Origin of the sequence: Nonomuraea sp. NPDC003709 (genome assembly GCF_040610775.1) — a bacterium.
GTDB lineage: Bacteria > Actinomycetota > Actinomycetes > Streptosporangiales > Streptosporangiaceae > Nonomuraea > Nonomuraea angiospora_A.
This window is the reverse complement of the sequence record NZ_JBEXMW010000001.1, coordinates 109,859-153,640: the sequence shown is the minus strand read 5'-3', so window position 1 is coordinate 153,640 and position 43,782 is coordinate 109,859. Positions and strand designations below refer to the sequence as shown.

39 protein-coding genes (1 of these 39 running past the window's edge) are annotated in these 43,782 nt (G+C 71.2%); 26 read left to right on the top strand and 13 right to left on the bottom strand.

Annotated features, from left to right (window positions below; all coding sequences use genetic code 11):
• Nucleotides 1–326: 326 nt before the first annotated feature.
• From ABZX61_RS00805 to ABZX61_RS00795, 3 genes are all read left to right on the top strand, one after another.
• Nucleotides 327–1,010, top strand: a complete 684-nt coding sequence (locus tag ABZX61_RS00805; protein ID WP_355190396.1) for a CPBP family intramembrane glutamic endopeptidase — start codon at nt 327–329, stop codon at nt 1,008–1,010.
• Between the two features lie 220 nt (nt 1,011–1,230).
• The gene (locus ABZX61_RS00800) at nt 1,231–1,455 is read left to right on the top strand and encodes a type II toxin-antitoxin system VapB family antitoxin (protein WP_355190394.1); all 225 of its coding nucleotides are present in this window, start codon (nt 1,231–1,233) and stop codon (nt 1,453–1,455) included.
• Complete coding sequence (locus ABZX61_RS00795) at nt 1,437–1,865, top strand: PIN domain nuclease (RefSeq protein ID WP_355190392.1); 429 nt, start codon at nt 1,437–1,439, stop codon at nt 1,863–1,865. The genes ABZX61_RS00800 and ABZX61_RS00795 overlap by 19 nt, the downstream gene beginning before the upstream one ends.
• Nucleotides 1,866–1,871: 6 nt before the next feature.
• Here the strand turns inward: ABZX61_RS00795 and ABZX61_RS00790 are convergent, their stop codons facing one another.
• A complete protein-coding gene (locus ABZX61_RS00790; protein WP_350731177.1) occupies nt 1,872–2,591 on the bottom strand; it encodes a PIG-L deacetylase family protein in 720 nt (239 codons plus the stop codon).
• A 125-nt stretch (nt 2,592–2,716) separates the two neighbouring features.
• On the opposite strand from ABZX61_RS00790, the gene pcrA reads away from it, so the two are divergent.
• The gene (pcrA, locus tag ABZX61_RS00785) at nt 2,717–4,936 is read left to right on the top strand and encodes a DNA helicase PcrA (RefSeq protein WP_355191441.1); all 2,220 of its coding nucleotides are present in this window, start codon (nt 2,717–2,719) and stop codon (nt 4,934–4,936) included.
• Between the two features lie 69 nt (nt 4,937–5,005).
• Here the strand turns inward: pcrA and ABZX61_RS00780 are convergent, their stop codons facing one another.
• From ABZX61_RS00780 to ABZX61_RS00770, 3 genes are all read right to left on the bottom strand, one after another.
• Nucleotides 5,006–5,980 carry a L,D-transpeptidase gene (locus ABZX61_RS00780; RefSeq protein WP_355190390.1) on the bottom strand — a complete coding sequence of 325 codons (975 nt, stop codon included), beginning with the start codon at nt 5,978–5,980 and terminating at the stop codon, nt 5,006–5,008.
• Between the two features lie 714 nt (nt 5,981–6,694).
• Nucleotides 6,695–7,327: a response regulator transcription factor gene (locus tag ABZX61_RS00775; RefSeq protein ID WP_185070757.1), complete on the bottom strand. Its 633-nt coding sequence runs from the start codon at nt 7,325–7,327 to the stop codon at nt 6,695–6,697.
• Nucleotides 7,324–8,532, bottom strand: coding sequence for a PspC domain-containing protein (locus tag ABZX61_RS00770; protein WP_355190387.1), 1,209 nt, complete (start codon nt 8,530–8,532; stop codon nt 7,324–7,326). The genes ABZX61_RS00775 and ABZX61_RS00770 overlap by 4 nt, the downstream gene beginning before the upstream one ends.
• Before the next feature lie 113 nt (nt 8,533–8,645).
• Here ABZX61_RS00770 and ABZX61_RS00765 point away from each other — a divergent pair, with 113 nt between their 5' ends.
• From ABZX61_RS00765 to ABZX61_RS00730, 8 genes are all read left to right on the top strand, one after another.
• On the top strand, nt 8,646–10,250 hold the full coding sequence (locus ABZX61_RS00765; RefSeq protein WP_355190385.1) for a PspC domain-containing protein: 1,605 nt from the start codon (nt 8,646–8,648) through the stop codon (nt 10,248–10,250).
• Nucleotides 10,240–10,443, top strand: a complete 204-nt coding sequence (locus ABZX61_RS00760) for a hypothetical protein (protein WP_350731169.1) — start codon at nt 10,240–10,242, stop codon at nt 10,441–10,443. Before ABZX61_RS00765 ends, ABZX61_RS00760 begins: the two co-directional genes overlap by 11 nt.
• 71 nt (nt 10,444–10,514) lie before the next feature.
• On the top strand, nt 10,515–10,997 hold the full coding sequence (locus ABZX61_RS00755; protein ID WP_350731167.1) for a (2Fe-2S)-binding protein: 483 nt from the start codon (nt 10,515–10,517) through the stop codon (nt 10,995–10,997).
• A complete protein-coding gene (locus ABZX61_RS00750) occupies nt 10,994–13,342 on the top strand; it encodes a xanthine dehydrogenase family protein molybdopterin-binding subunit (protein ID WP_355190383.1) in 2,349 nt (782 codons plus the stop codon). Before ABZX61_RS00755 ends, ABZX61_RS00750 begins: the two co-directional genes overlap by 4 nt.
• Nucleotides 13,339–14,193: a xanthine dehydrogenase family protein subunit M gene (locus ABZX61_RS00745; RefSeq protein WP_355190381.1), complete on the top strand. Its 855-nt coding sequence runs from the start codon at nt 13,339–13,341 to the stop codon at nt 14,191–14,193. The genes ABZX61_RS00750 and ABZX61_RS00745 overlap by 4 nt, the downstream gene beginning before the upstream one ends.
• An 83-nt stretch (nt 14,194–14,276) precedes the next feature.
• Nucleotides 14,277–14,972, top strand: coding sequence for an SRPBCC family protein (locus ABZX61_RS00740; protein WP_355190379.1), 696 nt, complete (start codon nt 14,277–14,279; stop codon nt 14,970–14,972).
• 109 nt (nt 14,973–15,081) lie between these two features.
• On the top strand, nt 15,082–17,712 hold the full coding sequence (locus tag ABZX61_RS00735) for a CDP-glycerol glycerophosphotransferase family protein (RefSeq protein ID WP_355190377.1): 2,631 nt from the start codon (nt 15,082–15,084) through the stop codon (nt 17,710–17,712).
• Nucleotides 17,709–18,773, top strand: a complete 1,065-nt coding sequence (locus tag ABZX61_RS00730) for a glycosyltransferase (protein WP_355190375.1) — start codon at nt 17,709–17,711, stop codon at nt 18,771–18,773. Before ABZX61_RS00735 ends, ABZX61_RS00730 begins: the two co-directional genes overlap by 4 nt.
• Before the next feature lie 8 nt (nt 18,774–18,781).
• Here the strand turns inward: ABZX61_RS00730 and ABZX61_RS00725 are convergent, their stop codons facing one another.
• From ABZX61_RS00725 to ABZX61_RS00715, 3 genes are read right to left on the bottom strand one after another with little or no spacing between them, the layout of a single operon-like run.
• Nucleotides 18,782–19,819 carry a sulfotransferase gene (locus tag ABZX61_RS00725; RefSeq protein WP_350731155.1) on the bottom strand — a complete coding sequence of 346 codons (1,038 nt, stop codon included), beginning with the start codon at nt 19,817–19,819 and terminating at the stop codon, nt 18,782–18,784.
• Nucleotides 19,820–19,839: 20 nt separating this feature from the next.
• Nucleotides 19,840–20,667, bottom strand: a complete 828-nt coding sequence (locus ABZX61_RS00720; RefSeq protein WP_350731153.1) for a CDP-alcohol phosphatidyltransferase family protein — start codon at nt 20,665–20,667, stop codon at nt 19,840–19,842.
• Between the two features lie 48 nt (nt 20,668–20,715).
• Nucleotides 20,716–22,164, bottom strand: a complete 1,449-nt coding sequence (locus ABZX61_RS00715; RefSeq protein ID WP_355190373.1) for a glycosyltransferase family 2 protein — start codon at nt 22,162–22,164, stop codon at nt 20,716–20,718.
• A gap of 147 nt (nt 22,165–22,311) precedes the next feature.
• Between ABZX61_RS00715 and ABZX61_RS00710 the strand changes: the two genes are divergently transcribed.
• Both ABZX61_RS00710 and pseI read left to right on the top strand, forming a co-directional pair.
• Entirely contained in the window at nt 22,312–22,803 is a 492-nt protein-coding gene (locus tag ABZX61_RS00710) for a GNAT family N-acetyltransferase (RefSeq protein WP_355190371.1), read from the top strand.
• Entirely contained in the window at nt 22,800–23,843 is a 1,044-nt protein-coding gene (gene pseI, locus ABZX61_RS00705; protein WP_350731147.1) for a pseudaminic acid synthase, read from the top strand. Before ABZX61_RS00710 ends, pseI begins: the two co-directional genes overlap by 4 nt.
• Here the strand turns inward: pseI and ABZX61_RS00700 are convergent.
• Together ABZX61_RS00700 and ABZX61_RS00695 are read right to left on the bottom strand one after the other, a co-directional pair.
• Nucleotides 23,824–24,789, bottom strand: a complete 966-nt coding sequence (locus ABZX61_RS00700; RefSeq protein WP_355190368.1) for a hypothetical protein — start codon at nt 24,787–24,789, stop codon at nt 23,824–23,826. The genes pseI and ABZX61_RS00700 overlap by 20 nt on opposite strands.
• Nucleotides 24,786–25,514, bottom strand: a complete 729-nt coding sequence (locus tag ABZX61_RS00695; RefSeq protein WP_350731143.1) for a glycosyltransferase family protein — start codon at nt 25,512–25,514, stop codon at nt 24,786–24,788. The genes ABZX61_RS00700 and ABZX61_RS00695 overlap by 4 nt, the downstream gene beginning before the upstream one ends.
• A 104-nt stretch (nt 25,515–25,618) precedes the next feature.
• On the opposite strand from ABZX61_RS00695, the gene pseB reads away from it, so the two are divergent.
• Both pseB and ABZX61_RS00685 read left to right on the top strand, forming a co-directional pair.
• Entirely contained in the window at nt 25,619–26,596 is a 978-nt protein-coding gene (gene pseB / locus ABZX61_RS00690; protein ID WP_355190366.1) for a UDP-N-acetylglucosamine 4,6-dehydratase (inverting), read from the top strand.
• Nucleotides 26,596–27,720 (top strand): aminotransferase class V-fold PLP-dependent enzyme, encoded by a 1,125-nt coding sequence (locus ABZX61_RS00685; RefSeq protein WP_355190364.1) that lies wholly within the window; start codon nt 26,596–26,598, stop codon nt 27,718–27,720. The genes pseB and ABZX61_RS00685 overlap by 1 nt, the downstream gene beginning before the upstream one ends.
• Here ABZX61_RS00685 and ABZX61_RS00680 read toward each other — a convergent pair.
• The 3 genes from ABZX61_RS00680 to ABZX61_RS00670 are packed head-to-tail and all read right to left on the bottom strand — an operon-like array spanning nt 27,717 to nt 31,817.
• The gene (locus ABZX61_RS00680; protein ID WP_355190362.1) at nt 27,717–29,603 is read right to left on the bottom strand and encodes a glycosyltransferase family 2 protein; all 1,887 of its coding nucleotides are present in this window, start codon (nt 29,601–29,603) and stop codon (nt 27,717–27,719) included. The two genes, ABZX61_RS00685 and ABZX61_RS00680, sit on opposite strands and share 4 nt — an antisense overlap.
• 52 nt (nt 29,604–29,655) lie before the next feature.
• Nucleotides 29,656–31,263, bottom strand: a complete 1,608-nt coding sequence (locus ABZX61_RS00675; RefSeq protein ID WP_355190360.1) for a hypothetical protein — start codon at nt 31,261–31,263, stop codon at nt 29,656–29,658.
• Nucleotides 31,260–31,817, bottom strand: coding sequence for a hypothetical protein (locus ABZX61_RS00670; protein ID WP_350731133.1), 558 nt, complete (start codon nt 31,815–31,817; stop codon nt 31,260–31,262). The genes ABZX61_RS00675 and ABZX61_RS00670 overlap by 4 nt, the downstream gene beginning before the upstream one ends.
• A 441-nt stretch (nt 31,818–32,258) precedes the next feature.
• Here ABZX61_RS00670 and ABZX61_RS00665 point away from each other — a divergent pair, with 441 nt between their 5' ends.
• From ABZX61_RS00665 to ABZX61_RS00620, 10 genes are all read left to right on the top strand, one after another.
• Nucleotides 32,259–32,507, top strand: coding sequence for an acyl carrier protein (locus tag ABZX61_RS00665; protein ID WP_350731131.1), 249 nt, complete (start codon nt 32,259–32,261; stop codon nt 32,505–32,507).
• Nucleotides 32,482–33,240 (top strand): SDR family oxidoreductase, encoded by a 759-nt coding sequence (locus tag ABZX61_RS00660; protein WP_355190358.1) that lies wholly within the window; start codon nt 32,482–32,484, stop codon nt 33,238–33,240. Before ABZX61_RS00665 ends, ABZX61_RS00660 begins: the two co-directional genes overlap by 26 nt.
• Nucleotides 33,240–34,547, top strand: a complete 1,308-nt coding sequence (locus ABZX61_RS00655) for an AMP-binding protein (RefSeq protein WP_350731127.1) — start codon at nt 33,240–33,242, stop codon at nt 34,545–34,547. Before ABZX61_RS00660 ends, ABZX61_RS00655 begins: the two co-directional genes overlap by 1 nt.
• A 16-nt stretch (nt 34,548–34,563) precedes the next feature.
• Nucleotides 34,564–35,589, top strand: a complete 1,026-nt coding sequence (locus ABZX61_RS00650) for an acyl-protein synthetase (RefSeq protein ID WP_355190356.1) — start codon at nt 34,564–34,566, stop codon at nt 35,587–35,589.
• The gene (locus ABZX61_RS00645; RefSeq protein WP_350731123.1) at nt 35,589–36,809 is read left to right on the top strand and encodes an acyl-CoA reductase; all 1,221 of its coding nucleotides are present in this window, start codon (nt 35,589–35,591) and stop codon (nt 36,807–36,809) included. Before ABZX61_RS00650 ends, ABZX61_RS00645 begins: the two co-directional genes overlap by 1 nt.
• Nucleotides 36,806–38,989, top strand: a complete 2,184-nt coding sequence (locus ABZX61_RS00640) for a hypothetical protein (protein ID WP_355190354.1) — start codon at nt 36,806–36,808, stop codon at nt 38,987–38,989. The genes ABZX61_RS00645 and ABZX61_RS00640 overlap by 4 nt, the downstream gene beginning before the upstream one ends.
• 109 nt (nt 38,990–39,098) lie before the next feature.
• The gene (locus tag ABZX61_RS00635) at nt 39,099–40,310 is read left to right on the top strand and encodes a glycosyltransferase (protein WP_355190352.1); all 1,212 of its coding nucleotides are present in this window, start codon (nt 39,099–39,101) and stop codon (nt 40,308–40,310) included.
• 3 nt (nt 40,311–40,313) lie between these two features.
• Nucleotides 40,314–41,012 (top strand): class I SAM-dependent methyltransferase, encoded by a 699-nt coding sequence (locus ABZX61_RS00630; protein ID WP_350731117.1) that lies wholly within the window; start codon nt 40,314–40,316, stop codon nt 41,010–41,012.
• A 65-nt stretch (nt 41,013–41,077) separates the two neighbouring features.
• Complete coding sequence (locus tag ABZX61_RS00625; RefSeq protein WP_355190350.1) at nt 41,078–41,749, top strand: polysaccharide deacetylase family protein; 672 nt, start codon at nt 41,078–41,080, stop codon at nt 41,747–41,749.
• 6 nt (nt 41,750–41,755) lie between these two features.
• Complete coding sequence (locus ABZX61_RS00620) at nt 41,756–43,507, top strand: hypothetical protein (RefSeq protein ID WP_355190348.1); 1,752 nt, start codon at nt 41,756–41,758, stop codon at nt 43,505–43,507.
• A gap of 15 nt (nt 43,508–43,522) precedes the next feature.
• On the opposite strand, the gene ABZX61_RS00615 is transcribed toward ABZX61_RS00620, so the two are convergent.
• Nucleotides 43,523–43,782: the 3' portion of a helix-turn-helix domain-containing protein gene (locus tag ABZX61_RS00615; protein ID WP_350731111.1), read on the bottom strand. 211 nt of this gene lie beyond the right edge of the window; the window shows 260 of its 471 coding nt (coding positions 212–471); its start codon lies off the right edge, out of view — the gene reads right to left on this strand; its stop codon occupies nt 43,523–43,525.

The window sequence follows — 43,782 nt, the reverse complement described above, 5'->3', positions numbered from 1 at the left end:
GCGTGAGCGGAGCGCGTGAGCGTGGGCGAAGCGCGTGAGCGGAGCGCGTGAGCGTGGGCGAAGCGCGTGAGCGGAGCGCGTGAGCGTGGGCGAAGCGCGTGAGCGGAGCGCGTGAGCGTGGGCGAAGCCGACCCCGGGAGCGAAGCCGACCCCGTGAGCGTGGGCGAAGCGCGTGAGCGTGGGCGAAGCCGACCCCGTGAGCGAAGCCGACCCCGTGAGCGAAGCCGACCCCGTGAGCGTGGGCGAAGCGCGTGAGCGTGGGCGAAGCCGACGGCGTGGGTGGAGTGCGTGAGCGAAGATGCGGTGAGCGACGTAGCCTGGCAAGGGTGTTGCTCCGCTCGATCGCGATCCTCGCCGCAGCCAACCTCCTGAACAACAAGGTGGCCCCCCGCCTGGCCCCCCTGACCTCGGCCGCCGCGACCGCCGCCCTGGTGGCGGCGGCACGCAGGTCCGGCCTGTCGTGGAAGGAGCTCGGGTTCGAGCACGGCCGGCGCGGCGCCGTGGCGGGAGGCGCGCTGGCGGCGGCGGTGGCGGCCGTCTACGCCGTCGGCATCGCCAACCCCCGCACCAGGCAGCTCTTCCACGACGAGCGTGCCCTGTCGCTCTCGCGCGCCCGCGTCCTGGAGGAGGCTCTGCTCCAGGTCCCGCTGGGCACGGTCCTGCTGGAGGAGGTGGGTTTCCGGAGCGCCCTGTACGCGATGCTGCGCAAGGATCACGGCACGGTGGCCGCCACGGCGATCTCATCGTCCCTGTTCGGCCTCTGGCACATCCTCCCGGCCATCGACATGGCCCACGCCAACCCCGCCCTCGGCGCCCTGACGTCGGCCGACTCCCCGGCCCGTCTGGACACGGCACGGGTGGTGGCGGGGAGCGTGGTGTCCACGGCGGCGGCCGGGGTGCTGTTCTGCGAGCTCCGTCGCCGCGGCGGCCTCCTGACCCCGGCCATGCTGCACCTGGCCACCAATTCCTTCGGCTATCTCTTCGCTCGCCTCGCCGCCAAGCGAAAGTGACGGAACGTGAGCATTTCCGGCACTCCGGTGGATCTTTGATCAGCCGAGGATGAGGATTCCTGACCCGAAGGGGAAAGATCCTTCACCTTTGATTGGAGCGTTCCATGCACCTCCCACCTCGATGCTTTAACGTCTCCAGCGCGCGCGTCCCGAGGTCGGGAAATGCGTATATCAAGATCACGGGTTCTGATATACGATGGAGGCACGGAGGTGGTGTTGCATGCGTACGGTAATCGACATCGACAAGGAGCTCCTGGAGCAGGCTCAGAGAAAGCTCGGAGCACCGACCATGAAGGAAACGGTTCACACGGCCCTTCAGGCGGTCGTCGACAGGGACGCGGAAAAGGCGAGCGCCGTCGAGGCGTTCGAGTTCTGGCGCACAGAGGGGAGCCCGGATCTGCTGGATCCGGAGGTCATGAAGCATGCGTGGCCACTACAGGACTGATGTATCTCCTCGACAAGAGCGCCCTCGCGCGCATCCGCACCAGCGAGGTGATCGCCAAGGCCCTCTACCCGCTCTACGCGGCGCGAGTCGTGGCGACCTGCAGCGTCATCGACCTGGAGGTGCTCTACAGCGCCCGCGACTTCGCCCACTACCAGCGCATCCTGCATGCGCAGCGCCAATGCATCCAGCTCCCGATGGACCAGGAGGTGCAAATACGGGCTCTGGACGTGCAGAAGCAGCTCGTCGAGCGCTCGCAGCACCGCGGCATCGGGCCCAACGACCTGCTGATCGCCGCCTGTGCCGAGGTGCACGGGGCGACGATCCTGCATTACGACCGGGACTTCGACGTCATCTCCGAGGTCACCGGCCAGCCCTCGCTCTGGGTCGTGTCCCCAGGGTCGGTGCCCTAGGGAGAGTCAGCCCGTGGGGACGACCTGGAAGGCCTCCGCGTAGTGGCCCGAGGCGAAGCCGGCCTGGTCGGCCCAGGCGGCGAAGCGGGTCTTGACGAAGTCGACGAAGCCCTCCACGTGGGCGACCTGGCTCACATGTGACTGCAAGGCCGCGAGCTTGCGGTCCATGGCCTCGGTGACGTCCACCCAGTGGTTGGGGGTCGAGCCGCCCGTCAGCCAGACCTCACGTACGGTCCAGGCCTCCAGGCCCTCCTCCCGCACCAGTTCGGGGAAGGCGTAGGGGTTGCGGGCGTCCGGGTAGACGGCGTCCAGGGCGGAGCCGCCCACCGCGCGGTGGTCGGGGTGGCTGGGGGCGACGTTGTGGTAGTTGCGATCGGGGTGGTGGGTGATGACCAGGTCCGGCCTGACCTGACGGATCACGCGGGAGATGTCGCGCCTCAGCTCGATCGAGGGCACCACGAGCCCGTCCTTGTAGCCGAGGAACCGCACGTCGGTGACGCCGACCGCCTTGGCGGCGGCCCGCTGTTCGGTCCTGCGGAGCTCGGCCATGCCGGAGTTGTCCAACGTACGTTCGTTGCCACCTGCGTCGCCATCCGTGACCAGCAGGTACGTGACCTCGACGCCCTTGTCGACGAACAGCGCCACGCTCCCCGCCGCGCCGAAGTCGACGTCGTCCGGATGGGCGGTCACCACGAGGACCCGGTTGATCTCGGCTTCCGGCAGCATGACTCCCCTTTCTGAAGTTCTACGAAAAGACAACCGGCCCTCCGCCAAAGGCATTCCGGGCGCCGATTGTCGGTGGGGCGTCTTAACCTAGGTAGGTGCCGACCCAAGTCTCTGTTGACCACCCTCTGCTCGACGGCCTCAACCCTCAGCAGCGCGAGGCCGTGATCCATCATGGCAGTCCGCTGCTCATCGTGGCGGGGGCGGGCTCCGGGAAGACGCGGGTGCTCACGCATCGCATCGCGTACCTGCTGGCCGAGCGTGAGGTGCACCCGGGCGAGATCCTGGCGATCACCTTCACCAACAAGGCTGCCCGCGAGATGAAGGAGCGCATCGACAAGCTGGTCGGCCCGCGGTCCAGGGCGATGTGGGTGATGACGTTCCACAGCGCCTGCATGCGCATCCTGCGGCGGGAGGCCAAGCGGCTGGGGTTCCCGTCGAGCTTCTCGATCTACGACCAGGCCGACTCGCAGCGGCTCATGGCCATGGTCTGCAGGGAGATGGAGCTCGATCCCAAGCGTTACCCGCCGCGCTCCTTCTCGGCCCAGGTCAGCAACTTCAAGAACGAGCTGATCGACTACGAGACCGCGCTCGACAAGGCGGGCTCGCACCTGGAGAAGACGCTGGCGCAGGCGTACAAGGCCTATCAGCTCAAGCTGACCGAGGCCGGCGCGATGGACTTCGACGACATCATCATGAACACGGTGACGTTGTTCCAGCTCTTCCCCGACGTGGCCGAGCACTACCGGATGCGGTTCAGGCACGTGCTGGTCGACGAATACCAGGACACCAACCACGCCCAGTACATCCTGATCAGGGAGCTGGTCGGGCATCCCGAGCTGCGCACGACCGACGGCGAGCTGGTCCGGACGGGCTCCGACATGTCCGAGCTGTGCGTGGTGGGCGACGCCGACCAGTCCATCTACGCCTTCCGCGGCGCGACGATCCGCAACATCCTGGAGTTCGAGCGCGACTATCCGGACGCGCGCACCATCCTGCTGGAGCAGAACTACCGCTCCACCCAGAACATCCTGGCCGCCGCCAACGCGGTCATCGCGCGCAACGAGTCGCGCAAGCCCAAGAACCTCTGGTCCGACCAGGGCGACGGGCCCAAGATCGTGGGATATGTCGCCGACAACGAGCACGACGAGGCCATGTTCGTGGCCCAGGAGGTCGACCGGCTCAGCGACGAGGAAGACGTCAAGCCGGGCGAGGTGGCCGTCTTCTACCGGACCAACGCGGCCTCCCGTGTGTTCGAGGAGATCTTCATCCGCACCGGGCTGCCGTACAAGGTGGTCGGGGGCGTGCGCTTCTACGAGCGCAAGGAGGTCAAGGACCTGCTGGCGTACCTGCGCGTGCTGGCCAACCCGGCCGACGTGGTCTCGCTGCGCCGCATCCTCAACGTGCCCAAGCGCGGCATCGGCGACCGCGCCGAGGCGATGGTCGAGGCGCTGTCGTCACGCGAGCGCATCCCGTTCTGGGACGCGCTGCGCAGGGCCGACGAGGCGTACGGGATGGCCACGCGCTCGCTCAACGCCGTACGCGAGTTCGTCGCGATGCTCGAGGAGCTGATCGCCAAGGCCGAGGGCATGCCGCCGTCGGCGCTGGCCGAGGAGGTGCTGGTGGCCACCGGCTACCGCGCCGAGCTGGAGGCGTCGGAGGACCCGCAGGACGAGTCGCGCCTGGAAAACCTCAACGAGCTCATCTCCGTCGCCTCCGAGTTCGAGGAGGCCAATCCGGAGGGGACGCTGGTGGAGTTCCTGGAGCAGGTGTCGCTCGTGGCCGACGCCGACCAAATCCCCGAGGCCGACGGCGGGCAGGGGGTCGTCACGCTGATGACCCTGCACACCGCCAAGGGGCTGGAGTTCCCCGTCGTCTTCCTGACGGCCATGGAGGACGGGGTGTTCCCGCACATCCGCTCGCTCGGGGAGCCCAAGGAGCTGGAGGAGGAGCGGCGGCTGGCGTACGTGGGGATCACCAGGGCGCAGCAGCGGCTCTACATCACGCGGGCGGCCGTGCGCAGCTCCTGGGGGGCGCCGGCGTTCAACCCGGCCTCGCGGTTCGTGAACGAGGTGCCGGGGCAGCTCATCGACTGGCGTACGGATCCGGAGAAGTCCGCCTGGAGCGCGGCCACCCGCAAGGAGCCCGCCGCCCGCCCACCCGCCAAGACCGGCGGGCGGAAGGTGCCTTCGCTGGCGCCCGGCGACCGGGTGACGCATGACGCGTTCGGGCTGGGCACGGTGGTGTCCGTGGACGGGGTGGCGGAGAAGACCAAGGTCAAGATCGACTTCGGCAGCGGCGGGGAGAAGACGCTGCTGCTGGCGTACGCGCCCATCGACAAGCTCTGACCGGCCCCTGACGGCCGCAGGGCCGCCCTCCCTGGCCTTGGGAGGGCGGCCCTGATGTCTTTTACGGGGTCAGCCCTTCAGGGCGCTGCCCTTCTTCCACTGGGTCCAGTTCAGCTGCCAGTAGCTCCAGCCGTTGTTCCACTGCAGTTTGCGCTTCGTACCGGTGATCTTGACGACGTCGCCGCGCTGGGCGATGCCGTAGAACCACTTGGCTCCGGCGGGGGTGGCCCGCACGCAGCCGTGGCTCTGGTTGGAGCGGCCGAGGAACTGGTAGTAGCCGGCGCTCTGGTGGACGTACTCACCGCTGTCGGAGATGCGGACCGCCCACGGGATCTCCTCCTTGTAGTAGCGCGGATCCTTGGGATCCGTCACGCCCATCCAGGAGGAGGTCATGGTCTCCACGGCCTTCTTGCCCATGGTGAGGTGAACACCGCTGGTGGTGAGGTAGACGTCCACGCCGTTCTTGATCAGCCCGCCCCTGCCTGCGCTGATCGGGATCTTCTTGGTCAGCTTGCCGTCGCGGTAGACCTTCATCTGGTGGTTACGGGTGTTGACCACGGAGATCTGCGACGTGCCGACGGCGAAGCGGCGGGAGACGTCCTTGGCACCGGTGTTGCCGGGGAGCTGCGACAGGCGGGCGGTGAAGAGGACCTTCTGGTGAGGCTTCCAGTACGTCTTCGTCCGGTAGATGACCTTGCGCGCCGACACCCAGCGCCAGGCGCCGTCGACCGGCTTCTCCGCCTCCACCTCCAGCAACGCCTCCACGGCCGCCCGGTCCTTCACGTCGCGGTCGAACGTGACGATGATCGGGAAGCCGACGCCTACCTTCTCCGCCGCCTCCCCCATCGGGGTGATGTCGGCTATATCGAGCTTGACCTTCTTTGCCGGTTTGTCCGGCTCATCCGGGGCCGTGACGCTCGCCGCGCCGGCGGCCCGGACCACCGAGGCTTGCTGCGTTTGCGCAACGGGGACGTTCTCCGCCGCACAGGCCGTCATGGCGGCCAATGCGACCAGGACCGGCAGCATCCGGGGGACGCGATTCAAGGGGGCTACTCCTGGGATATGTGCTTTTTCTCCTTTATGTGTGACAACTGAGGCGGGAGTTTTGTGGGCGTACCAACGATAACTATCCCGTAACGTTCCAAACCGGCACGGATGAACCCCCTCCCCACGGGGAACCCGCGCTCGACGCGGTGCCGGGTGCCGGGTGCCGGGTGCCGGGTGCCGGGGGCGTAGGAGCACGGCAGAGCGCGGGACGGGCGAGGCCAGGTGCAGTGCTGTGCACGAGACGGGCGGGCAGTTGGCACGGCGGTGGCCGATGCGGGGTGCGTCGGCGGGCGCGGGGGCGGCGCGAGGGCGGGACGGCGCTGGGCTGGTGGACGGTGATGTGCCGGCGACGGGTGTGGGAGCGACGGGAGGGACCAGCCGGGTGAGGGCTGGCCGCGGTAAGGGAGTGGCCTTATGAGGCGGGCCACGGTGCGCGGTGAAGCGGGCCGCGGAGGGCGGGGCACGGTGAAGCGGGCCGCGGTGAAGCGGGCCGGGGTGAGGGGTGAGGCGGGCCGCGGTGCGCGGTGAGGCGGGCCGCGGTGAAGCGGGCCGGGGTGAGGGGTGAGGTGGGCCGCGGTGCGCGGTAAGGCGGGCCGCGGTGAGGGGTGTGGAGGACGTGAGGGGTGGAGGACGTGAAGGGGTGGGCCTGGTGGGGGGTGGCGGAAGTTGGGGGTTGGGTGGGGCGGCAGGTGGGGTGCGGAGGTGTGGGGGTTAGACGAGGCGGCGGGCGGTGGCCCAGCGGGAGAGTTCGTGGCGGTTGGAGAGTTGGAGCTTGCGCAGGACCGACGAGACGTGGGTTTCCACGGTCTTGACGGAGATGAAGAGCTCCTTGGCGATCTCCTTGTACGCGTACCCCCGCGCGATCAAGCGCAGCACCTCGCGCTCGCGCTGCGTCAGGGAGTCCAGCTCGGGATCGATGGACGGCGCCTCCGACGAGGCGAAGGCGTCCAGGACGAACCCGGCCAGCCGCGGCGAGAAGACCGCGTCCCCCTCCGCCACCCGGCGGATGGCGTCCGTCAGCTCCTTGCCGCTGATGTTCTTGGTCACGTAGCCCCGCGCCCCGCCCCGGATCACGCCGATGACGTCCTCGGCGGCGTCCGAGACCGACAGGGCGAGGAAACGCACCTGGGAGCCGGCGCCCAGGACCCGGCGCAGCACCTCCTGGCCCCCGCCGCCCGGCATGTGCACGTCCAGCAGGACCACGTCGGGCTGGTGCTCGGCGATCGCCTTGACGGCCGTCTCGACGTCCTCGGCCTCGCCCACCACCTCGATCGAGTCGCCCAGTTCGGCGCGTACGCCGGAGCGGAACAGCCGGTGATCGTCGACGATCAACACGCGCGTCATGCCTTCTCCACCTTCATGGTCAACATCACTTCCGTGCCCTCACCGACGGAGGTGCGTACCCGGGCCGTGCCTCCGTGGCGTTCCATTCTCCCGATGATGGACTCCCGAATGCCCATCCTGTCGAGTGGCACCGCGTCGAGGTCGAACCCCTTGCCACGATCCTTCACGAAAATCGTGACCTCTTCACCCTCTACTTCGGCATAGACGGAAATAGCTGGACTCTCAGAGTATTTGGCCGCGTTGACCATCGCCTGCCGGGCCGCCTTGAGCTGGGCGGCCAGCTTACCCGCCGGGTCGAGGGCGATGTCTCCCACGCAGACGACCTCGATGGGCACCCCGTGGGCGTCCTCCTCCTCCGCCGCGATCCTGCGTACGGCGGCCGCCACGGTGGCGTCGGCGTCCTGGGCGGGCTGGTAGAGCCAGTTGCGCAGGTCGCGCTCCTGGGAGCGGGCCAGCCGGGTGACCTCGCGCGGATCGTGGGCGACGCGCTGGATGAGCGTGAGCGTGTGCAGCACCGAGTCGTGCACCATGGCGGCCACCTCGGCGCGTTCCTCCTGCCTGATGCGCTCGCGCCGCTCCAGCTGCAGCTCTTTCCACAGGCCGGCGAGCCAGGGCGCGGCGATGACGGCCAGGCCGCCGACCACCACGACGGTGAACAGCAGGCCGGGTTTGGCCTGGTTCAGCTCGCCCTCCGCGTACAGGAAGCCCGCCGCGCCGATCACCACGAGCACCACGCCGAGCAGCGTGCGAACCCGGTTCTTCCTGATGCTCGTGGTGGCGCCCTGCACCCAGCTCTTACGGCGCTCCGGGTCGGCCTGCTGCCAGAGGATCAGCGCCCCGATCCCGCCCACGGCGAACGGAAGCATGCCGATCCCGCCCTTGGACGCCCCCGTGAGCCAGCTGGCCGCGAACAGCGCCACCCCGATCGCGCTGAACGCGGCCAGCTGGCTCCAGTCCCGCTGCGGCGGCTGCCCCTCGTACGGTTGCCGGGGCGTGACCATCCACAACACGGCGTATGCCACCATGCCGACCCCGTCGACCACGCTGAGCAGCACGAACATCAGCCTGATCACCACGGGATCGAGCGAGAGCTGCGTCGCGAGGCCCTGGGCGACGCCGCCCAGCAGGCGGCCCTCCATGGGGCGCATCAAGCGCCGATAAGGCGCGTCGCCGGTCGGCTCGGCGAGAGTCTTCTGGTCAGCCATAACATCGCCATAGTCACATGTCGGGGGCACTTCGGGCATCAGGGAACAACCCCCGGGTCGGGTCAGGGGTGTCCCGGATGCGAGCACACCACACGTAGGTCCACGATGGTGACATGACAGAAGCTCCGCCCAAAGAACCGGCCGCCCCGCCCCGGTCGCTGCGACGCAGCAACGAGGGGCGCTTCCTCATGGGGGTCTGTTCCGGTCTTGGGCGGCACACCGGCATCGACCCCGTGGTGTTCCGCGTGGCCTTCGCCGTGCTTCTGCTGGGCTCCGGCATCGGCCTGTTCCTCTATCTCGCGGCGTTCCTGCTGATGAAGGAGCCGAACGGCAAGCCGGGGATCATCGAGCAGTGGACGCGCCGCGACTTCGACGCCGAAGCCGTGATGGCGTTGATGACGGCGGTGCTGGCGTTCGGCCTGGCGCTCAACCTGGCGACGGTGTGGCTCGACGTCGGCACCCTGGTGGTGGCCGTCCTGCTCGCAGTCTCGCTGCTCGCCGCCCACTCCAGCGGGGTGGACCTGCTGGGGCTGGCCCGCTCGATGCCCGAACGGCTGAGCAGGAGGCAGCGGCACGCGACCGCCGCTCCCGAAGCCCCGCCGGTCAGGCCCACGCCCCCCGCGGAGCCGTCGCCGGTATGGTCCTCCCCGGAACCGTCACCGGTGAGACAGCCCACACCCCCGCCCACGCCCACGCCCGCGGCGGGGCCACCGCCGGTCAAGGAGCCCGCTGTCCCCGAGCCGGTGCAGGAGGCGGTCGTCCCGGAGCCGGTGCAGGAAGCTGTTCGGGAGACGGCTCGGGAGGACGTCGAGGAACGGGAGCCGGAGCCGCCGACCCGGGTGCACGAGGCCGCGCCACCCGCCCCGCCCGCACCCGCCGGTGAGGACGCGCCCGCCGGTGAGGATGCCAAGGTCACCGCCGAGCACCGGGTCCCCTCGTACCAGTCGCAGCCCAGAACCCGCCTCGACTACACCCCTTACGGCGAGCCGTTCGCGCCGAAGGGCCCCTACCAGCCGCTCGACCCGGCCAAGCGGGCAGCAGGCTACTCGCCGTACGACCCCGCCCTGTACGGCCGTCCGGTCCCCAAGAGGGAGCGGAAGCCGCGCCCGAGGTCGTTCATCGGCGCCATCACCATCCTGCTGGCAATCATCATTGGAGGGATCGTCGTGGCGGTCCAAGCCAGGTCGGCCGCCGGGGTGAGCCCGACCATCGTCGGCGGCGCCGTGCTCATCACGATCGGCGCCGGGCTGCTCATCGCCGCCTGGTGGGGACGCGGGGCCGGACTGGTGGCCGCGGGGACGCTCGTGACGGTCATCGTGGCCCTGGGCTTCGTGCTCGGAGGCATCCCGCGGAACATCGGCGAGTCGGACTGGGCGCCGACCAGCGTGACCCAGTCGACCATGCTGTACGACGTCGGGGTCGGCGACGGGCGGCTGGACCTGTCGGAGCTGAAGCTGGAGCCGGGCACCGAGGTGACGTTCAACGCCGCGGTGACGCTGGGCGAGCTGATGGTGATCGTGCCGCCGACGGCCAGGATCGAGGTGCACGCCACCAACAAGGTCGGCGACGTCAAGGTCGACCATTCGGTCAGGGGCGGCGTGGACGTGCGGTACGACAAGGTGCTCGAGCCCGAGGTCAAGCCTGACGGCAAGGTCTCGACCATCGTCCTCAACCTGCGGGGCGGGCTCGGGGACATGGAGGTGCGGCGTGCCGCGTGACGTCGAACGGCCACGACGCCTGCACCGCACGGACTGGATGGCGCTGCTCAGCGGTGTGCTCTTCGTGGTTCTGGGCATTCTCATAGTGACACGTGCGATCACGGATCCGCTGGTCCTGATCGGGGTATTGGTGCTGGGATTGGCGTTCGCGGGGCTGGTGGCGATCATCGCCAGGGTGGTTCGCGGTAAGTAACCCTTGACCGGGAAAGACACCGGCGTAGTTTCGGGTGTGTCCGCCAATCCCCTGCTCCTGAGGGAGGACGTATGCCCCGAATCACCGTCACCGTCGACGGGATCAAGTACGAGGAGGACGTGGAGCCGCGGCTCCTGCTCGTACATCTGCTACGAGAGCGGCTCGGCAAGACCGGCACCCCCATCGGGTGTGACACCAGCAACTGCGGCGCCTGCACGGTCATGCTCGACGGCAAGAGTGTGAAGAGCTGTTCCGTGCTCGCCGTGCAGGCCGACGGCTGCGAGGTCCTGACGATCGAGGGCCTGGGCGTCAACGGGTCGATGCACCCGATGCAGCGGGCCTTCCACGAAGAACACGCGCTGCAGTGCGGTTACTGCACGCCCGGCATGGTCATGGCCGCGATAGACCTGCTCAGGGAGGATCCCGAGCCGTCGGAGGAGACGATCAGGGAGGGCCTGGAAGGCAATCTCTGCCGCTGCACCGGCTACTGCAACATCGTCAAGGCCGTCCGCCGGGGCGCGCAGGAGATGGGGCGGGCGGTGACCACGCCATGACCGTCCAGCAGGAGGCCGGCCAGGAAATCGGCCGGCCGAGGAAGCGCAAAGAGGACGCCAGGCTCCTGACGGGGCGCACGCAGTGGACGGACAACCTCGTCCGGCCGGGCATGCTGCAGGTGATGTTCCTGCGCAGCCCGATGGCTCATGCCCGGATCACCAGGGTGGACGTGTCGGGGGCGCGCGAGCTGCCCGGGGTCGTGGCGGCCTTCAGCGGCCAGGACTTCGCCGCCGAGCAGGGCAGCCTGCCGTGCGCGTGGCCGGTGAGCGACGACGTCGTCATCCCCGACCACCCGCCGATGGCGGTGTCCGAGGTCAGGTACGTCGGCGAGGCCGTGGCCTGCGTGATCGCGACCGACCGCTACCGCGCCGCCGACGCGCTCGAGGCCATCGACGTCGAGTACGAGCCGTTGCCCGCGGTCCTCGACATGAACGAGGCGCTGACGGACGCCAGCCCGAAGGTGCACGAGGCCGGCAACAAGGCGTTCAGCGTCAAGATCAACTCCGGGGACCTCGAGGCCGCGTTCAGGGACGCCCCCGTCGTCATCGACCGGACGTACATCCAGCAGCGGCTCATCCCGAGCGCGATGGAGCCGCGGGCGGTCATGGCCGACACCGACGGCGACGCGTTCACGATCTGGTCGTCCACGCAGATCCCCCACGTCCTGCGGGTCATGCTGGCCGTCGTGACCGGCATCCCCGAGCACAAGCTCCGCGTGATCGCCCCCGACGTGGGCGGCGGGTTCGGCTCGAAGCTACAGGTCACCGCGGAGGAGGTGCTCTGCCTGCTGCTGGCCCGCAAGCTCGGCAGGCCGGTCAAGTGGACCGAGTCCCGTTCCGAGGGCAACCTGACCGTGCACCACGGCCGCGACCAGATCCAGCACATCCGGCTGGCCGCCGAGGCCGACGGGCGCATCCGCGGGCTGCAGGTCGACCTGCTGGCCGACATGGGCGCGTACCTGATGCTGGTCACGCCGGGCATCCCGCTGCTCGGCGCGTCGATGTTCAACGCGATCTACAAGATGGACGCGTACGAGTTCGGCTGCACGGGCGTGTTCACCACCAAGATGCCCACGGACGCCTACCGGGGCGCGGGGCGGCCCGAGGCCACGTTCGGCATCGAGCGGATGATGGACGAGCTGGCCGCCGAGCTGAAGATCGACCCGGTGGAGGTGCGCAGGCGCAACTGGATCAAACACGACGAGTTCCCGTACACCACCATTTCCGGCCTGACGTACGACTCGGGCAACTACGAGGCGGCCACGGACAAGGCGCTGGCCCTGTTCGGCTACGACAAGCTGCGCGCGGAGCAGGCCGACCGGCGTGACCGGGGCGACCCGGTGCAGCTCGGCATCGGCGTCAGCACGTACACGGAGATGTGCGGCCTGGCCCCGTCCAGGATGCTCGGCGAGGCGAACTACGGCGCCGGCGGCTGGGAGCACGGCTCGGTGCGCATGCTGCCCACGGGCAAGGTCGAGGTCATCACCGGCACCTCGCCGCACGGGCAGGGCCACGTGACGTCGTGGAGCCAGATAGCGGCGGACGCGCTCGGCGTGCCGTTCGACGACGTCACGGTGCTGCACGGCGACACGGCCATCGCGCACAAGGGCATGGACACCTACGGCTCGCGCTCGCTCGTCGTCGGCGGCATCGCCGTGCTGAAGGCGTGCGAGAAGGTCAAGGACAAGGCCCGCAAGCTCGCCGCGCACGTGCTCGAGTGCTCGCCCGAGGACCTGGAGTACGCGGGCGGGGCGTTCAAGGTGCGGGGCACGGACGCGCAGAAGACGATCCAGGAGCTGGCCTACGCCGCGTTCACGGCGCACGACCTGCCGGACGGCGTGGAGGCGCGGCTCGACTCCGACGCCACGTTCGACCCGGAGAACTACTCCTTCCCGCACGGCACCCACCTGTGCGCGGTGGAGGTGGACACCGAGACGGGCATGGTGAAGATCCGCTCGTACGTGGCGGTCGACGACGTCGGCAAGGTCGTCAACCCGCTGATCGTCGAGGGCCAGGTGCACGGCGGCATCGCGCAGGGCATCGCGCAGGCGCTGTTCGAGGAGGCCGTCTACGACGCCGAGGGCAACCTGCTGACCACGACGATGGCCGACTACCTGCTGCCGTCGGCGGCGGACCTGCCGGCGTTCCAGCTCGACCGGACCGAGTCCCCGGCGACCAGCAACCCGCTGGGCGTCAAGGGCGTGGGCGAGGCGGGCACGATCGCCTCGACCCCGGCCGTCGTGAACGCCATCGTGGACGCCCTGCGCCCGAGCGGCATCCACGACGTGCAGATGCCGTGCACGCCCGAACGCGTATGGCGTGCCATGGAAGGAGTGCGGCGATGATCCCCGCGCAGTTCGACTACGTGCGGCCGGGTTCGCTGGCGGAGGCCTGCCAGGAGCTCGCCTCCGACGAGGACGCGAAGGTCCTGGCGGGCGGGCAGTCGCTGCTGCCGCTGATGCGGCTGCGGATGGCGTACCCGTCGAAGCTGGTCGACGTCGGCCGGCTGCCCGAACTGAAGGGCGTGCACGACCGCGGCGACCACGTCTTCATCGGCGCGATGACCACGCACGACGAGATCCTGCACTCCGGCGTCGTCCGGGCCGACTGCCCGCTGGTCGCGCTGGCCACCGCCCAGGTGGCGGATCCGGCGATCAGGCACCGCGGCACGTTCGGCGGCTCGCTGGCCCACGCGGACCCGGCGGGCGACCTGCCGGCCGTGGTGCTGGCGCTGGACGGCGTGTTCGTGGCCTGGTCGCAGGAGGGTGAGCGGGAGATCCCGGCCGCCGAGTTCTTCGTCGACTACTGGGAGTCGGCGCTGAATCCCGGCGAGATCCTGGTCGGGGTGAAGGTCCCGAAACTGGGCGCGGGCTGGGGCTTCCACTACGAGAAGTTTCACCGGACCGCCCAGGCGTGGGCGATCGTCGGCGTGGCCGCCGCCGTCAGGCGCTCCAACGGGTCGATCGCCGAGGCCAGGATCGGGCTGACGAACATGGGTTCGACGCCGCTGCGCGCCCACGCCGCCGAGTCCGCCCTGGAGGGCGTGGAGCTGGGCGACCAGGTGCGCGAGGCGTGCGCGGAGGCGGCGGCCGGCACCTCGCCGCCGTCCGACCTGCACGCGCAGCCGGACTACCGGCGGCATCTGGCCAGGGTCCTGACCCACCGCGCGGTACGCACGGCGGCCGGATCGCCCTGACCACCGAGGTCCGAGGGGGCGCCTCTTCCGGGGCGCCCCCACCCCGACGTAGTGTCGCAACCAGCGGGAAAAGGAGCGGATCGATGGCGATGCGGTTTGAGCACGAATTCACTGTTCCAGTTCCGATCGAGCAGGCGTGGGCGGTGCTGCTCGACGTCGAGCGGGTCGCGCCGTGCCTGCCGGGGGCGACGCTGGACATCTTCGAGGGTGACGAGTTCACCGGCAGGATGAAGGTCAAGGTCGGCCCGATCGTGGTGACCTACAAGGGCTCGGCCAGGTTCGAGGACGTCGACAAGGACTCCTACACGCTCACCATCCGGGCGTCCGGCAAGGAGGCCCGGGGCTCCGGCACGGCCTCGGCCACGGTCAAGGCGCGGTTGGCGCCGGTTGACGAGGCCACGCAGGTGACCGTGGAGACGTCGTTCAACGTGACCGGCCGGCCCGCCCAGTTCGGGCGCGGCGTGATGGCCGAGGTCGGCGGCAAGCTCATCGAGAAGTTCGCGGCCAACCTGGCCGAGCTGCTGTCCGAGCCCACGGTGGAGCTGGTCGCCGCCGCGCCGGGCCCGGAGGAGGAGCGGCACCTGACCGCGGTGCCGACGCCGCCCGAGCCGGAGTCGCGGCCCGCGGGCACGACCCGCACGTCGCGCACGGCCGACGAGGAGGCGCTGGACCTGCTGGAGATCGCCGGGCAGCCGCTGCTGAAGCGCCTGGCGCCCGTCGCGGGCGCGCTCGCGGCGCTGCTGGTCATCGTGTGGGTGATCCGCCGGCTGCGGCGCTGATCGCCTAAAGGGCTGATTTTCAGCAAATACTCCATCAAGTCCGGACACTTCGCCCGAGCTGAGGGAAGTCCCATTTCCGCAGGTGGTCGAACCAGCGGGGGGACGTGGGATGCCGGACTGCACCGTGGTCGTGATCTCCTACAACGACGCGGCCCGCCTGCCCAGGGCCGTGCGATCCGTGCTCGGGCAGTCCCTGCGCGACCTCGAAGTGATCATCGTGGACGACGCGAGCACGGACGGCACGCCGGAGGTGGCCGCCCGGCTCATGGACGGCGATCCGCGGGTGCTCTACCTGCGCAGGCAGGTCAACAGCGGAGGCTGCGGCGCGCCCAGGAACGACGGGCTCGACGCCGCGGCCGCGCCGTACGTGATGTTCCTCGACAGCGACGACGAGCTGCCCAGGCACGCCTGCAAGAGCCTGCTCACCGAGATCGAGCGGACCGGGGCCGACTTCGTGTCGGGGCAGATCTCGCGGCTGTTCGAGTCGAACGGGCGGCTGAGACCCTACTATCCCGAACTGTTCGCCAGGCGGAGGGTGGTGGAGGGGATCCGCCAGGAACCCGACCTGTTCCTCGACTGCTTCAGCACGAACAAGCTCTACAACGTGGGCTGGCTGCGGGACCACGCGCTGCGCTTCCCCGAGGACATCCACTACGAGGACCACGTCTTCTCGACCGGGCTGTACGCGGTCTCGCGCAGGTTCGCGATCGTGCCGTGGACGGTCTACCTCTGGCACCGGGCGGCGACGAACGACTCGATCTCGCTGAGCGTCGACGACCTGGAGAACGTGCGGCAGCGGGTCATCGCGGCCCGGCTGAGCGACGACGTCCTGCGCGCCCACGGGGCCGGGGACCTGGTGCCCCAGCGGCAGCGCCGGTTCGTGCGCCAGGACCTGCGGGTCTACCTCAACCCGCTGCCGGCGCGGGAGCCGGTGTGGGTCAAGGAGTTCGCCGCGGTGGTCCGGCCGTACATGGAGGAGATGCCCCGCTGGGTGCTGGAGGAGCTGGAGCCGCTGGACCGGGTCTGCTGCCAGCTCATCCTCGACGACCGAACCGAGGACCTGCGGGTGGCCGCGGCCTCGCTCACCGGGCCGAGGGCCGCCCCGCGGTCGGCAGTGCGGCTGAACGGGCGCACGTACTGGGGGACGACGGTCTCGCCCGGCATGGACATCACGAAGTTGCGGCTGGCCGAGCTGCCCTTCTCCGAGTCCAGGCTGCGGCACGAGCTGACGGAGATGCTCTCGGACGGCGAGCGGGTGCGGATGACCGTGCGCACGTACGACCCGTTCGGGGCGCTGCCGCTGGACTGGACGGCGGTCCTGGAGCTCGGATCCCTAAAAATCCCGATAAAGCCGCAGCCGTCCGGCGGTGGAGGCTACGTCACCGACGTCGTCTGCAGGCCCACGGGCAGGTGCGAGCCGCGCATCGTCTTCACCAGGACCTCCGACGGGCACACCACGGCCGACCGCATCCTCGCCGACCCGCGGCTGCGGCCCGTCGAGCTGCCGGGGTGCACGGTGAAGGCCGAGGGGTGTGCCGCGTACCTGTGCGTGCGCCCCGACTCCGTCACCCGCTCGGCGCTGCGGCGGGTCAAGCAGGCGCTGATGAGCCGGCTCAACACGCCGGCGAACAAGCTGCGGGCCTACAAGCTGCTCATCAAGGTGGTGCCGCCTCGGCAGAACCTCGCCCTGTTCGAGTCCGACGTCGGCAAGGGCTACAGCGGCAGCCCCCGGGCCATCTACGAGGAGCTGCGCCGCCGCGACCTGCCGATCGACGTGGTCTGGTCGGTGGCCAAGGGGCGCCGGAACTTCCCGGCCGACGCGCGGCTCGTCCGGCGCGGGAGCTGGGCCTACGTCTGGACGATGGCCAGGGCCGGGATCTGGGTGGACAGCCACGGGTTCCCGCTGGACTACCCGAAGCCGCACGGCACCCGCTACCTGCAGACCTGGCATGGGCAGGGGATCAAGTCGATCGGGTTCGACGCGCCCGACCTGCGTACCGACTTCGACGGGCCGCGGGCGCAGTGGCGGGCCGCGGTCGCGCGGTGGGACGCGCTGGTCTCGCCGAGCGCCGAGTTCTCGCGGGTGTTCCTGCCGTCCAACGGCTATGCGGGGAAGGTCTACCGGTGCGGGACGCCGCGGTGCGACGCGCTGGTACGGGCCGAGCCGGCCGGTGACGTGCTGGAGCGGCTGGAGATCCCACCCGGCCGAAAAATCCTGCTTTATGCGCCTACGTACAGGGATAGCGTCAAAGGCAGCGGCCAGTCCGTACGGGTGGATCTGGAGCTGCTGGCCGACGAGCTGGCCCGCGAGTGGGTGCTGATCCTGCGTACGCACCCGGTCGAGCGCTACAGCCCGCCCGAGCACCTCAAGCACTTCGTCCGGTCCGCCGGGTCGTACCCCGAGATCAACGACCTGATGCTGGCCTCGGACGCGTTGCTGACGGACTACTCCTCGGTGATGTGCGACTACGCGCTCACCGGCAAGCCGATGCTGTTCTACATCGACGACTGGGACGACTACCGGCTGGCCGAGCGCGGGGTGTACCACGACCTGCCCGCCATCGCGCCGGGCCCGTGCGTGTCGACCACCGCCGAGCTGGTGGACGCGCTCAGGCGGCTGCCCGACCTGCACAACGCCTACGCCGGCCGGTACGCGGCCTTCCGCGACCTGTGGTGCGCCGACGAGCGGGGCGACGCGGCCGCCAGGATCGTGGACGACTTCTTCGAAGGTGCGCGATGAGCGTCGTCTTCGCCTGCCTGGACGCCGACACGCTCGGCGGCGTCCAGCGGGTGACGCACACCCTCGCCCAGGGGCTGGCCGGGCGCGGCCACGAGGTGCACGTGATCGGGCTGCACCGGGCGGCGGCGCCGTTCCGGTACGTGGACCGCCCGCTCTACCACCACCACGTGATCAGCCGGCGGCCGACGGAGTCGCAGGGCCTCCTGGCCCGCAGGAGAGCCGGCCGGCGGCTGAAGGAGCTGCTCGGGAAGATCCGGCCCGGCTACGCCGTGATGACCTCGCCGGCCGCGGTGGCCCGGGTGTCGAGGCTGCTGCCCGCGGCGTTCCGGCCGATCGGGCAGTATCACGGCTCGTACGACCACGCCCGCGGCTGCTGGCACCTCGGCTCCATCAAACGGCACTACCCCGGCCTCGACCAGGCGGTCTTCCTCAGCGAGGACGACGCCCGGCTGTTCTCCGAGCACGCGCTGCTGCCCAACGCCTGGGCCCTGCCGAACCCCCTGGCCCACTGGCCGGAGGAGCTCTCCGCGCTCGACGCGCCCCGCGTCCTCGGCGTGGGCCGGTTGGAAGGGGTCAAGCGGTTCGACCGGCTGATCAGCGCGTTCGCCCGCTCGGGCGCGCCGCCCCCGTGGGAGCTGCACCTGATCGGCGACGGCACCGAGCTGGACCGGCTGCGCGAGCACGCGCACGGGGAGGGTGTCGGCGACCGCGTGGTCTTCAAGGGGCTGGTGCCGAGTGACCGGATGCCCGCCGAATACCTGAACGCCTCCGTCCTGGGCCTGACCAGCGGGCACGAGGGGCTGCCCGTCGTGCTGCTGGAGTCGGCCGCGCACGGGGTGCCGTCGGTGGCGTTCGACGTGTCGGGCGGCGTGCGCTCCGCCGGGTCCCTGCTGGTGCCGCCGGGGGACGTGGACGCGTTCGCGACCGCGCTGGGCGGGCTGGTCGCCTCCTGGGAGGAGCGGCGGCGGCTGGGGGCCGACGCCCGCGCACGGGCCGAGGCGTTCCGCCTCGACCACGTGCTCGACGGCTGGGAGCGGCTGTTCGCCCACATCCGGCGCTAGACGGCGCTTCAGACCGGCTCGGCCAGCTCCGTACGGTGCTGAGGCACGCCCGCCAGGGAGCGCTGGCGCGCGGTGAGCATCGCGCCCACGGGGCTCGGCTCGCGCAGCCGGTTGAACCGGTCGCGCATCTGCTTGCGCATCCGGCTGGCCTTGCGCTTCTGCATGGTCTTCTGGCAGGCCGTCACGTGCTCCTTGGCCGGCTTGGGCGCGCCGGTCAGCTCGTACCCCATGGACTCCAGGCGGTCGCCGAGCATGTGCTCGCACAGCGCGATCTCCCAGTCGTCCAGCCGGTTCGCCCAGCTCCCGACGCGGCTGCGGATGACCTCGCCGTGCGTGTTGCTGTGCCAGACCTTGTGCTGGGGCACCGCCACGCTGGCCGCCTCGCGCGGGGAGATCATCGAGGCCGAGAACTCCTCGTCGAGGAAGTGGCAGAGCTTCTTCAGCTCGGTCATCGGGTCGTCGGTGAGGTCCTCGTATCGCAGCTCGTAGTACGTGTCCTCGCCCAGCGTGCGCTTGAGCCGGCCGCCCGCGTCGATGGCCTCGGCCCAGGTGGCGACCGCGTGGAAGGAGTCCAGCGTGTACCAGGGCATCTCCTTCAGCGAGGCCACGCAGTCGCGGCCGTCCCTGATGAGGTGGATGAACTGGGCGTCGGGGAAGAGCCTGAGCAGCAGGTCGACCTGCTTGACGTAGCTGGGCCGCTTGTCGCCCCAGCGGACCTTGTCGAACCGGTCGGCGTACATGCGGAAGGCCGTCCCGATCACCGATCCCAGCGAGCCGGGCCCCTCCACTGCCTGCCTGACGAAGTCGTCTTTGTCGATCTTGAGCTCGCGGAACTTCGTGCTGCGGTCGGTCGCGATCCACTGCGCCAGCGCGCGGCGGCGGGAGACGATCCGCAGGTCGCCCCACGTCCGGCGGCGGTAGTAGGCGGGAATGAGGAATCGCGTCTCCGGCGGCACCGCCATGCGGGGGTGCGAGTGGAGCATGAGCTGGAGCATCGTGGTGCCGGACCGCGGACATCCAATGACGAAGACTGGCCGGTCGGACATTTCGTAGTAACCCCCGAAAACTAGACGAGAACGTGCTCTCGGCTCTCCTGAGAGGAGGGCACACCGTGCCTGCGCGTGAAGCGCCACAACCGGTAGACAAGGAAGACCTCGTTGACCAGCAGCAGCGCCCCGGCCACCGCGGCGAGCGGGATCAGCGCCCATGCCCCCGCAAGGGGCGCGACCACGAACACCGCGGCGTGAAACTCGATGCCGCTGATCAGGTGCGAGCGGACCCGGTGCCGGGCCAGGAACCTGTTGAACCGCCTGGGGAAGCTGCGCGGCCGGCGTGGCCTCGGGACGAGAGCCACCCGCTCGAGAGAGTCGATGTCCTCCTCGGACTCGGGCTCAGGCTCGCGCTCCCCCCGCTCCTCCCTGACGGCATCGCGGACGCGCTTCATCTGCGGCGCGTTGACGTACCGGAAAAGGTCCAGTACGGCCACCGCCGCCCCGAGCACGACGTAGCGCACATCCGAGGTGAGGGCGTACTGCCCGTATGCCAGCCCCCCGGCACACAGGACCACCCTGACCCGGTCCCCCACGTAGTCGAGCCAGAGGCCGAACGGCGTGCCCGTGCCCTTCAGCCGGGCGATTTTGCCGTCCACGCAGTCGATCATGAAGCTGAGATAGAAAACCACGGCGCCCGCTACGTGGTGGTTCAGGGCGAAACAGGTGGCCGACACCGCACCGAGGACCAGCGAAAGCACGGTGAGGCCGTTGGGCGTCAGCTGGGTGTGGTTGGCGATGGGAAGGGCGACCCGGCAGGCGACCGGGTCCACGAAGTAAACGGTCCACCAGGAATCTCTCCGCTTGCGTGTCTCGAAGACGTCATCGAGCGAATAGGTCCTCATGGACTCCAGCATGACCACGCGACGCGCCTGATCGATTACTGTCTGGAACTACTGGGTGATGTCCATGCCGCTTCTTGACCAACCCGGCACGGAAAACCGCCACGCGGAGTTCGCGTCCCCGTCCCTGAACCAGCTCTTGAGCACGAGGCCGCGGGTCTCGGCGCGCACCATGAGGCGCCAGGTCGGCCCGCCGCCTTCGAGCCGCTTGGGGTCGAAGGCGGCGGAGACGCCGTGGCGGCCGGCGCGCCGCACCTCCAGCGGCACCCGGCGACGGCCGTCGCTGAGCCACAGGCTGACCTTGCCGACCTTGCGGTCGACCCGGTGGAGCGCCACCTGCCCGCGCAGGCGGTATTCGGACCCGGTCCACGCGCACTCCTCGACCCTGGCGACCACTTTGAGCTCGTCGCGGGCGTCGAACACCTCGTCGGGGATCCGGAGCCGGCGGCGCTTGCGGAAGAAGGGATAGTCGCCGTACCAGTTGGTGACGCGCAGCCCCCGCGGCACGATGCGGGTGCCGTCCTCGCAGGTGCGCCGGAACTCGCGTACCTTGCGCAGCTCGGCCACCAGGCCGCGCCTGAGCAGGTGCAGCTCCAGGCGGCGCAGCGACGGCGCGGTGGCCAGCGCCTTCGGGCTCAGCGTGGCCAGCCACGCGTCGGCCAGCTCCAGCAGCGCCCCCGGCTCATCGCTCTCCTCCAGCGCCTGGAACAGGAACACGATGTCCTTCTCCAGCACCAGCGCGTCGAAGCCGTCGAGCAGCTCGGGCGCCCGCTCGTCGAGGAAGGAGCGGACCGCGCGGATGGCGGCCAGCCGGTCCCACAGGTTGGGCAGCTCGGCCCGGCGCTGCGTGATCGAGGTCTCCCCCGCGTCCCGCTTGCGCCAGTGGTAGACCACGTCGCCGACCATGTCGACGCTGCCGGCCAGGACGTGCGCCTGCATGGCGACGGGCACGTCCTCGTAGATGCCGGCGGGGAAGGCCAGCGCGTTGCGCTCCCAGAAGTCGCGCCGGTAGACCTTGTTCCACACCGTACGGTCCCTGACCAGCACCTGCTTGTCGGTGATGTGGGTGCACAGCTCCGGCCGCCTGAACACCTTCTCGTGCAGGATCGACTCCTCCAGCACGCCGTCCACGAGCCGCGCCACCGCGCCGCACGCCAGGTCGGAGCCGGTCTCCGCGAGCGTGCCGACGAGCCGCTCGTACGCCTCCGGCGGCACGACGTCGTCGCTGTCGGCGAACGCGAGATAGGTGCCGCGGGCCTGCCGGATCCCCACGTTGCGCGCGGGACCCGGCCCCAGGTTGTCCCGCTGGTCGATGAGGACGAAGCGGCCGTCCCGCGCGACGAAGTCGGCGGCGACGCGCCGGCTGCCGTCGTCGGAGCCGTCGTTGACCAGGATGACCTCGATGTCGTCCAGGGTCTGGGTGGCCAGCGACTTCAGGCATTCCGTGATGTACGGCTCGACGTTGTAGATCGGGACGACCACGCTGAGCAGGGGGATCATCCGATTTGCTCCTTGGCTCTCGGGATGTGGGTTCGAGGGCAGCATGCCTTGACCACTCCGTGGATTCCGTGTCCCTGATCAGCTCTTTACCGGACGCATAATCGGCTACGTTGAGCAATTGATTGGACACCAACAGTAGGGGGAGAGGTGCTGAGAGGCGTCGAGGACAAAGATCTGCCGTCCATGCGGCGATGGCGCAATCATCCGCGCGTACGAGCGGCCAGCTTCGCCACGCACAAGATCGGAGAGGACGAGCACGCCCAGTGGTGGGAGGCCACCCGGGCCGACGCGCGCAAGCGCGTGCTGATCTACGAGCATGACGGAAACCCCGCGGGCGTGGTGACCTTCTTCGGCCTGTCGTCCGAGAGCGCTTCCTGGGGCTTCTACCTGGACCTGGAGGGGCTGGAGCAGTCGGGGGAGCTGCTGCGGGCCTGGATCGGCCTGGAGCGGGCGGCGATCGACCACGCCTTCGGGACGCTCGGCCTGACGACGTTGCGCGGCGAGGTGCTGGCCTGCAACCAGGCGGTCAGGCGGCTGCACAGGCGGTTCGGCTTCCTGGAGGTCGGGGCCTACCTGCGGGACGTCGACGGCGAGTCCCGCGACGTCGTTGCCATCCGGCTTGTGAAGGAGCAGTCATGATCTCCATCGAGGGGCGGCCGATCTCGCGGAACGACCCGCCGTTCATCGTCGCCGAGCTGTCCGGCAACCACAACGGGAGCCTGGAGCGGGCCCTGGCCATCGTGGACGCTGCCGCCGCGGCCGGGGCGCACGCGGTGAAGCTGCAGACCTACCGGCCCGACACGCTGACCATCGACTGCGACGGGCCCTCGTTCCGCGTGGGCGACGGGCACGATCTGTGGGGCGGCGAGAGCCTCTACCGGCTCTTCCAGCGCGCCCACACGCCGTGGGAGTGGCATCAGCCGATCTTCGAGCGGGCGCGCGAGCACGGGCTCATCGCGTTCTCCACGCCCTTCGATCCCACGGCGGTCGAGTTCCTGGAGAAGCTGGAGGTGCCGGCGTACAAGATCGCCTCGTCGGAGATCGTGGACCTGCCGCTGATCAGGCTCGTGGCCGCCACCGGCAAGCCGGTGATCATCTCCACCGGGATGGCGTCGCTCGGCGAGATCCACGCCGCGCTGGTCGCCGCGCTGGAAGCGGGCACCAGCCAGCTGGCCCTGCTGTCCTGCACGGCCAGCTACCCCGCCTCCCCCGACGAGAGCAACCTGCGGTCGCTGATGGCGCTGAGCGCGCTCACCGGCGTGGAGGTCGGGCTCTCCGACCACACGCCCGGGATCGGGGTGCCGCTGGCCGCGGTGGCGCTGGGTGCGTGCATGATCGAGAAGCACGTCACCCTGTCGCGCGCCGACGGCGGGGTCGACTCGGCCTTCTCGCTGGAGCCGGACGAGCTGGCGGCGCTGGTGGTGGAGAGCCGGCGGGCGTGGCTGTCGCTGGGAGAGGTGATCATCGGACCGCGGCCGTCGGAGCGCGAGGGGCTGCGGTTCCGCCGGTCGCTCTACGTGGTGCAGGACGTGCGCAAGGGCGACGTGGTGTCCCCGGCGAACGTACGGTCGATCCGGCCGGCGGGCGGCCTGCCCCCGGACACGGCCACGGTGGTCATGGGGCGGCAGTTCACCAAGGACGTGCCCTACGGCACGCCGTTCACCTGGGATCTGATCTAAGGAGCGCGTCGGCGACGCGTTCCCTGCCCTTGCCGTCCACGAGGCCGCGGCCCCGCCGCCCGTGCTCCTCGCGGGCGGCGGGGCCGGCGAGCAGGCGGGCGAGCACGCCGACCGCCGCGGCGTCGGCCGCGCGCCCGAGCCCGGCCGCGACGCCCCGGCCGACGAGCTCCTCGTAGCCGATGAGCTGGTTGTCCGCCACCCAGGTCAGGGCGGTGGGCACGCCGAGGTGGAGCAGCTCCCAGACGGCCGAGCCGGCGGCGGTGACGACGAGGTCGGCCCCGGCCATGAGCTCGGGCAGCCGGTCCGTCGGCGGGATCACGGCGATCGGCCCGCCCGCCTCGAAGGGCGCAGGGCTGACGACCGTCGCCTCGAACGGCACCCCGGCCGCCAGGAGCGCCCCGGCCCAGGCGGGGGCCACGCCGGCGCTGTCGGTGCCGCCGAAGAAGCACAGCACGCGCGGAACCGGCCCCGCCGGCTGTGCCCGCCCGAGCCCGCGCACGCTGTCACGCAGGAGCACGTAACGCGCCCCGGCCAGGCGCCGGGCGGGCACGGGGAAGGGGCGGCGCTCCGCGCCGAGGTTCTGGTCCAGGTAGAGATCGGCCTCCTGGCCCAGCGGGTCGCCGTCCACGATCGCCAGCACGGTCAGGCCCGCTCCCCGCAGCGCCGCCCCCGTCCCCTCCGGCAGCTCGTACGAGTCGAGGACCGCGGCGTCCAGCCGGAGCTCCCGGGCCAGCGCCGCCAGCCGGGACGGCTCCTCGGGGGCGGGCACCAGCGGCAGCCCGCGCTCGCGCAGCTGGGCCCGCGCCCAGGCGGACCCGCGCACCTCGCCGAGGAAGGTCACCTCGATGCCCCGCGCGCGCAGCTCCTCGGCCAGCGCCACGCACCGCACCAGGTGGCCGACCCCGCTGCGCACCCCGGCGTCACACCGGAAGCCGACCCGGATCACGCGTCCTGGAGCTCCTTCTGCTGGACGTGGGCGTTGAGCCCGCAGACCTCGGGGCGCTCCCGCAGCCAGCTCACCAGCGTCCCGAACGGCACGCACCGGTCGCCGAGGCCGTCCACCACCCGGGTGATGAGCCGCCAGTCGTCCTCGGTGTCGAGCGTCACCCGCAGGTCGCCGGCGACCGGCTGGTAGGCGAGCCCGAGCAGCCGCGCGTCGTCCGGATGCGAGTAGACGTAGGAGGTCACGTGGGTGCGGTGGAAGTCGGCGGCCTCGGTGTCGGCCCGCTCCAGCGCGCCCCTGCCCACGATCTCCACGTCGAGCCCGCGCGGCAGCGTCCGCGTCAGAGCGGTGCTCAGGTAGTCGAGCCCGCGTACGGCGCGGAACACCAGCGCCGCCTCCCTGATCACGGCCGGGTCCAGCAGCGGGCAGTCCGCCGTGAACCGCATCATCGCGTCCCACCGCCGCCCCGCCAGCGCCTCCATGAACCTCGTCAGCACGTCGTCCACCGGCCCCCGGTGCCACGACACGCCGAGGCGGCGGCACTCGGCCACGACCGCGTCGTCGGCCTGCTCCGTCGTGGTGGCCACCACGAGCTCGTCGAGCGTGCCCGCCTCGCGGGCGGCGCGAACCACCCATTCCAGCACCGACCGGCCGCCCAGCTCCCGGAGCACCTTGCCCGGCAGGCGTGTCGAGCCCATCCGCGCCTGAACAATCCCGACAATGCGCACCGATGCCCCAATCCCCCGTGTGACCGTGTGTCGCTTATCGATCGCGCTATGCTACCGCCCTGCTCGAACGACTACTGCGCGTAAGCGCGAACCCAGGGGGCCACGTGAGCATTCTCAGTGGATCGTCGATTCTGATCACCGGAGGAACGGGGTCCTTCGGCAAGGCGTTCATCCGCAACGCACTCGACTCGCTGGGGGTGCGGCGCCTGGTGGTCTTCTCCCGCGACGAGCTCAAGCAGTACGAGACCAGGCAGCTCTTCGGCGACGACGAGCGCCTGCGCTGGTTCATCGGCGACGTCAGGGACCGCGACCGGCTGGCCCGCGCCATGCACGGCGTGGACTACGTGGTCCACGCGGCCGCGCTCAAGCAGGTGGACACGGCCGAGTACAACCCGTTCGAGTACGTCCGCACCAACGTCGCAGGGTCACAGAACGTGGTGGAGGCCGCGATCGACAGCGGCGTGCGCAAGGTGGTCGCGCTCTCCACCGACAAGGCCTCCAGCCCGATCAACCTGTACGGCGCCACCAAGCTGGTCGCCGACAAGCTCTTCGTCTCCGCCAACCACTACGCCGCCGCCCACGAGACCCGCTTCTCCGTCGTCCGCTACGGCAACGTCGTCGGCAGCCGGGGCTCCGTGGTGCCGCTCTTCCTGCGCCTGGCCGAGCAGGGCGCCAGCCTGCCGATCACCGACAAGCGCATGACCAGGTTCTGGATCACGCTCGACCGGGCGGTCCGGTTCGTGGTGGACTCGTTCGACCTGATGCGGGGCGGCGAGCTCTACGTGCCGCGCCTGCCGAGCATGCGCATCACCGACCTGGCCGAGGCGCTGGCGCCGAACAGCCCGATCTACGAGATCGGCATCAGGCCGGGCGAGAAGCTGCACGAGGAGATGATCGGGCCGGACGACGGCCGCAGGACGCTGCGCCTGGCCGACCGCTACATCGTCCAGCCCACGATCGCGACCTGGGGCTACACGCCGCCGCAGACCGGCGAGCCGCTGCCCGAGGGCTTCTCCTACCGCTCCGACACCAACGACGAATGGCTCTCGGTGGACGACCTGCGCGCCATGGTGGCCCGCTGATGCTCCCCTACGGACGGCAGTCGATCGTCGAGTCCGACATCGAGGCGGTCGCCGAGGTGCTGCGCGGCGACTGGCTGACCACCGGGCCCGCGGTCGGCAGGTTCGAGGCGGAGCTGACCCGCTGGACCGGCGGCGTGCCGTGCGTCTCGGTCACGTCGGGGACGGCCGCGCTGCACGTCGCCTACGTGGCGGCCGAGGTGCGGGCGGGCGACGAGGTGATCACCTCGCCGCTGACGTTCGTGGCCACGGCCGCCGCGGCCGCGCTGCTGGGCGCGCGGGTGGTCTTCGCCGACGTGCAGCCCGACACGGGCAACCTCGACCCCGACGCCGTCGCCGCCGTGGTCACCCCGAGGACGCGGGTCGTCACGGCGGTGGACTACGCGGGCCATCCCGCCGACTACGACGAGCTGCGCGCGGTCGCCGACCCGGCCGGGGCGGTGCTGATGGCCGACTCGGCACACTCGATCGGGGCCGCGTACAAGGACCGGCCCGTGGGGGCCCTGGCCGACCTGACGGCCTTCTCGTTCTTCCCGACCAAGACCGTGACCACGGCGGAGGGCGGGGCGGTGGCGGCGGCCGACCCCGAGCGGTTCCGGCGGGCTGCCCGCTTCAGGAACCACGGCCTGGTCAGGGAGCCCGCCGACCAGCGCGAGCCGGACGTGGGCGGGTGGCACCAGGAGGTGCACGAGTTCGGGCTGAACTACCGGCTGCCCGACGTGCTGTGCGCGCTGGGCGTCAGCCAGCTCCGGCGGCTGGAGGGCTTCCGCGAGCGGCGCCGCGAGCTCGTCGCGCGTTACGACGCGCTGCTGCGCGACGTGCCGGGGCTGACGCTGCCCGCGCAGCGCGCGTACGTGCGGCCGAGCTGGCACCTCTACCCGGTCAGGGTCCGCGACGGCCGGCGGCGCGAGGTCTACGACCGCATGCGCGCCGCCGGCATCGGCGTGCAGGTCAACTACGTGCCCGCCTACTGGCACCCGGTGTTCGAGGACCTCGGCTACCGGCGCGGGCTCTGCCCGCGGGCGGAGGCGTACTACGCCGAGGAGCTGTCGCTGCCGCTGTTCCCCGACCTGACCGACGCCCAGCAGGACCGGGTCGCGGAGACCCTGGCGGCGATCCTGCGCTAGCGCTCCGCCAGCAGCAGGCAGCCGTCCTCGCCCCGGTCGACGAGGAAGCGCCTGGCCGCGACGGTCGCGATCGGCCGCTGCCCGGTCCGCACCAGCGGGCGGATGGGTGTGCCCTGGTCGATGACGACCTCCCACCACGACTCGTGGCCGACGCTCTCGTCGATGTCGGCCAGCGGCACCCGCGCGTGGAAGTCGCGCCCCGCCAGCGCCACCGGGAAGTACATCTCCTCGCCGTCGCTCCTGCGCCGCAGCCGCAGCACCGGCTCGCCGTCGCCGATGTCGGTGATCTCCCCCGAGAACACCAGGTCGCCGCCGTCCACCCGGCACTCCCCGATGACCGCCCGCGCCTTGCGCAGGCGCAGGCCCCAGGCGCCCTTGGCGCTGCGGATCGGCACCACCCACACGCCCGACCTGCGCCTCGGCGCGGGAATCAGGGGCGGCAGCCAGCGCGGCCCGGCCACCCGGCCGTCCAGCCGCAGCCCATGCCCTCTGAGCTGCACGCGCAGGTCCCAGCGGCCGCGCCTGGCGAGCTGCGCGGATGTCAGCACGGCCGGATCGAACGCGAAGCGGAACGGGAACGCGTGCTCCGGCAGCGCGCCGCCGTCCTCCTGCACCACGTTCTCCCAGGTGGGCGCGCTCTCCTTGTCGGACAGCGGGATGGTCGCGCCGGTCCTGCGCTCCTCCAGCCAGACCCGCACCCGCATGCGGCGCAGCTCCCCCACGTCGAACCGGCCCACCGCCACCCGGCCCGCGCCGCAGAGCACGCTGTCGCGCCAGTCGAGGTCGACCAGCCGGGGGACCAGGGCCAGCTCGCCGGAGACCTCCGACAGGTGCGGCGGCATCGACGGGTGCCTGGCGTACCAGCGCCTGCGCAGCAGCCCGGCCGCGCCGACGCGCGGCTGCAGCTGCCCGCAGCGGTCCTGGGTGAACACGTACGCCAGCTCGCCCAGGCGGCGCCGGTGCAGCAGGTGGACCTGGAGGCGCTGCGCGAACGGGATGCTGTGCCAGGCCTCGCGCGACACGCCGTCGAGGTAGCGGACGATCATGTCGAGCAGGGCCGGGTCCGCCGTCGTGCCCATGGCGGCCATGGCCTCCACGGCGACGGCCATGTCGATGTCCAGCGTGTCGCGGTCGAAGTCCGCCTTGAGCGCCGGCGCCCCTCGGCCCAGCAGGGAGGCGGTCTCCAGCACCGACAGGAGGCGGTCGCGCAGGTTGTCGGGCTCCAGGCAGCGCTGGGTGATCGAGCTGCCCGGCTCGTCGCGCTGCCGCCAGTGGTAGACGACCGAGGCCAGCACGTCCACCGACCTCGCTCCCACGTGGGCCGCCATCGCGACGGGCTGGTCCTCGTACATGCGCTCGGGGAAGCTCAGGCCCAGGCGCTCCCAGAAGGAGCGGCGGTAGACCTTGTTCCACAACATGCGGTCGCGGATCAGCAGCGGGTGGCGGGTGATGTGGGTGCTCTTCACCGGCTTGGCGAACGCCTCCCGGTGGGCCCACGACGGCATGAGCAGGTTGCGGTAGAGCCGCATGACGTTGCCGCAGGCCAGGTCGGAGCCGGTGGACTCGAGCGAGGTCACCAGGCGTTTGAACGCGTCGCGCGGCACGGTGTCGTCACCGTCCACGAAGGCCAGGTAGCGGCCGGTCGCCCGGCGTACGCCCACGTTGCGGGCGCGGCCCACGCCCATGTTGTCCTGCCTGATGAGACTTATCCGGCGGTCGGCCGCCTGCCTGGACTCGACGACCGCCGGGCCGCCGTCGACGCTGCCGTCGTCGACGCAGATCACCTCCAGATCGCCCAGCGTCTGCGCGGCGATGGAATCCAGGCAGGGTCCGATGTACTTCTCGACGTTGTAGAACGGAACGATCACCGAAAGAACCGGCACACCTATTCCTCTTCCTTTTGTCCTGCGTCCTCTCGCCTGCGTCCTTGCCGCGTCAGCCGGACAGGAGGCGGATGACCTTGCGGGCGACCTTGCCGGGGCGCGCCAGGCGGCGGGAGAGGCGATATCCGAGCGTCCTGCGGAAGGCGCTGGCCTTGCGCTGGGTCCTGCGTAGCTTGGCCTTCGCCCTGACCAGCTCGCGTTCGCGGTAGGAGAGCTTGGTCTCCAGGCGCGAGATCCTGGCCAGCGCCGCGGTGAGCTGGTCGGCCAGGCGGTCCCGGGCGCCCAGCAGATCCCGGTACGTGGGCGCGTGCTCCGCCACCTCGGCGGGGCAGCCCAGCTCCACGTCCAGCTTGCGGGCACGGTCGAGGTCGCCCTGGTCGCAGGGACGGTCGGCCATGCCGCACAGGGTCAGCGCGAGCTGGTCGGCCTCCAGCGGCCACGGCCACGGGTGGTGGTGACCGGCCGCCAGCAGCCTGACCGCGAACCGCCACAGGATCCGGCACAGGACGACTTTCGGGCCGGGCGGGGTGGACGGCTCGGCGGCTGGGCTGATGGCCGCGAACCGCTCGCCGTCGTACACCAGGCTGTCGGTCGCGGCCGTCACGTCGCCGCCCGCCTCCAGCCATTCGGCCAGCCGGGCCAGCAACTCGCGCACGGTCCTGACGTCCTCGCGGGCGCACGCCTCGACGAGGATCTCCTCGACGACCCGGCCGGCCGGGATCGGCAGCTCCTCGCCGTCCGGCAGCCGCCTGGCGCCGCCGGCGGTGAGCTCGTACAGGGCGGAGCCCTCCTCGACCAGCCCCAGCGGCAGCTCCACGTGGCCGTCATCGTCTGAAGCGGCGGTGGCCACGGCCAGCCAGAGCGGCGCGAGCTCCTCGCCCAGGCCGTGCCGGAAGACCAGGCGGGTCAGCCGGAGCGGGTCTGCCACCAGCATGCGGTCGCCGCCACGCGCGCTCAGCGGGAACGTGAGGGCGTCCGGCAGGTCGGCGGCCAGCGCCTCGCGGGACAGCAGCGCCCGGGGCGCCTGCCTGCCCGGATACGCCGCGTAGCACCGCCGCACGCGCAGCCCCGCCGACTCCAGCCCGCGGTCGAGCGCCTCGGGCCCGCTGGGGTAACTCGGGTCGAAGCCGTGCGGCGCCCACTGGTCGTCGGCGCCCTCCCGGTCCGCGGGCCTGGCCTCCAGGAACCGATCGACGCCCAGGTCGTTGCGTACGCCGAGCACCAGCCGCCCCCCGGGCGCGACCAGCTCGGCCAGCGCCGCCAGCGACTCGCTCCACGCCGCCGCCGAAGCCTCGGCGGAGTGCGTGCGCAGCAGCCCGTCGAGGGCCAGCACCAGGTCGTACGGCTGCTCCATGGCGAACACCTCCAGCCGCCCGCAGAACACCGCCAGTCCCGGGTGCCGTTCGCCCAGGGCGCAGGCGTCAGGGTAGGAGCGCAGCAGCACGGCCGCCGACGGGGCCCGCGCGACCACGTCGTCCACCAGCACCTGCGGATGCGGGCCGACCAGCAGCACCCTGCCGCTGTCGGGGATGAGCCGGCCGACCAGCTCCAGTGCCGTGCCCCGCCAGTCCGTTATGCCGCCCATGTTGGACATGTCGGACCACAGCAGCATCTCCCCGCCGATCAACCGAACGTTCTCGGGCGCCTCCCCCGTGATCACGTGCGCGCCCCCCGTTTCCATCCGAACATTCGCCGTAGCTCCTCCGGTGTCGCCTGATACTCGAATCCCAGCTCGCGCCGCGCCACCTCCGACGCCAGCTCGGTGTCGACGCGCGTGCCGTGCAGCTCCGGCCAGAGCCGCATGCGGCGCGCCGTCCCCCCGTACTCGGGACGCTCGTCCTCGAACTGCATCGGATCCCCGTACACCGCCACCTCGCATCCCACCGAGGCGCCGTAGAACAGCGCGCTGCCGAGCCGGTTGGAGGCCACCCTGCGGTGGCGTCGCAACTGGACCAGCTGCTTGCGCAGGAAGTCGCGTCCCTTTCCCTCCCACCGGGAGCCGCGCTCGCCATGGCAGGTGACCCGGAATCCCCTCGATTCGTACGCTCGCCGAATGTCCGGATTCGCGAATTCCAGCCAATAAAGGCAGACCGTGACCGGACCGGTCTCGACATTTCGGATTTCGTCGGCCAACCGGGCATGGTCACCACTGACGGAATGCTTTTCCCAGCCATGAAAGGGATACCAGATCGTACCCTTGCGTTCGGGGACCACGCCCAGCTCAGGCTCCAGATGAAGGAGGTATATCCATGGCGCGCCGATGAGGTAGTGCCCCCTGCGGCCCATCGACCAGCCTCGGCGACGTAGCACGTCAGACCAGATGAAACGGGGATATCCAGGGCTGCACCAGTGGTCGTTGGGCGGAAATCCGTGGAGATAGTTCCATCCGTGCTGAAGGAAGCCCTGGATTCGTTTCGGCGTCTCATCCGGAAGGCCGCAGTATCGGCCGATTATGCGAGAGTGCCCGTACCAGTGATTGGATTCGTCCATCATTCCCCCCGTACGGTGGACCGTGTCCCGTCCGACATTCCCAGCCCTCAACGGGTGCCACGCCTCGTTATACGGTTCCATTACCCGAGAGGGGGTCTTGGTTTTCTCCTGGCGCGCAATTCCCGCTACACTACGTCGTGGCTTGAGGACAGAGAGTGAGTGATCATGAGTCATCTCGACCGCCTGCGGGCCGTCTTCCGCAGCGCGCTCAACCTTCCGGCCGACACCTACGTCGACGGGCTCGAATACCGCGCCATCCCCCAGTGGGACTCGCTGGCCCACATGGCGTTGATCGCCGCGATGGAGGACGAGTTCTCCGTCATGATCGACACCGACGAGATGATCGACATGAGCTCGTTCGCCAAGGCGGCCGGGCTGCTGGAGAAGCATGGCGTCGGCGCCGCCGCCGGCTGAGCCCAGGGTCGTCCTGGTCACCGGCTCGACGGCGGGCATCGGGCGGGCCGTGGCGGTCACGCTGGCCGGGGCGGGCCACGACGTGGTGCTCCACGGCCGCGGCGAGGAGCGCGCCGCGAAGGCCGCCGCCGAGGTCGCGGAGGAGACCGGCGGGGTGACCGACTCGGTCGCCTGCGACGTCGGCGACCCCGCCGCCGTCTCGGCCGTGATGCGGCAGATCTACCAGCGCCACGGCCGCCTCGACGCCCTCGTGATCAATGCCGGCATCCACGCGGCCGGCCCGCTCGGCATGGCCCACCACGACACGGTCCAACGGCTCTTCCAGGTCAACGCGGTCGGCGCGACGTACACGCTGCAGTCCGCGCTCAGGCTGCTGCGGCGGGGCAGTTCCCCCGCGGTGGTCCTGGTCGCCTCGGTGATGGGCCGCATGGGCGGCGCGGGCCAGGCGGTCTACTCCGCCACCAAGGCGTCCGTGATCGGCCTCACCAAGGCCGCCGCCAAGGAGCTGGGCCCCGCCGGGATCCGGATCAACGCCGTGGCCCCCGGCTACATCCAGACCGACATGCTCGCCACGCTCGACAAGGAGAGCCGGGTGGCCACGGTCGCCGCGACCCCGCTCGGGCGGCTCGGCACGCCCGCCGACGTCGCCCGCGTGACCGCGTTCCTGCTCTCGCCCGACGCGGGTTTCGTCACCGGCCAGGTCATCGGCGTCGACGGCGGGCTGGTGCTGTGATGTTCCCGCACCCACAGGCCCGGCTCGTCGTCGCGGGAGAGGCGGCGGGCCTCGGCGGCGACGAGCTGGCCGGCCACGTCGCGCGCACCGCGGAGGCCCTGACCCGGCTGCGGCCCGGGCCGCTGTTCTGCGGCATGCGCAACAACCTCACGTCCGTCCTGCGCTACCTCGCCGCCTGGCGGTCGGGCCGGCCGATCGCGCTGCTCGACCCCGACCTGGCTCCCGGGGCGCTGGCCGAGCTGGTGGGCCGGTTCAGGCCGGCGGCGCTGCTCGGGTTCACGCACGCGGCCGACGGCTCGCCGCCGCCGCGCCGCGACGTGCCCGAGCCGCACCCCGACCTCGCCGTGCTCCTCGCCACCTCGGGCTCGACCGGCAACCCCAAGCTCGTACGACTGTCGCGCCAGGCCGTGCTGGCCAACGCCACCGCCATCGCCACGGCCCTGGCCATCGTCCCCGACGAGATCGCGCCCACCAGCCTGCCACTCCACTACAGCTACGGGCTGTCCGTGCTCAACAGTCACCTGATCGTCGGGGCGACGGTGATGCTGACGGAGGCGGGGCTGCTGGAGCGGTCGTTCTGGACCCATCTGGACGCCCACCGGTGCACGTCGCTGGCCGCCGTCCCCTACCAGTACGAGATGCTGCGGAGGCTGCGTTACGACCGCTCCGAGCACCCCGCGCTCGCCACGCTCACGCAGGCCGGCGGGCGGCTCGGCCAGGACCTGGTCCAGGAGTTCGCGGGCCAGGCCGACCGGTTCTTCGTGATGTACGGGCAGACGGAGGCCACGGCCCGGATCGCCGTCCTGCCTCCCGACCGGCTGGCCGACAAACCGGGCTCCGCCGGGCCGGCCATCCCCGGCGGGCGGCTGACCGTCGACGAGGGCGAGGTCGTCTACCACGGGCCCAACGTCATGATGGGCTACGCCGAGACGGCCGCCGACCTGGCCAGGGGCGACGACCTGGGCGGGGTGCTGCGCACCGGCGACCTGGGCCGGCTCGACTCCGAGGGCTTCCTCTACCTCACCGGGCGGCTGAAACGCATCGCCAAGATCTTCGGCGTGCGGGTCAACCTCGACGACGTCGAACGCCTGCTGCGCGGCTCCGTCCCGGTGGCTGCGACCAGCGGCGACGACCGCGTGACGGTGTGGGCCGAGGGCCTCGACGCGGCCGGCCGCGCGGGCCTGGCCCGCAAGCTGGGCGCCGAGCTGCGGGTCCATTGGAGCGGGTTCGACGTGCGCGCCGTCGACAGCCTCCCGCTCCTGGCCACCGGCAAGATCGACTACCGCGCCCTGGAGTCCCGCACATGACGGCGGAGGGTGACGGATGAGCGTTTTCAGTCTGGCGGAGCCCCAGCGGGAGGCGGCGCTGGTGAGCGAGCTCGCGGCGCTGACCGAGCGGCATCGGCGGGCTTGCGCCCCCTACCGGCGGGTGCTCGACGCCATTCAGGCCGGCCCCCCGTACGAGCGGCTCGCGGACCTGCCCTGGCTGCCGGTGCGGCTGTTCAAGACGCACGAGCTGCGCAGTGTGCCCGAGGACCAGGTGTTCAGGGTGCTGACCTCCAGCGGGACCACCGGGCAGCGGCCGAGCCGGGTCTACCTCGACCGCGAGGCCGCCGCGGCGCAGCCGCGGATGCTGGCGGCCACGCTCAGGGAGGTGCTGGGCGAGCGGCGGCTGCCGATGCTGGTCGTGGACAGCCGCTCGGTCGTCCGCGACCCCACGCTGAGCGCCCGCGGGGCCGGGGTGCTCGGGATGATGAACTTCGGCAGGGACCACACGTTCGTGCTCGACGAGCGGGGCCACCTGGACGCCGAGGCGGTCAAGGGCTTCCTGGCGCGCTACGGCGGCGAGCGGTTCCTGATCTTCGGGTTCACGTTCATGGTCTGGCTCCACCTGCGCGACCTCGGGGCGGACCTGTCGCAGGGGGTGCTGGTCCACTCCGGCGGGTGGAAGCGGCTGGCCGAGCAGGCGGTCGACAACGCCGAGTTCCGGCGGCGGCTGGCGGCCGAGTGCGGGCTGACCCGGGTGCACAACTTCTACGGGATGGTCGAGCAGATCGGGACCGTCTTCCTGGAGGGGCCCGACGGCGACGGGCTCTACTGCCCCGACTTCGCCGACGTCGTGGTCCGCGACCCGGAGACCTGGCAGGAGGTCCCCGTCGGCGAGCCGGGGCTGATCGAGGTCGTCAGCACGCTGCCCACGTCCTACCCGGGCCACGTCCTGCTGACCGAGGACCTGGGCGTGGTGCACGGCGTCGACGACGGGTGCTGGCCGGGCAAGCGGTTCGAGGTGCTGGGCAGGCTGCCCAGGGCCGAGGCGCGCGGCTGCAGCGACACCATGGGGCGGGGCTGATGCTGGACGACCCGAAGCTCGACGTGCGTTTTCCCGCCGCCGCTCCGGTGTCCGCCGAGGACCTGCTGGGTGAGCTGCGCGGCGGGCTCGACGTGGGCGACGAGCGGGTACGCGAGTTCCTCTCGGGCTTCGGCAAGCGGCTGCTGCGGCCCGCGCTGGCGCGGCGCCATCCCGAGCTGGGCTCGCTCGGCTTCTTCCTGCGCCCCAGCGAGCTGGCCCGCACCGTCGACGGCCTCGCCGGCGAGCACGTACGCGTCCCGCGCGGCATGGTCTTCCACATCCCGCCCGCCAACGTCGACACCGTCTTCGTCTACTCCTGGGCCCTGTCGGCCCTGATGGGAAACCGCAACATCGTGCGCCTCTCGCCGCGCTCCGGCGCGGTCGCCGAGGTCATCCTGGAGACGCTGCACGACGCGCTGGCCGACGCCGATCCCGTCATAGCGGCGACCCAGCGCATCGTCTCCTACGGCCGCAGCGACTCCGTCACCGCCGCGCTCTCCGCCGCCTGCGACCTGCGGGTGGTGTGGGGCGGCGACCGCACCGTACAGGAGATGCGGCGGCACTCACTCGCCCCGCACGCCCGCGACCTGGTCTTCCCCGACCGCTCCTCGTTCGCCGTCGTGGGGGCGGCGGCCTGGCTGTGCGCGCCCAGGGCCGCGCGGGTCACCGTGGCCGAAGGCTTCGTCAACGACACCTACTGGTTCGACCAGGCCGCCTGCTCCTCGCCCAGGACGGTGTTCTGGGTGGGCGCGGAGGGCGACTGCGACACGGCGCGGGCCGACTTCTGCGAGCACGTGTCGCGCGTGGTCACGGTCCGGGGGTGGGGAGTCGACGCCGCGATGGCCGTGGAGAAACGGGTCTCCACCTACGGCCTGGCCGCCGACGGGCTGGCGGAGAGCATCGAGTTCCGGGGCAACGCGCTGGCCAACGTCACGCTGTCGGCCGCCGCCGCCGCGCCCAGGCAGTGGCTGGGCGCCGGTACGTTCGCGCACGCCAGGCTCGGGTCGCTGGCCGAGCTGGGCTCGCTGGTCGAGCGGCGGGACCAGACGATGACGCACTTCGGGTTCGCCAGGGCCGAGCTGGAGCGGCTGGCCAGAGAGCTGGGCGGGCGCGGGGTCGATCGCATGGTGCCGATCGGGAGCGCGCTGAGCTTCCATCGGGTGTGGGACGGGTTCGATCTCCCGGCCGAGTTCACGCGACTGGTGACCGTGATCAGATGACGTTCGCGCCCCCCACGGCCTGGCTCGCCCGGTGGCCGGCGTCGTCCGGGCGGTGGCTCGGGTGGGTGCCCGCGGGGGTCGTGTGCGCCGGTGCGGTGGTGGTGTTCCTGTGCTGCGGGGTCTCCGCCCGCGACCTGGCCGTTTTCGCGGCCTACCTCGGGGCCGGGGTGGCACTGCCGGGGACGCTGCTGTGGCGGGCGCTGACCGGCGGCGGGAGGTCGACGGCCGAGGACGTGGCAGCCGGGCTGGCGATGGGGTACGCGGTCGAGGTCCTGGCCTACCTCCCGGCCAGGGCGGCCGGGGTGCCGCTGCTCGTGCTGGTGCCGTCCGCGGGGGTGCTCTGCGCGTTCGCCTGCGTGCCCCGGCTGCGGCGGCACTGGCGGGGCGGGACCGCCAGGGAGCCAATGCCCGCGCGGTGCATGTCGGCGGGCAGGGCCGCCGGGGAGCGCATGCCCGCGTGGTGCGCGTGGGCGCTGGCGTCGGTCGTCGCCTACCTGATCGCGTGGAGCACGCTCAACCTCTACCGGGTGCCGGTCTCCGCCGCGTACGTGGACCTGCCCTACCACCTGGCGCTGGTCGGCGAGGTCAAGCACCACGTGCCGCCCACGCTGCCGTCCGTGCTGGGCGAGCGGCTCTCCTACCACTGGTTCGTCTACGCCGAGCTGGCCGCCACGAGCTGGGTGACCGGGATCGAGCCGGTGACGCTGGTCTACCGGCTGGCCACGCTGCCGATGACGGCGGCCATGGTCGTGCTGGTGGCGGTGCTCGGGCGGCGGCTGGGCGGGAGCTGGGGAGCCGGGGTCGCGGCGGCCGGGGTCGCGTACTTCCTGCTCGGGCCGGTCCTTCAGGAGGACGTGGTCTTCACGACGCGGCCGATGTTCACCGCCTGGGCCAGCCCGACGCAGACGTTCGGGGCGCTGCTGTTCGCGCCCGTGGTGCTGCTGCTGACCGGCGGGCGGCGGTGCTGGGCGGCGCTGGTCGTGCTGCTGCTGGCGCTGACCGGGGCGAAGGCCACGTTCCTGCCGTTGCTGCTCGCGGGGCTGCTGGTCGTGGTGGCCGTGCGGTGGGCGGTGGAGCGGCGGGTGCCGGGCGCGTGGCTCGGCGTGGCCGGGATCACGCTGGCGTGCCTGCTGGTCGCGCAGCTCGTGGTGTTCGGGCGGGGGTCCCAGGGGACGAAAATCGCGCCGTTCGCGGCGATGCGGGGGCTCTGGGGGCTGGTGACGGGCGTGGCGGCGCCGGAGCTGGCCGCCGTGCCGGTGACGCCGTTGCTGGTCCTGACCGTCGTGCACCTGTTCTGCCTGCTCTGCGTGTGGGGCGGGGTGGTGGCGCTGGGCCGGCGGGCGCTGGAGCCGTCCATGTCGCTGCTGCTCGGCATGGGGGCGGCGGGGGTCGGCGCGGCGGTGCTGCTCGGGCATCCGTCGGACTCGCAGCTCTACTTCCTGGAGAGCGTCCGGCCCTACCTGTCGGTCGCCGCGGTGTGCGGGGTGGCCGGGCGGCGGGTGCCGTGGGCCATGTCGGTCGGCATGGTCGCGGCTGGGGCGGGGGTCGCGCTGCTCGCCACGTGGATCGTGGTGCCCGGGGACGCGGCGGTGCGGGTGGTGGTGCCGTACCTCGTGCTCGGGGTGGTGGCGGCGGCGGTGCTGGTGTGGCGGCGCGCCGCCGTGGTGGCGGTGGTGGCGCTGCTGGCGGGGTACGCGGTGCCGGCCTCCGCGCGCGAGCTGGTCCTGCGGGTGGTGCCGGAGGGCCGCGAGGCGGAGATCCCCGCGGGGGCGCTGAGAGCGGGGCGGTGGTTGCGTGCGCACTCCTCGCCCGGCGACGTGGTGGCCACCGACCTGCACTGCCGCCCGGTCGAAGCGCCCGGGTGCGACAGCCGGCACTACTGGGTGTCGGGGTTCACCGAGCGGCGGGTGCTGGTCGAGGGATGGGCGTACGCGGAGAGCACGCTGTCGCGGGCCGAGCTGTTCGTCTCGCCGTATCTCGAGGTGCCGTTCGCGGATCCCGTACGGCTGGCGGCGAACGACGCGGTCTTCCGGGCGCCCACGGCGGAGAACGTCCGGCGCCTCGCCGAGGTCTACGGCGTCAAGTGGCTCTTCACCGGGATGAACCCGGAATTGGGGAAATACGCGCGACTGCGCTTCCGCAATTCGTCCTTCTCCGTTTACCGGCTCACCGCCCGGTAAAAGTCTCTCCCCCTCACGGAATGCTGCGGAGAAACGGCCCGCGCCACGCTGGACGACCCCAGGAGCATTTTCGTGGACGTACGGCCACCGATCAGGATCAGGAACTCCCATGAAAACGCGTGCCGCGACGGAGCCGAGCCCCCGCGTTCTCGACACCACGGCCCGGCTGGCGAGCGTCGACATCGTCATCCCCGTGCTCAACGAGGAACGCGCCCTGCCCGGCTGCGTCCGCACGCTGGCCCGCTTCCTCGGCGACGGCTTCCCGCTGCCGTGGCGCATCACGATCGTCGACAACGGCAGCACCGACGCCACCTGGCCGGTCGCCAACGAGCTGGCCGGGCAGTTCGAGCGCGTACACGTCCGCCGGCTCGACATCCGGGGCCGGGGCGCGGCGCTGCGGGCGGCCTGGCAGGACAGCCCCGCCGACATCGTGGCGTACATGGACGTCGATCTGTCCACCGGCCTCGGCGCCCTGTTCCCGCTGGTCGCCTCGGTGGCCGGCGGCCACTCCGAGATCGCCATCGGCACGCGGCTCGCGCGTGGCGCGCGCACCCGCCGCTCGCTGCGCCGCGAGGTGGTGTCGCGCGGCTACAACGCCCTGCTCAGGTACGGCTTCGGCGTCCGCTTCAGCGACGCCCAGTGCGGCTTCAAGGCGGCCAGGGCCGACGTGGTCAGGCCGTTGATGGCCAAGGTCGAGGACGACTCGTGGTTCTTCGACACCGAGCTGCTCCTGCTGGCCGAGCACAACGGCCTGCGCGTGCACGAGGTGCCGGTGGACTGGATCGAGGACACCGACTCGCGCGTGAAGATCGTCAGGACGGCCGTCGACGACCTGAAGGGGCTGGCCAGGGTCGCCTGGTCGATGTCGATGGGCCGGGCCCGCGTCGAGGTGGCGCGGTCCGAGCTGACGCCCACGCATCCGGACGCGGTGGTGGCGCGGCCCCGCGCGGTGACGCCGGCGAAATTCACCTCGTTCGCCGTGCTAGGCATTGTTTCCGCAATTCTGTACGCGCTCATTTATCTGCCGCTGCGCGATATCTGGTCGCCGGCAATGACGAATTTCGCCGCGCTCGTCCTCACCGGAGTCGTCGGCACCGAGGCGAACCGCCGCTGGACATTCCACCGGCGCACCGCCATGCACGTGCGGGCGGCGACGCTCTTCCTGGCCAACTACGCCCTCACCACCATGGCCGTGCTCGCGCTGCCCCGTGGCGCCGGGCGGCTGGCGGAGGTCGGCGCGGTCGCCGGCACGTACTGCCTGCTCACCTTGATCCGCTTCACCGCCCTGGACCGCTGGGTCTTCTCCCGTACGAGGAACTGATCGATGGAAACCACTGAGATCCGCCGCCTGATCGCGCTCGAGGACCGTCACTGGTGGTACCGCGAGCGCCGGGCCATCCTGCGCAGGGAGCTGCGCGGGCTGGGCCGTCCTGGGCGGGCGCTGGACATCGGCGCCGCCGGCGGCGGGAACACCAGAGTGCTGGTCGAGGCGGGCTGGGAGGCGACCGCGACGGACTCGTGCGCGACGGCGGTCGAGGTGGCCAGGCAGCGCGGGCTCAAGGCGGTGCGCGCCGACGCGCGGGCGCTGCCGTTCGAGCCGGGGAGCCTGGACCTGGTGACCGCGTTCGACGTGCTGGAGCACGTTCGCGAGGACCACCTGGTCGTGGAGGAGATCGCCAGGGTGCTGGCGCCCGGCGGGCACGCGCTGATCGCGGTCCCGTGCGACATGGCGCTGTGGTCGGCCCACGACGACGCGGTCGGGCACGTGCGCCGCTACGCCCGCGAGTCGCTGACCGTCGTGGTGGAGCAGGCCGGGCTGAAGGTCGATCGCGTCTGGAGCTGGAACGTGCTGCTCCGTCCCCTCGTCGCCCGGCACCGGCGCCGGTCCAGGGGCAGCGACCTGCGGAAGATGCCGCTCCTGGTCAACGCGGGGCTGTCGGCGGTCGTGCGGGCCGAGCGGTACCTGCCGGTCAAGTCGCTCAAGGGCGTCACGCTGTTCCTGCGGGCCCGGCTCGGGAGATGAGCGTATTCAGACCGAGACGTGGGGGTGTTCCACGGTGTGCGCGCATTGGCTTTAGGCTGTGATCCGTGGTGATTCATGCCCTGCTGGCGGCCGTGCTGGCCACGACCTCGCTGCCCGCCCAGGCGGCGACGGTCGACTGTGACCGGGTCAAGTGCCTGGCGCTGACGTTCGACGACGGTCCGGGCGAGGGCACCCCGACCCTGCTCAAGCTTCTCAAGCAGGAGGGGGTCAAGGCCACGTTCTTCCTGGTCGGCAAGCAGGTGGAGCAGCGGCCGCAGATCGCCAGGCAGACACTGGCGCAGGGACACGCGATCGGCAACCACACCTGGTCGCACGCCTCCCTGCCGACACTGCTCGACGACCAGATCCTCGACGAGCTCAAGACCACGCAGGAAGCCATCCAGCAGGCCACGGGGCTGCGGCCGGCGATGTTCCGCCCGCCGTACGGGCACACCGACGACCGCGTGCTGGGCCTGGCCGACCAGGTGGAGCTCGCGCAGGTGCTCTGGACCGGCACGACGCTCGACTGGAAGCTGCGTGACGCCAAGAAGATCAAGGCCGCCGTGCTCAGGCTGGCCAAGCGCGACGGAGTGATTCTTATGCACGACACGGTCCCGGCGACCGTGAAGGCCATGCCGTCCATCCTCAAGGAGCTCAAGAAGCAGGGCTACCACCTCGTCACGGTGCCCACCCTGCTACGCGGCAAGAAACCCGAGCCCGGAGTGAGCTACCCCTGACGGGCCATGGGCACCGCGAAGCCAAGGCCGTGGGTCGCGATCCCGACCTTTCTGATCATTCAGGCCGTCCTCGCCTGCTGGTGGGCGGCCTTCTACCCCGGCCTGTTCAGCCGCGACTCGGTCCTCTACCTCAGCCACACCGTCGTCGGCCCCTGGGTGAGCGACCACTCGGTGCTCTACGACGCGCTGCTGTCGCTGAGCTTCACCAAGACGGGTGACCTGGGCGCGGTCACGTTCGCGCAGACCACCGCCATGGCGGCGGCGCTGACGTACCTGGCTCAGTCGCTCAAGGCGCTCGGCGCGCCACGCCTGCCGACCACGCTCGTGGCGATGCTCATGCCGCTGGCGCCGCCCGTGGGCGCGTTCTCGGTGACGCTGTGGAAGGACGTGCCGTTCACGATCTGCGCGATCGCCGTCGCGGGCGTGTGCGCCCGGATCGCGGCCAGACGCGCCGTCACCGTGCCCACGCTGGTCGGGCTCGGGCTGCTCTTCACCGTATTGGGGCTCTTCCGGGCGAACGGCTTCCTCGTCGTGGGCGTCGCCGTCCTCGCGCTGCTGGTGATCGTCACGACCATGCGCGTACGGCTGCTGCTCGTCGGCACCTTCGCCGCGGCCCTGCCGCTCCTGCTCACGAACCTCGTCTTCCCGCAGTTCGGCATCATGGCCCCGGCCAAGACGTACGTGTACCACACGGCCTTCGGCGACATCGCGGTGGCGTACCGGGACCGTCCCGAGCTGTTCACCGAGCAGGACAAGGCGTTGATGGCCACCGTGGCGCCGCTGACGCGGTGGTGGGACGGCGGCACCTGCTACACGATCAACCCGCTGATCTGGCGGCGGGACTTCAGCTGGCCGCAGGCCGACGCGCACGCCTCCGAGCTGCTCGGCCTGTGGAAACGGCTGCTGATCTCCGAACCCCGCATGATCATCGACACCCGGCTGTGCCGTGGGGCGATCGCGTGGCGGCCCGTGCAGGACGAGTTCGCCATCGGCGGGATGACGTACCGGTTCTCGCTGCGGCCCAACGCCGACACCTATGTCGGGCCGAACAAGGTGCCCGACTTCCCGGGGCGGTGGGTCTACTCGCTTCGGCCGCAGTCGTGGGAGCTGAACCAGGTGGCCGATCCGTGGCTGACCGGGTCGCTGGCGCCGCAGTACGACTGGGTGCTGTGGCGGGGGGCGTTGTGGGCGTACGTGTCGTACCTGGCGGTGGCCCTGGGGGCGCTGGCGCTGCGGAACCGGTACGTGCTGGGGGTGGCGGCCGTGGTGGCCGGGCAGCAGCTCACGGTGCTGGCCAACATCTCGGCGCAGGACTTCCGGTACATGGCCTCACCCATCTTCGTGGGGGTGCTGCTGGTGCCGTTGCTGCTGGGGGGTGTGGGGCGGTTGGTGGTGGCTTCGGTACGGGGGGTCGGGCGCGTACTACGCCGCAAGCCTGCCGAGCCCCGGCCCCCGTTGCCACAGCCCGGCACACCCGAGCCCGCCCCGGACGCGCCCTCAGGGAATGCCCCCGCGCCGGACGCACCTCCGGCCGCCGCGCCGGATGCGCCGTCGGCGGACGAGGCCACGGCTCACGGGGCTGCGGGTCACGGGCCCGAGCTGGGTGAGCGCACGGCTCGTGCGGCGTCGCTCTCGGAGCCCGTGACGCCAGACCCTCAGCCGAGCGAGCCGAATGGACCAGGAGCCCCGGGCGAGCCGGAAGCCCCGGGCGCGTCGGGCGGGACGGGAGCGCTTGGGCGGGAGGGCGATCGGGAGTAGGCCGGCGGACCGGGCTCAGACGGTGGCGGGGAAGCGTCCCGGAGCGGGTACGAAGCCCGGCGTCTCCTCCGCGGCCTGGCGGGCGTCGTATCGCTCCCGGGAGGCGGCCACGCACGCGCTGTGCTTCCGCGACCAGTTGGTGAGCGTCAGCATGGCCTCGTACAGCTCCAGCGCCATCGGCGTGGCCTGGTACTCGACCTTGGGCGGCACCGTCGGATAGACCGTGCGCTCCAGCAGCCCGTCGCGCTCCAGATTGCGCAGGGTGAGGGTGAGCA

What these genes read in the sequence shown, in the direction of transcription:
- ABZX61_RS00765 (WP_355190385.1), top strand. Translation starts at nt 8,646, where the DNA reads ATGACAGAAGCTCCGCCCAAAGAACCGGCCGCCCCGCCCCGGTCGCTG.
- ABZX61_RS00800 (WP_355190394.1), top strand. Translation starts at nt 1,231, where the DNA reads ATGCGTACGGTAATCGACATCGACAAGGAGCTCCTGGAGCAGGCTCAG.
- ABZX61_RS00750 (WP_355190383.1), top strand. Translation starts at nt 10,994, where the DNA reads ATGACCGTCCAGCAGGAGGCCGGCCAGGAAATCGGCCGGCCGAGGAAG.
- ABZX61_RS00630 (WP_350731117.1), top strand. Translation starts at nt 40,314, where the DNA reads ATGGAAACCACTGAGATCCGCCGCCTGATCGCGCTCGAGGACCGTCAC.
- ABZX61_RS00720 (WP_350731153.1), bottom strand. Translation starts at nt 20,667, where the DNA reads ATGAGGACCTATTCGCTCGATGACGTCTTCGAGACACGCAAGCGGAGA.
- pseI (WP_350731147.1), top strand. Translation starts at nt 22,800, where the DNA reads ATGATCTCCATCGAGGGGCGGCCGATCTCGCGGAACGACCCGCCGTTC.
- ABZX61_RS00665 (WP_350731131.1), top strand. Translation starts at nt 32,259, where the DNA reads ATGAGTCATCTCGACCGCCTGCGGGCCGTCTTCCGCAGCGCGCTCAAC.
- ABZX61_RS00715 (WP_355190373.1), bottom strand. Translation starts at nt 22,164, where the DNA reads ATGATCCCCCTGCTCAGCGTGGTCGTCCCGATCTACAACGTCGAGCCG.
- ABZX61_RS00735 (WP_355190377.1), top strand. Translation starts at nt 15,082, where the DNA reads ATGCCGGACTGCACCGTGGTCGTGATCTCCTACAACGACGCGGCCCGC.
- ABZX61_RS00655 (WP_350731127.1), top strand. Translation starts at nt 33,240, where the DNA reads ATGTTCCCGCACCCACAGGCCCGGCTCGTCGTCGCGGGAGAGGCGGCG.
- ABZX61_RS00775 (WP_185070757.1), bottom strand. Translation starts at nt 7,327, where the DNA reads ATGACGCGCGTGTTGATCGTCGACGATCACCGGCTGTTCCGCTCCGGC.
- ABZX61_RS00755 (WP_350731167.1), top strand. Translation starts at nt 10,515, where the DNA reads ATGCCCCGAATCACCGTCACCGTCGACGGGATCAAGTACGAGGAGGAC.
- ABZX61_RS00660 (WP_355190358.1), top strand. Translation starts at nt 32,482, where the DNA reads ATGGCGTCGGCGCCGCCGCCGGCTGAGCCCAGGGTCGTCCTGGTCACC.
- ABZX61_RS00640 (WP_355190354.1), top strand. Translation starts at nt 36,806, where the DNA reads ATGACGTTCGCGCCCCCCACGGCCTGGCTCGCCCGGTGGCCGGCGTCG.
- ABZX61_RS00645 (WP_350731123.1), top strand. Translation starts at nt 35,589, where the DNA reads ATGCTGGACGACCCGAAGCTCGACGTGCGTTTTCCCGCCGCCGCTCCG.
- ABZX61_RS00635 (WP_355190352.1), top strand. Translation starts at nt 39,099, where the DNA reads ATGAAAACGCGTGCCGCGACGGAGCCGAGCCCCCGCGTTCTCGACACC.
- ABZX61_RS00730 (WP_355190375.1), top strand. Translation starts at nt 17,709, where the DNA reads ATGAGCGTCGTCTTCGCCTGCCTGGACGCCGACACGCTCGGCGGCGTC.
- ABZX61_RS00740 (WP_355190379.1), top strand. Translation starts at nt 14,277, where the DNA reads ATGGCGATGCGGTTTGAGCACGAATTCACTGTTCCAGTTCCGATCGAG.
- ABZX61_RS00725 (WP_350731155.1), bottom strand. Translation starts at nt 19,819, where the DNA reads ATGTCCGACCGGCCAGTCTTCGTCATTGGATGTCCGCGGTCCGGCACC.
- ABZX61_RS00770 (WP_355190387.1), bottom strand. Translation starts at nt 8,532, where the DNA reads ATGGCTGACCAGAAGACTCTCGCCGAGCCGACCGGCGACGCGCCTTAT.
- ABZX61_RS00790 (WP_350731177.1), bottom strand. Translation starts at nt 2,591, where the DNA reads ATGCTGCCGGAAGCCGAGATCAACCGGGTCCTCGTGGTGACCGCCCAT.
- ABZX61_RS00650 (WP_355190356.1), top strand. Translation starts at nt 34,564, where the DNA reads ATGAGCGTTTTCAGTCTGGCGGAGCCCCAGCGGGAGGCGGCGCTGGTG.
- ABZX61_RS00620 (WP_355190348.1), top strand. Translation starts at nt 41,756, where the DNA reads ATGGGCACCGCGAAGCCAAGGCCGTGGGTCGCGATCCCGACCTTTCTG.
- ABZX61_RS00745 (WP_355190381.1), top strand. Translation starts at nt 13,339, where the DNA reads ATGATCCCCGCGCAGTTCGACTACGTGCGGCCGGGTTCGCTGGCGGAG.
- ABZX61_RS00685 (WP_355190364.1), top strand. Translation starts at nt 26,596, where the DNA reads ATGCTCCCCTACGGACGGCAGTCGATCGTCGAGTCCGACATCGAGGCG.